Origin of the sequence: Microbacterium sp. GXS0129 (assembly GCF_044769785.1) — a bacterium.
Taxonomy (GTDB): domain Bacteria; phylum Actinomycetota; class Actinomycetes; order Actinomycetales; family Microbacteriaceae; genus Microbacterium; species Microbacterium nymphoidis.
In genome coordinates, this window is record NZ_JBIZVZ010000002.1 from 619,667 (window position 1) to 676,867 (window position 57,201).

The window sequence follows — 57,201 nt, forward strand, 5'->3', positions numbered from 1 at the left end:
CGTTGTCGTCGAACGCGGAGTCGAATCCGCCGAGGTCCGGCAGCACGGGAGTGGCGGGTGCCGGGGTGGCGCCCGCGGGTGCCGCCGACTCGGCCGGAGCCTTCTTCTCCTCCTCGGCGGGGGCTTTCTCCTCCTCTGCGGCGGGACGCTGGGCGACCGTGGGCAGCTCGAGGCGAGGCGTGGGCTCACCGGCATCGAAACCGGCGGCGATCACCGTGACGCGCACCTCGTCGCCGAGGGTGTCGTCGATGACCGTTCCGAAGATGATGTTGGCCTCGGGGTGCGCGGCTTCCTTCACCAGCTGAGCGGCATCGTTGATTTCGAAGATGCCGAGGTTGGAGCCACCCTGGATCGACAGCAGCACGCCGTGGGCACCCTCGATCGACGCCTCCAGCAGGGGCGACTCGACGGCGAGCTCCGCAGCCTTGATCGCACGGTCGGCACCGCGCGCGGATCCGATTCCCATGAGGGCGGAACCAGCGCCCTGCATGACGCTCTTGACGTCGGCGAAGTCGACGTTGATGAGACCGGGCGTGGTGATGAGGTCGGTGATGCCCTGCACACCGGCCAGGAGCGCCTGGTCAGCCGTAGCGAAGGCCTCGATCATCGAGATGCCGCGATCGCTGATCTCCAGGAGGCGGTCATTGGGCACCACGATGAGGGTGTCCACCTCCTCCTTCAGCCGCGCGACACCCTGCTCGGCCTGCTGCTGACGACGCCGGCCCTCGAAGGAGAACGGCTTCGTGACGACACCGACGGTCAGGGCGCCGATCGACTTCGCGATCTTCGCGACGACGGGGGCGCCACCGGTACCGGTACCGCCACCCTCACCGGCCGTGACGAACACCATGTCGGCGCCGCGCAGCGCCTCCTCGATCTCGTCCGAGTGGTCTTCGGCGGCACGACGGCCCACCTCGGGGTCCGCTCCCGCGCCAAGGCCGCGGGTGAGCTCGCGCCCCACGTCCAGCTTGACGTCCGCGTCGCTCATCAGCAGCGCCTGGGCGTCCGTGTTGACCGCGATGAACTCCACGCCGCGCAGGCCGAGGTCGATCATGCGGTTGACGGCGTTGACGCCACCACCGCCGACGCCGACGACCTTGATCACGGCGAGGTAGTTCTGGTTCTGGCTCATGCCGGCCTCCGTGTCGTGTGAACCCTCTGGTAAACCTTCACCCTCAGGTAGAAGGTTAAAGTATTGCTGGGTATACATTTACCAGTCCTGACGGTATGCGCCTGCAACCGCTGTTGCCCTCATGCCACGCCGCGTGTCGGCCAGAACGGCCGCGACACGCGGGGTGCGGACGTCAGCGGACGACGACGGCGCTCGGCGATGAGACGTCGTACGTCGACACCTGACCGGGAGGGCTCGCCGTCATCGTGGCCGTCAGCACGCGTGCCTTCTCTGCCGAGCGGTCGCTGCCACCCCAGATCACGGTGACCCCGGAGTCGGCGAGAGTGAGAGTGACATCCTGCGCGGTGGTCGCGGAGACCGCCGTGACCGCCGGGCGGATGGTCTCGGGAAGCGAACGGATGATGAGACCCGCCGCGACGAAGGCCTCCGAGCCAGCCCCGCCGGCTGCGGAGATCACGGGCTGTCCCGGCGGCACCTCCGGGGTGGTCGACAGCGCGACGCCTGCAGCGTCCACCAGGGTGAATCCCGCGTCGGAGGCGATGACGCCCACCGGTGTGCGCTCCACGATGCGCAGCACCATCTCGTGCGGGGGGCGGGCTTCGATGGAATAGGTCTCCACCATCGGGAACCCCACCAGCGCCGCCTTCACCTCGCTGGCGTCGATCGCAGCCAGCGGGCGGCCAAGCTGGGACTGCAGCGACTGCTCGAGCGCCGTGGGATCGAGCGCGCTGGCCCCGACGACGGTCACCTTCTCGATGGCGAACAACGGACTGTATGCCGCAGCATAGGAGCCTCCCGCCACGACCACGAGCGTCGCGATCGAAACGATCCAGGCCAGTCGGCGGCGCCTGCTGTGCACCGTGAAACGACGCATCTCGGTGCGCAGCGCACGGCGACGGGCACGCGTGGCACGCCAGACGTCCCGCCAGCGCCCGCTCGCCTGCTCATCGGGCGAGTCGTCCGCGGCTTCCCGCTGTGCGCGACCGCGTCCGAACCGGCTACGAGGCCGATCCGCAGCGTCCGCTCCCTCGTTCTCCACCGGCTCCGGGCGAGCGGCGTCGAGATCGATCACGGGCGCATGGCCGAAGCGCCGCGCAGCACCGGTGCCGAATCCGGTGAACTCGTCGTCGCCCGCAGGGTCGCGCAGGTCGTCGAGCTCCTGCGTCTGATGCTCATCCGTCGCCGTCGACGGCGCGTCCACGGGAATGGGGGCGGCATCGTCCAGACTCACCCACGCGCGCACGTCCTCGTAGTCGACGGCGGTGTCCACGTCGTCCGGGCTCACGGACGCGTCGGCCCGCGACCGCGCAGCCGCCGGGGAAACCTCGTCGATGTCCGGCGTCGCGGGACGCTCCGGCTCGCGACGCGGCGGTCTCGGCGGCTGCTGCGGTCGACGCACGCTTAGTCCGCGTTCCGTCCGAGCGCGTTCAGCACCTGCGGAATGATCAAATTGACGTTTCCGCAGCCGAGGGTCACGACGATGTCGCCCTCGCGGGCGATCTCGCCGATGTAGTCCGCAGCGCCCTGCCAGTCCGGTTCGTAGTGCACGCGTGCGGGGTCGGCGAAGGCTCCGCTCACAAGCTCACCGGTGACCCCGGGGACCGGGTCCTCACGCGCGCCGTAGACGTCCAGCACCACGGTCAGGTCGGCGCGGTTCTCGAGCACCTCGGCGAACTCCGCGAACATGAGCTGCGTCCGGCTGTACGTGTGCGGCTGGTGCAGCGCGATGACGCGTCCTGAGCCGACGACCGTGCGGGCACCCGTCAGCGCCGCATCGACCTCGGTCGGATGGTGGGCGTAGTCGTCGAAGACGCGGACGCCGCGGACGGTGTCGTGAAGCTCGAAGCGTCGCGCCGTGCCCTGGAAGCCCTCCATCGCGCGCGCGGCGGCGGTGAAGTCGTGGCCGAGAGCGACGAGCACTGCCACGGCTCCCGTGGCGTTGACGGCGTTGTGCGCGCCGGTGACCGCGAGGCGGATCGACACCGTCTCCTCACGGTGGGTGATCGAGAAGGCCACGCCCTGCGTGGTGTCCACGTCGGTGATGCGGAAGTCCGCGTCGTCGGCGAACCCGAAGCTCAGCACCCGGGGATGACGCACGCGCGCGCGGACGGCGACGGCGCCAGGATCGTCGGAGGAGATCACCACGGCCTCGCGGGCCTCGTCGGCGAATCGCACGAAGGCGTCGTCGAACGCCGCCCGGGAGCCGTAGTGGTCCAGGTGATCGGGGTCGACATTGGTGATGAGCGCAACAGAGGTGTCGTAGAGCAGGAAGGTGCCGTCGGATTCGTCGGCCTCGATCACGAAGAGCTCGTCCGCGCCGCTCCCGCTGGAGACGCCCAGCTGCGCGATCACGCCGCCGTTCACGAACGCGGGGTCCTCCCCCAGTGCCTGCAGCGCCGTCACCACCATGCCGGTCGAGGTGGTCTTCCCGTGTGCGCCGGCGATCGACACCAGCCGGCGCCCCCCGATGAGCCAGTGCAGGGCCTGGGAGCGGTGGATCACGTGGAGCCCGCGCTCCTTGCCCAGCAGGAACTCCGGGTTCTCCGGCCAGATCGCCCCGGTGTGCACCACGGTGTCGACATCCTCGGCGAGGTTCGCGGCGTCGTGCCCGACGTAGACCGTGGCTCCCGCGTCCTCCAGGGCACGAAGGCCGGGGCTGTCGGCGCGGTCGGAGCCCGAGACACGGATACCACGGGCGAGGAACATGCGTGCCAATCCACTCATGCCGGATCCGCCGATGCCGATGAAGTGCGCGGCACGGATGTCATCCGGGATGGGAAGGCTCAAGTCGGGTCGAATCATTTCCGCTCCAGTCTAGATTCGGCCCTCCCCACCGGGGCTGAACGGCACACCCACCAACAGTTTGTGTTGACACAGAGCGCCGGATCCGTTTAGCTTTGTATTGACACAAGGAGGTCCGATGGAGCTGACAGGATTCGTCGTCACCTGCGGTGCCGCAGCGCTGGTCGCATTGCTTGTGACGCTGGGCGCAGCTCCGCGCTCGGTACAGCGCTTCGGGGACCGACGTGACCTGCCGCGACTGGCTCCCGCAGCCTTCGCAGCGGTGGTCCGCCAGCTCCGCACAAGCACTCTCTGGGCGATGGCCGCCATCGCCGTCTGCCTCGTCAGCGCGGTGAGCATCGCCTGGCATCTGGGGACAGACGTGTTCGCGGGCTGGGCGCTGTTGCTGCTCATCTATCCTGCGGTCGCCATCGCCACGGCGATCCACTCCGCCCTCCACCGGACTTTTCGCCCGGCCCCGGGCGGAAGTCGGGTGGCGCCCACGCGATCGCTCGGCATCGAAGACGCGGTACCGGCCCCCTACGCCGCTTTCCCCGACCGTCTGCTGTGGGTGGTGGTCGTCGCGGCCGTCGCCGCCACGATCGCGGTGAGCCTGACCTCCGCGTCCGCGCTGATCTGGGCCGTCGGAGTGATCTTGGCAGCGCTGGCAGCCATCTTGTTCGGCTTCCGGCTGCTGGAGCGCGCCGTACTCTCGCGGCCTCAGCCACTTCAGGACCGGAGCGAGCTCGCCTGGGACCGCGCGCTTCGCACCCAGACCCTGTTCATGCTGCGCCAGGTGCAGGCCGGAGTCGTCATCACGGCCATCGGGGCCGTCGTCGCCGTGCCGCTGGCCGGCGCCCTCGGCCCGGAAGCCGTGCCCGTATGCCTGGCCTTCAGCGCGGCCGGCGTGAACTTCGTCATCGCCGCCTATGCCATGCGCATCGATCAGTCCACCCCCGCCCCAGCCGCAAGAGGAGAGTCATCCGCATGATCACCATCGACCCCGCCGCGGGTACACCGCCGTTCGAGCAGCTGCGCGTGCAGATCATCGACGCCATCGCCACCGGTGAGCTTCCCGCGGGAGACAAGCTGCCCACGGTTCGCCGGCTGGCCGCTGACCTGGAGATCGCACCCGGCACCGTCGCGCGCGCATACCGCGAGCTCGAAGCAGCGGGACTGATCGAGACCCGCGGCCGCAACGGCACGTTCGTGCGGGCTCAGGGGGATGTCCGGATGCAGCGGGCCCAGGATGCGGCCGCGGGGTTCGCATCGCAGATTCGGGCGTTGCGTCTGGACCCGGCGGAGGCGCTCGAGCTGGTCAAGCGCGCTCTGCACGTCTGAATCAGGGAGCCAGGGCGGCGTCGATCAACTCGATCACGTTCTCGGTGCCTGTTCGCGTGCCGACCATCTCCGCGGCCGCCACCATGCGAGCGCGCGCAGCATCATCCTGAAGCAGCGGCACGATGCGCGAGCGGACCGCCTCCGCGGTGAACTCGGCGTTCTCGATCAGGATGGCCGCGCCCGCGGAGACGGCCGAGGCTGCGTTCAGCCGCTGTTCACCGTTTCCGACGGCGTACGGCACGTACGCAGCAGGAATTCCGAGGGCACTTACTTCACTCACCGTCGCCGCGCCGGAGCGCGAGACGATGAAGTCGGCCAGCGCGAAGGCGAGGTCCATGCGATCGAGGTAGGGAAACACGACGTACCCCGGCGCCTGAGGGTCCGTGACTGCCTTCCCCTCGCCGGTCGCGTGCAGCAACTGCCATCCGGCATCCAGGACCGCCTGCCACGCGCCCTCGATCGCGGTGTTGAGCTGGAGCGCGCCGAGGGACCCGCCGAATACCAGAAGCGTCGGCTTGGCGGCATCGAGACCGAAGTACTCCGCGGCCTGAGCGCGGGCGGCGGCCCGATCCAGCTCCACCACCTCGCGGCGCAGCGGCATGCCGACCAGCGCACCCCTCTTCAACGGCGTTCCCTCGAACGCCACGCCGACGCCGGACGCGCGGCGCGCGCCCAGCACGTTCGCCAGTCCCGGCTTGGCGTTCGCCTCGTGAACGATGAAAGGCACGCCGGCGCGCCGGGCCGCCACATATGCCGGCGCCGCCGCGTATCCGCCGAAACCCACGACGACATCGACACCGTGCTCACGGATGTGGGTGCGAACCTGGGCCACCGCGCGACGGAAACGGGCGGGGAACTTCACGGCGGCACCGTTCGGACGACGTGGGAACGGGACCTTGTCGACGAACAGCAGCTCGTAGCCGCGCTCCGGGACGAGCCGGGATTCCAGCCCCTCCCTGGTCCCGAGAACCAGCACGTGAGCCTCCGGGTCGCGTGCGCGCAGGCCATCGGCAACGGCGAGCAGCGGGTTCACGTGTCCGGCGGTTCCGCCGCCGGCCAGGAGGTACGTCGTCATACTCCGATCCTCCCACGACCGGCTGATCGTCGCGTGCGCCGTCAGTCCAGACGCTGGACAGGGGTGCGGGATGCGCGTGCGCGCTTCGCCGCGCCCGAGGCCGCTCCTCGCACCGGCAGGGTGCGAGCGAAGCTCAGCAGCACACCGCACGCGATCAGCACGGACAGCAGCGAGGTACCGCCCTGCGACAGGAACGGCAGCGGTACACCCAGAGCGGGGGCGAGGCGGAGGACCACGGCGATGTTCACGAGCGCCTGTCCGGTGATCCAGACGATGATCCCGCCCGAGACGATGCGGATGAACATGTCGTCGGTGCGGCGGATCATGCTGATCACGGCGAAGGTCAGGATGCCGAACAACAGGAGCACCACCACACAGCCGAGCAGCCCGAGCTCCTCCCCCACGATCGCGAAGATGAAGTCGTTCGCCTTGGCCGGCAGCCAGCCGTACTTCTCGGTCGAGTTTCCGAGTCCCACGCCGAAGAAACCGCCGTTGGCCAGTGCCCACAGGCCATGCTCTTGCTGGTAGCAGCGGGGATTGTCCACGCCGCAGGCCGGGTCGAGGAAGGCGGTGATGCGGTCGATGCGGTCCGGCTTGATGACGGACAGCGCAACGATGCCTGCCACGGCGAGGAGCACCGGAACGATCAGGATCCGCAGCTTCACGCCGGCGAAGTAGAGCGCGCCGAGCACCACCATCATGATGATCATGGCGGTGCCCAGGTCCTCGCCGCCGAGCACGCTGGCCAGCACGAGTACGACCACCGGGACCAGCGGAATGGCGAAATGGGTCCAGCGGTTCAGCAGCGCCTGCTTGCGTTCCAGGATGAAGCCGAGCCAGAGTGCCGTCGCGAGCTTCAGGAACTCCGAGGGCTGCGCCTGCACGAACTTCAGGTCGACCCAGTTCGTGTTCCCGTCCTGATGGATGCCCAGCGGCGTGAAGATCAGCATCTGGAATGCGACAGCCGCGATGATGATGGGCCAGGCCATGCGCTTCCAGAAGACCACGGGAAAGCGACTGAGCACGAACATCAACGGGATGCCGACCGCAGCGAACAGCCCCTGCTTGAACGCGGTGTCGAACGGCGACTCACCACTGCCGGCGCTGGTGGCCGACAGCACCATCACCCAGCCGAACACGGCCAGGAACAGCGACACGGCGGCGATGAGCACGAACTCGGTGGCCACCGGCTGGAAGATCCGTCCGAGCTTCACTCGCGCGGCGAGACCGCGCGGCCCGTCCGGGGAGGGCGACTGCGGCAGCCGTGTGGTCGCCATGCGCTCCTCCTGGTCTTTGTCTACTGGCCGTCGGTGATCCCGAAGCGGTTGCGGACCGCCTCGGCGAACTTCGCGCCGCGATCGTCGTAGCCGCGGAACTGATCGAAGCTGGCCGCTGCGGGAGCGAGCAGAACGGTCCCGCCCTCCTCGACCACCCCCGCAGCCAGTTCCACCGCGCGCGGCATGACCATCTCAGTGTCGGTCTCGTCCACTTCGAAAACCGGCACGTCGGGCGCGTGTCGTGCGAACGCCGCCACGATCTCCGACCGATCCGCACCGATCACCACGGCAGCGGCCGCGGAGGGGCCCCGGAGCGCGACCAGCTCGCTGATGTCCACACCCTTGAGCAGTCCGCCCAGCACCCACACCGCGCCCGGGTATGCCGCGAGGGAGGAGGACGCCGCATGGGGGTTGGTGGCCTTGGAGTCGTCGACCCACGTCACTCCGGAGACGCGCGCGACCACCTCGATGCGATGGGGGTCCAGCCGGAATGACAGCAGGGCGTCGTGCACCTGCTCCGGCGTTACCCCCAGCGAGCGTGCCAGTGCCGCTGCAGCGAGCGCATTGGCGACGATGTGCGGGGCTCCGAGGTCGTGGTCCGCCAGCTCGGCCACGGTCGCGAGCTCGAGCGCCGCGTGGCGGCGGTCATCCGTGAAGGCACGATCGACCAGAAGACCGTCGACGACACCGAGGTCGCTGAGACCGGGAACGCCGAGATCGAAGCCGATCGCGCGTGCGCCCTCGACGACGTCCGCATCCTCGACCATCTCGCGGGTGACGACATCGGCCTTGTTGTAGACGCACGCCACGCGCGTGTTGCGATACACGACCGCCTTGGCCTCGCGATACGCCTCGAACGAACCGTGCCACTGCAGGTGGTCATCGGCGAGGTTGAGGCAGACGGAGGCGTGCGGCACCGGGGCACCGACCCCCTCCGTGAGGCCCAGGTACCAGAGCTGGTGACTGGAGAGCTCCACGACCAGGACGTCGAAGCCGGCGGGGTCGCGGACGGCGTCCAGGATGGGGGTGCCGATATTGCCGCAGGGCGCTGCACGCAGACCGCCGGCAACGAGCATCGTCGCCGTCATCCGCGTCGTCGTGGTCTTGCCGTTGGTGCCGGTGATGAACACCCAGTCGGCGGGCACGCCGCCCTCGCGTGTGACCTTGTCGCGTACCCGCCAGGCCAGCTCGATGTCGCCCCACAGCGCGACACCCCTCTGCTGCGTCCAGCGGATCACGGGGTGGTGCGGGGGGAAGCCCGGCGAGGCGATCACGACCTCGGGCGCGAAGTCGAGGAGCTCCGCCGGCGGGGCGTCGAGAGGGCCGACGTGCAGACGGGCGCCGATCACCGGGACCAGGCGCGCGTATTCCTCGGCGGCCGCCTCAGTGACGACCAGGACCTCGGCGCCGAGTTCGGTGAGGGTGTCGGCGACGGAGAAGCCGGTGTCGGACAGGCCCAGCACCGCCACCCGGAGTCCCTTCCAGTCCGCGTACCAGCTGGTGAGGGAATCCAGACGACTCATGTGCGAGACAACCATTCGACGTAGAAGAGACCGATGCCCGAGACCGCGAGCACGCCCGCGATGATCCACATCCGCACCACGATGGTGGCCTCCGGCCACCCGCGGAACTCGAGATGGTGATGGAAGGGGCTGTTGAGGAAGAGGCGCTTACCCCGGGTGAGCTTGAAGTACACGCGCTGCAGGATCACCGAGCCGGACGCGAGCACGTAGACGCCCGCGATCAGGATCGACAGCAGCTCGGTGTGCGTGAGGACGGCCATCGCGGCGACGACGCCGCCGATCGCCATCGAGCCGGTGTCGCCCATGAAAACCTTCGCCTTGGGGGCGTTCCACCACAGGAAGCCGGCCAGCGCGCCGATGAAGGCGGCTGAGACGATCGCCAGTTCCATCGGATCACGGGTGTTGTAGCAGCCACCGTACGACGCGGGATCCAGTTCGGCGATGCAGCTCTGACGGGCCTGCCAGAACGCGATCAGGCTGTACGCGCCCACCACGAAGATCCCCGACCCCGCGGCGAGCCCGTCGAGGCCGTCGGCGAGGTTGGCGGAGTTCGACATCGCGATGCCGATGACGGAGATCCACAGCAGGTAGATGATCCAGCCGAGCGCCACGCCGATCCCGAGCACGGGAAGCCAGGAGCCGAGCGAGAAGGGATCCAGCAGCGGCAGATCACGAAACAGCGAGACCGCACTGGATCCGGGCGTGACACCGCGATCGTTCGGGAAGTTCAAGGCGCCGACGGCGAAGACCACCGCGACGAGCAGCTGTGCCGCGATCTTTCGCCATCCGGACAGTCCGAGACTGTTCTGGCGCTTCACCTTCAGGTAGTCGTCGATGAAGCCGACCGCTCCGAAGCCCAGCATCATCCAGAGCACCAGCAGACTCGACGGCGTGGGCGGGAAGTCACCCGCGTAGCTGCCGACGAAGTAACCCACCAAGGTGCCGAGGATGAAGATGAGCCCACCCATCGACATCGTTCCGCGCTTCGCGGCGTGCTGCGGGTTGTTCATGGCCTCCGGCGTGCGGATGACCTGGCCCCAGCCCCAGCGCTCGTACCACTTGAGGAACACCGGTGTCAGCAGCAGCGTGAACGCCATGGAAATGGCGGCGGCAGAGAGCAGTGACCTCACGAGAACGATTCTCCCATGCGGTCGCCCAGGAAACGCAGTCCCGCGGAGTTGGAGGACTTCACCAGGACACGGTCCCCGTCGCGCAGCTCACCCATGAGGTAGTCGTACGCTTCGTCGGCAGTCTCGAAGAACACCGCTTCGCCGTCCCAGGATCCCTCCGCGATCGCGGAGAGGTAGAGACGACGGGCATCACGGCCCACCACGACGATGCGCTCGAAACGCAACCGGACGGCCAGCAGTGCCACCTCGTCATGGGCGTCGCCGGCGAACTCGCCCAGCTCGCTCATCGCGCCGAGCACCGCGACCTTGCGCTGACCGGGCTCGGTGATCTGCGCGAGGGTGCGCAGCGCCGCCGCCATCGAGTCGGGGCTCGCGTTGTATGCGTCGTTGATGATGCGCACGCGGTCGCTGCCCAGCGGCTGCATACGCCATCTCTCCGCGATGCTGACCGTCTCCAGCCGCGCGATGGCGTCGGGGACCGTGACGCCGAGCTCGCGGGCTGCGGCGATCGCGGCGATCGCGTTCATGACGTGATGGGCCCCGAGCACCTGGAGGTGGACGCGGTGCGATTCGCCGTCCACAGTGACGGTGAAGCCCGTGCCGTTCGCGGTGACCTCCACGTCGGAGGCGCGAAGGTCCGCTCCCGCCCCGTGTCCGAACCACACGACGCGCTCGTCGTTCTCTGCGGCGATCTCGGCCATCGTGGCGACGCGAGCATCGTCGATGTTCAGCACCGCGGTGCCGCCCGCGCGCACGGCGGCGATGAGACGGCCCTTCTCGTAGACGGTGCGCTCGATGCCGCCGAAGCCACCGGCGTGCGCCATGCCGACCATCAGCACGACGCCGACGTCCGGGGTGACCAGACCTGCCAGGCGGGCGATCTCCCCCGGACCGGACGCGCCGAACTCGCTCACCAGGAATCGGGTGCTCTCTCGGACGCGGAGCATCGTGAGCGGCGCGCCCACCTCGTTGTTGAAGGAGGCGACCGGCGCCACCGTCTCGCCCTCCTCCTCGAGGATGCGCGCCAGGAGGTTCTTCGTGGTGGTCTTCCCGTTGGATCCGGTGATCCCGACAATGCGCAGATCGCCGTGTGCGCGCACACGGGAGACCACCTCGCGCGCCAGGTCGGCGAGCGCGGCGACCACGTCCGCCACGACCAGCTGGGTGATCTCGACATCCACGACGTGGTCGACGATGGCGACGGCGGCCCCGTTGTCGAGTGCGGCACCCACGAAGTGGTGTCCGTCGGTCTGCTCACCGGGCTTCGCGACGAAGATGCCGCCCGCCGTGATGAGCCGGGAGTCGGTGTCTACCGCTCCCGAGACGACGGTGGCTGCGGTGTGCTCACCGTGAAGGTGGAGGACCGCGCCGATGGCGTGGCCGATCTCCGCGAGCGTGAGTGCGATCATGTGAAAGAGGTCTCCGAGTGGCGGAGCGGCTCAGCCGAACTTGGGGAGAAGATCGGTGAACGGCGTCTGAGACGGCATGACCCGGTAGTGCTTGAGAACCTGGGTCATCGCCTTCTGGAATGCGGGCGCAGCGGCCGTAGACGATCTTACCGTCGTGGGCTCCTTGAGCGTGACGATGACCACATACTTCGGGTCATCGGCGGGGGCGTAGCCGACCACCGACACGTCGTAGAGGTCGGACTTGTAGGCCTGGGTGGCCTCGTCGTACGTCTGGGCGGTTCCCGTCTTGGCGGCGATGCGGTAGCCGGGGATCTTGATGAGATCGGCCACGCCGCCCTGCTCGGCGACGTTCTCAATCATCGTGCTGAGCTGCGCGGCGTTCTGCTCGCTGAGCAGGCGCTCATCCGCCGGAACCTTCGGCGTGGTGACGGTGCCGTCGGCCGCCGTGCAGCTCTCGACCAGCTGCAGGGGCTTCTTCACGCCGTCGTTGGCGATCATCTGGTAGAAGCTCGCCACCTGGGGCGCGGTCACCTGGAACGCCTGACCGAATGTCGTGGCGTAGTGCGTCTGGTTGTCCCACTGATCGGCCGGGTGGAGCACGCCCGCCTGCTCTCCGTCGAAATTGACGGCGGTCTTGGATCCGACGCCGAACTTCGCGAGGAAATCGTGACGCGCCTCGGGGGTCATGAGATCGCCGAACTTGGACAGCGCCACGTTCGAGGAGTCGATGAGTGCGCCCGCGAGCGTGTAGTTGTAGGTGTCGTGGGAGAAGGAGTCACCCACGCGCGCGCCATTCGGGAATTCCTCCCACCCAGACGCGGAAACCGTCGACATCGGGGTGGCGGCGCCGGACTCCAGCAGCATCGCGGCCGTGGCGGCCTTGAAAGTGGAGCCGGGCTCGAACAGGTCCTTGAAGATGTGGCCGTACCAGTCGTTGGGGTCGGAGCCGTCGATGTTGTTCGGATCGACGGTGGGCCACTCCGCTGCGGCACGGATCTTGCCCGTGGCGACTTCCACCACGGTCACCGTGCCGCTCTTCGCGCCCTTGTTCTGCGCCTCTTCGGCGATCATCTGCTGCAAGTACCAGTTCAGATCCCGGTCGATCGTGAGCTGCACGGTGCCGCCGTTGACCGCGGGCGTCTCGGTCATCGATCCCGGGATGATCTCCCCGTTGCCGCCCATCTGGAACGTCTGGGATCCCGCCGTCGGGGTCAGGCAGGCGTTCTCCATGGACTCGACACCGGCCTGCGGGAAGACGGTGCCCTTCTCCGGATCCGTTCCCGTGAAGCCGATGACGCTCCCCGCCACGGCTCCGTCGGGGTACGTGCGAGATTCATGGGACGGCATAGCCAGATAGGGAATCGCGAGCGCCTTGAGCTGCTCCATCTGAGCGGTCGACAAGCCCGTGGTCAGCAGGGCGTACCGGCTGTTCGGATTGTCCGCGAAGTTGTTCGCCACAGTGGTGCGAACCTCGTCACCCGTGCGACCGATGATGGCGGCGATCTTCTCGGAGACCGCCGGCCACTCCTCCTTCAGCGGGATCTTGGTGCCGTCCTTGGCCAGCCGGAACACGGTGTTGAGGTTGAGCGGATCGATCACCGCGTCGTACGTGACGTTACTCACCGCGAGGACGGCGCCGTTCGCATCCACGATCTCACCACGCGTGCCGGCGATCGGCTTCGACTGCTGCGTCTTCAGCTTCGACTCCGCGACGTACTCCGACGCGTTCACCACCTGGATGTCGACCAGTCGCACGGAGAAGGCCACCATGAGCACGCCCACGGTGCCGAACACCGCCACCGTGCGTCGCCGACGGATTCGGGTGTCCTTGGGAGTCATGCTGCCTCGTCTGTTCGCGTCGATGACGTATGGGTGGCGTCAGTGGGTCTCGGGCGTGGGGAGTCCCTCGCTGATGGCGGGCGGCTGCTGCGGCAGCTCCGTCTCCGCAGCGACGGATTCGGTGGACGTCGTATCGGCGGCGGCGCCGCCGGCGCCCTCGGTGGATGCTTCCGGTGCCGTCACAGGGGCAGTCTTCCCGGTGAGGGTGGCGGAGGGGTCCATGACCAGCGGCGTGTCCTTGATGAGGTCGTTGCCCACCGCTGCCCGCCCCTTGGCATCGATCGTCGACGCCGTCTCGGCGGACGCCGTTCCGAGCACGGCGGCATCGCTCAGGCGCAGAAAGATGGGCGAGCCGGCGCTGATCATGCCGGCGGACGTCGCGTTCGCCGCCAGGTACTGCGGAGAGCTCAGGCCCGCCACCTGGTCGAACAGAGCCTGCGCCTCAACGGTGAGCGAGCGCTGCTGCTCGGTGAGGTCGACGATGTGGTGCGTGGTCTGCGTCGACGCGATGGAGAAGAACAGCTGTGCGGCGACGATCAGGACCACCCCGATGATGGCGGTGAGACCGTAGACGGTCTGCGGGCGACGGCGACGTGCGGGTGCATCGACGGGACGGAGGTGCCTGCGAGGGGAGCCGGTCCCCCGCCCCGGGCGGGGCTGGATGTGTGGTTCTTCGGGCAGGGCGGACGAGGCGCTCATGCGGACTCCCGAATTCGTTCGACGGCACGCAGGCGCACCGGTGTGGCTCGAGGATTGCGCTCGCGCTCGTCGTCCGAGGCCATCTCGGCGCCCTTCGTGAGAGTGCGAAAACGCGGAGCGTGCTCTTCCAGTTCGACCGGCAGCCCCCGCGGGGCCGTCGACGCCGTGGCGGTGGCGAACGCGCGCTTGATGATGCGGTCCTCCAGCGACTGGTAGGACATGACGACGAGCCGGCCGCCCACCGGCAGCAGCTCCAGCGCAGCCGGGATGGCCGCGCTCAGGACGGACAGCTCGCTGTTGACCTCGACTCGCAGGGCCTGGAAGACGCGCTTGGCGGGGTGCCCGGCTCGCTGCGCGGCCGCCGGGGTCGCGGCAGTGAGGATCTCCACCAGCCGGCCGGACGTCTCGATCGGAGCCTCCTGCCGTGCGGCGATGATGAACCGCGCGTATCGGCCGGCCAGCTTCTCCTCGCCGTAGACCTCGAAGATCCGCCGCAGCTCCCCCTCGCTGTAGGTCGCGATGATGTCGGCGGCCGTGCGCCCCGCGGTCTGATCCATCCGCATGTCCAGCGGAGCGTCCTTGGAGTATGCGAACCCTCGCTCGGCCTCGTCGAGCTGCAGGGAGGAGACGCCGAGGTCGAAGAGGATGCCGTCGGCGTGGTCGAACCCGCTGTCGTGCACGGCGTCCGTGATGCCGTCGTAGACGGTGTGAACGAGGTGGACGCGAGAGGCGTGCGGTGCCAGCCGCTCCCCCGCGATCCGCAGGGCGTCGGTGTCCCGGTCCAGGCCCACCAGCTCCACCTCCGGGAAACGCCCGAGCAGCGCAGACGAGTGGCCCCCCATGCCGGTGGTGGCATCGACGAGGACGGCGCCGGGGTGCGCGAGCGCGGGAGCCAGCAGCTCGACACAGCGTTCGAGGAGGACGGGGATGTGGATGTCTTCGATGCTCATGATCTCTTCGGGTGGGGCCTGGGCTCTGATTCCCCTCCGACCCGACCTGCCACCGGGGAAGTGGCGTCAGGGCGAGTCAGCTGGGAGTCGGAACTCAGGCTCAGAACAATCCCGGAATCACCTCCTGCTCCATGTCGGCGTAGCTCTCTTCGTTGGCCTCGACGAAGTCGTTCCAGGCCTGGGCGTTCCAGATCTCGGCGTGCGCGCCGACTCCGGTGACCACGAGTTCCTTCTCCAGTCCCGCGTAGGTGCGCAGACTCTGCGGAATCGTGATGCGGTTCTGGCTGTCGGGCATCTCCGCGCTGGCCCCGGAGAGGAACATGCGCATGAAGTCGCGAGCCTGCTTGTTACTGAGCGGGGCTTGCCGGATCCGCTCGTGCACCGACTCGAACTCCGCGGTGGAGAACACGTAGAGGCATCGCTCCTGACCGCGGGTGATGACGACGCCGCCCGCCAGATCCTCGCGGAACTTGGCGGGCAGGATGATGCGCCCTTTGTCGTCGAGCTTTGGTGTGTGCGTACCCAGCAACATCGGCCGTCACCCCCTCTGTCGTCCGGCCCGTCAGAAGTTGGCTCCACAATACTCCACTTCCCTCCACTTCCCTAGAAGTTTCGACGGATCACGCCGGATTTCTCCTGAGAGATCCCCGGAATTCCGCGGCCTGACGCGGTGGAGGGATGGGGAGGGGCGCGGTGGCGGAATGGGAGAGATGTCGTGTCGTCCCGCAACGACGAGCCTGCGCTGCGAGCGCGCGGCAGGGTCAGGGCCGCGAGACTACGCGCTGTTCGTCCCGCCAGGAGACGTGGGGAGAGAAGTGGAGGACCACCGGGGAGCGAAGTGGAGGACCACCGGGGAGCGAAGTGGAGGACCTCCGGGGAGCGAAGTGGAGCGCCGGCGCGGGGGCACGAAAAAGGGCGCCGACCCGAAGGCCGGCGCCCGAAGATGTGCGGCGTGTTTAGTCGTCGGGATCCTGACGACGATCCCAGCGCTCGTTCATACGGTCCATGAACCCGGCGTTGCCCCCGGACGAGCGCGGTCCGGCGGGGCGGGAGGGCTCTCGACGAAGCTCCTCCTCGTCGAACTCCAGCGTCGCCTCGCCGCGTCGTCCTGCCACCATGATCCCCACGAACATCAGGGCGACACCGACGACGCCGATGATGATGCCGATGACGGCGAGGTCGCGAAACAGCGAGACGCCCGCGATCAGCGCACCCAGTCCGGCAACGACGAGCAGTGCGCCGAAGACCAGATTGCGGTACGTGAACGGACGACCAGCGGAGTCGGCGCTGACCACGTCAGCGTCGTTGTGGAGCAGATTGCGCTCCATCTCGTCGAGCAGTCGTTGCTCCTGTTCGGAGAGTGGCATGGTGCCCCCCTTGCGTCGTCCTGAAGGCGGGCCGGATGTTTGCTTCGCCTGACTCCCCAGTCTAAGCCCGTCCGCCGGAACTAGGCTAGGTGGGTGACCTCTTCGCACTCCGTTCCCGAGGCCGTTTCCCAGCGTCTGCTGAGCTTCCTCGAGGAGCGGCGCGAAGACGCGCTGGCGGACAGCCCCGAGGCGGCCCTCGTCATCGACGCCGCCTCCTCTTCCCTGGCCGGTGGAAAGCGGTTGCGAGCACGCTTCTGCGAGACCGGGTGGCGGGCCGTCTCCCCCGCCATCGGCGCCGAGAGCATCATCGACGCGGCAGCATCGCTCGAGATCTTCCAAGCGGCCGCGCTCGTGCACGACGACATCATCGACAACTCCGACACGCGCCGGGGTAGCCCGGCCGCCCACCGGGCCCTGCAGGCGATGCACCTCGGTCGCGGATGGACCGGCGACGCAGCCGCCTTCGGACGCTCGGCCGCTCTGCTGCTCGGTGACCTGCTGGTGGCGTGGAGCAACGACCTGTTCGAGCACGCGCTGGACGTTCATCCCTCACCTCGACCCGCTCGCGAAGAGTACGCGCGGATGCGGCGGGACGTGACCCTCGGCCAGTTCCTGGACATCGCACAGGAATCCGCATGGATAGTCCAGCCGGACGACGAACATGCGCAGCGCGCTCTGGAGGTCGCCTCACTGAAGTCGGCGCGCTACAGCGTCCTACAGCCGCTCGTGATCGGCGCCTGCATCGGCGGCGCACGCGACGATCAGCTCGCGGCGTTGCGGGCTTACGGGATGCCGATCGGGCTGGCCTTCCAGTTGCGCGATGACGTGCTGGGCGTGTTCGGCGACACCGAGCTCACCGGCAAGCCGAGCGGCGACGACCTCCGGGAGGGCAAGCGCACGCTGCTGATCGCCTACGCGCGCGAGCAGATGGACCCGGCCGCTCGCGCCTCGCTCGACGCAGATCTCGGCCGCGTCGATCTCGATGAAGGCGATGTCGCCCGCCTCCAGGGCGCGATCATCGCCACCGGTGCGCTGGATCGTGTCGAGGAGCGCATCACGGCCTTCACCACGCAAGCGGATTCGGCTCTGGATTCCGGCGTGCTGGCGGCGGACGCGGTGGCGGATCTCCGCGCGCTCGCGCTGGCGGCCACCGCTCGCACATCCTGAGACGGCGGCCGCGTCAGCGGGTCAGGCGAGGGCGGCCGCGACCCGGCGCACCTCGCTCTTGCGGCCGGTGAGCAGGGAGTTGATCGGGGCGTCGCCGATGGTGGGCTCCTCGGCGAGGAGCCAGTCGATGATCTCGTCGTCGGAGAAGCCCGCGTCGCTCAGCACGATGATCGTCCCGCGCAGCGAGGAGAGGGGACGGCCCTCGACGAGGAAGATCGACGGGACCTGGAACACTCCGTTGCGCTTGCTGCCCACGAGCGAGTGCTCGTCGATGAGGCGGCGCACGCGGCCCAGGGGTTCGTCGAGCGCCTCCACGAGGTCGGGCATCGCGAGCCAGTCGGTGGGAACGGGGAATTCGCGTGTGGCAGTCACCCCTCCAGTCTCTCATCCACGGAGGCGCGGCGCTCCCGTGGTTGAGCGGAATTGCTCCGTAGACTCGACGGGTGACCTCTCACCAGACCGCTGACCCGCTGATCGGGCGGCTTGTCGACGGTCGGTACCGGGTGCGTGCGCGCATCGCGAGAGGCGGCATGGCCACCGTCTATGTAGCCACCGATCTGCGGCTGGAGCGCCGTATCGCGCTCAAGGTCATGCACAGTCACCTCAGCGATGACTCGGTGTTCCAGAGCCGGTTCATCCAGGAGGCGCGAGCGGCAGCGCGACTGGCGGACCCCAACGTGGTGAACGTCTTCGACCAGGGCCAGGATGGCGAGCTCGCCTATCTGGTGATGGAGTACCTTCCCGGGATCACGCTGCGAGAGCTGCTCAAGGAACAGCGTCGGCTGAGCATCTCGCAGGCGGTCACCATCATGGACGGCGTGCTGAGCGGTCTTGCCGCCGCGCACCGCGCTGGGATCGTGCATCGCGACGTGAAGCCCGAGAACGTCCTTCTCGCGGAGGACGGCCGCATCAAGATCGGCGATTTCGGGCTCGCTCGTGCCACCACCGCCAACACGGCCACCGGGCAGCAGCTGATGGGAACCATCGCTTACCTGGCGCCGGAGCTGGTGACCCGGGGCACCGCGGATGCCCGCAGCGACATCTACGCTCTGGGCATCATGCTCTACGAGATGCTCGTGGGTGAACAGCCGTTCCGCGGCGAACAGCCGATGCAGATCGCCTTCCAGCACGCCACGGAGTCCGTCCCGCGCCCCAGCGTGCGAAACCCCGGCGTGCCGGAGCAGCTGGACGAGCTGGTGCTCTGGTCGACCGAGCGGGCACCGGATGATCGCCCGCTCGACGCACAGGTCATGCTCGATCGTCTCCGCGAGATCGAGCGCGAGCTGGGCATCACACCGGTGATCACGCGCAGCGAGCCGTCGTTCACCGCGGGTCTGGCCATCCCGGAGGACCTGTCCTCCAGCGGTGGGCTCACGGCGGTGCTCCCCCGTGACTCGGCACCGGTGATGCCGCTTCCGGCCACGGACTCCCTCGCCCCGGTCGACAACTCCGCTCGGCTGCGGACGGTCACGCGCCGGGATCGCCGTAAGGGCGGGTGGCTGCTGCTGATCGTGATCCTCGTCGCCGCCCTCGCCGGCGGGATCGGGTGGTACTTCGGCTCGGGGCCGGGATCGCAGGTGGTCATCGCCGACGTGGCCGGCCTCAACGAACAGGACGCGATGGCCAAGCTGGGTGAGCAGGACATCGTGGTCACCACCGCACAGGCGCCCAGTCTCACCGTGCCGGCAGGCAGCGCGATCGGAACGGATCCTGCCGGTGGCGAGCACGTCGACAAGGGCACGTCCGTCCAGCTCATCATCTCCAGCGGTCCGGCGCCGACGACGATCGAGGACCTGTCCGGAGTGGACGAGGCGACCGCTCGCGAGATCCTCGGCAACAAGAACATCACCGTCTCCACCGCCACCTATCAGTTCACCGACGACCCGCCCGCGGGCCGCCTGATGAACCTGACCGTTGTCCCGGCCTCGGGCGATCCCTACGACTGCCTCACTGGCTGTGATGCCTTCGAGGGCGACACCGCAACCTTGCTGGTCTCGAAAGGACCGGTGCCCCCGGTTGCCGGGATGACAGTGGATGCCGCGACGAAGGCGCTCACCGACGCAGGGCTGAAGGTCAACACCGATCAGGTGAAGATCTTCACCGACGAGCAGCAGTCCGGCATCGTCGTGGGAATCATGGACCGCGACGGAGGCGGCAACTGGCAGCCGGATGAGACGGTGACTCTGATCGTGTCCGCCGGCCTCGTTCCCGACGTCTCCGGCCTGTCCGTGGCGAAGGCAACCGAGATCCTGGGCGGCGCGGGACTCCAGGTGGCGTCGGCCACCGTCGAGGAGTTCTCCAGCGACATCGCGAAGGGAAACGTGATCCGCATCGCGGATCGCGAGGACGGCGGTTCCTGGCGGGTGAACGACACGGTCACCCTGGTGACGTCCAAGGGACCGGAGCTGTTCGAGATCCCCGATGTCTCCGGCCTGACCCGGGACCAGGCCGCGCAGGAGCTGCGCGACCGCGGCTTCAACCCGGTCTACAACGGCCTGCTCAACCTCCTTCCCGACAGCTCGACCGAAGCCGTGGGAACCACCCCCGGGGCCGGGGAGATGCGTCCGAAGGGCACGGACGTCACCATCACGATCCGCACTGTTCTGTAGCAGCAACACTGTTCTGTAGCAGCCGCACCGTTCGGTAGCAGCCGCACTCTCCTGTAGCAGCCGCACCGTTCCGTGGCAGCAGCACTCTCCTGTAGCGGCAGCACTGTCCTGTAGCAGGAGCACCGTGCTGTCGCGGCCGGGAGCGTTCGCGCCCGCGAAGGCCCTGCGCAGAGGGAAGGCGACCCGCATGTGAGAGAGCCCCCGATCCGTCTGGATCGGGGGCTCTCCCACATGCGCGGGCGTCAGCGCTTTTCGAGCTCCTCAGCCACCAGGAACGCGAGTTCCAGTGACTGCATGTGGTTCAGACGCGGGTCGCACAGCGACTCGTAGCGCGTGGCCAAGGTGGCTTCGTCGATCATCTCCGAACCTCCCAGGCACTCGGTGACGTCGTCGCCCGTGAGCTCGACGTGGATGCCGCCCGGGTGGGTGCCCACGGCTCGATGCGCCTCGAAGAAGCCGCGGACCTCGTCCACGACGTCGTCGAAGCGACGCGTCTTGTACCCGGTGGGCGTGGTGATGCCGTTGCCGTGCATGGGGTCGGTGACCCACAGCGGTGTCGCGCCGGAGTCCTTCACGGCCTCCAGGAGCGGCGGGAGCGCTTCCCGGATCTTGCCGGCCCCCATGCGGGTGATGAAGGTCAGACGGCCGGGCTCACGCTCGGGATCGAGCTTGTCGATCAGCGCCAGCGCGGTCTCCGGCGTGGTGGTCGGGCCGAGCTTCACGCCGATGGGGTTGCGGATCTTCGAGAAGTAGTCCACGTGAGCGCCGTCGAGCTCGCGCGTGCGCTCGCCGATCCACAGGAAGTGGCCTGAGGTGTTGTACGGCGTGCCGGTGCGCGAGTCGATGCGGGTGAGCGGTGCCTCGTAGTCCATCAGCAGGCCCTCGTGGCCCGTGTAGAAGTCCACGCGACGCAGTTCGTCGAAGTCGGCACCCGCCGCCTCCATGAACTTGATCGCACGATCGATCTCGGTTGCGAGACCTTCGTAGCGCGCGTTGGCCGGGTTCTTCGAGAAGCCCTGGTTCCAGCCGTGCACCTCGCGCAGGTCAGCGAAGCCGCCCTGGGTGAAGGCACGGATCAGGTTTAGCGTGGAGGCCGCCATGTGGTAGCCCTGCAGCAGGCGCTGCGGGTCCGCCGTGCGAGAGCCCTCGGTGAAGTCGTAGCCGTTGACGATGTCGCCGCGGTACGCCGGCAGCGTGACATCTCCCCGCGTCTCCATGTTGCTGGAGCGCGGCTTGGCGAACTGGCCGGCCATGCGTCCCATCTTGATGACCGGCATGGAGGCGCCGTAGGTGAGCACGACGGCCATCTGCAGGATCGTCTTGATGCGGTTCTTGATGTTGTCGGCGTTGGCTCCGGCGAAGGTCTCGGCGCAGTCGCCGCCCTGCAGCAGGAACGCCTCACCGGCAGCGGCGCGACCGAGGCGATACTTCAGGTCGTCGACCTCGCCCGCAAACACGAGCGGGGGGAACGAGGCAAGCTGCGTGGAAGCGGCGGCGACGGCGTCTGCGTCGGGCCACTCCGGCTGCTGCTTGATGGGAAGCGAGCGCCACGAATCCAGATCTGCAAGGGACATTCCATGATCGTATCGTCCCCGCGAGGGGCCTCCGACCAACGTGACACCGGGCGTCGGAGCAGACCTCCCCGAGCGCTCAGGACGCAGGCTTCAGGCGGTCTTTCACCGTGGAAGCGTAAACGTCCTCGTAGGTCTGCTCCCCCAGCTGCTGGATGGCCACCATGATCTCGTCCGTGATGCTGCGCAGAATGTACCGATCCGATTCCATGCCTTCGAATCGGGAGAAGTCCAGGGGCTCGCCGATCACCACGCCCACCCGCATGATCCGCGGCATGCGCCGCCCGATGGGCATCATGGTGTCGGTGTCCACCATCACCACTGGGATGACCGGGACGCGAGCTTCCAGCGCCATACGGGCGATACCCGTTCGCCCCCGGTAGAGACGGCCATCAGGGCTGCGGGTGCCTTCGGGGTAGATGCCGAGGAGGTCACCACGACCGAGCACCTGCAGGCCGGTGTTCAGCGACGCCTCGGACGCCTTCCCGCCCGAGCGATCAATGGGAAGCTGTCCGGTGCCGATGAAGAACAGCTTGGTCAGCCATCCCTTGATGCCCTTTCCGGTGAAGTAGTCGCTCTTCGCGAGGAAGGTGACGGGCCGGTCGAGCATCAGCGGCAGGAAGATCGAGTCGGCGAAGGACAGGTGATTGCTGGCGAGGATGGCGGCTCCTGAGGCCGGGACGTTACGCCGACCCGTGATCCAGGGCCGGAACACGGCCTTGACCACGGGTCCGATGACCACGTACTTCAGGAACCAGTAGATCACTCGCTGCCCTCCCTGGCGAGATCGGCGACGCCGATCACTCCGGCGTCGTTCACCAGCTGCGCGATGGTGAAGTCACCGCCCGGACGGTTGCCGTGCGCGGGCAGATACTGATGATAGGCCTCGCGCATGGGAGCGAGAAGGACCTCACCGAGCTGCGACACGCCGCCGCCGATGACGAAGACGGCCGGATCGAATGCCGCGGAGAAGGTCCCGCAGGCCTCACCGAGCGCAGCAGAGACGGCCCGCAGCGCTTCGAGCGCCCCGGGGTCGCCCTCAAGCACCAGGCGCGAGATGGTCGCACCTTCCAGGGACCCCTCCGCGGCGCGCGCCGCGGCAAGTCCGCCGCCGATCCCCCCGGCGTCCGCCAGCTCGCCTGCGACGCGCTGGAGAGCGCGCCCGGAGGCGTACTGCTCCACGCATCCTCGCTGGCCGCAGCCGCACATCAGTCCGTCACGCTGGAAACGCATGTGACCGAGCTCGGCGGCGGCACCGAAACCGCCGCGGAACAGCTCGCCGTTCACGATGACGGCACCCCCGATGCCGGTGCCGATGGTGAGCATCATGAGGTCCTTGACGCCGCGGCCCGCCCCGAACCGGTACTCGGCCCATCCGGCGGCATTCGCGTCGTTCTCGACGATCACCGGTAGCTCGAGCCGCTTCTCCAGTCGCTCCTTCAGCGGCTCGTTGCGCCACGCGAGGTTCGCGGCGTAGGTGACCACGGCACGCCCGCGATCGATGAAGCCCGCCGCGGCGACGCCCACGGCACCCACCTCGTGCTCGGCTCGCAGGTCCGCCACCATCGCCGCCACGGCGTCCTCGATGCCTGCGGAGTTCTCCGGAGTGGCGGTGCGTCGTGGTGAGAGCAGTTCACCGTCTTCGGTGACCACACCGCCCGCGATCTTCGTTCCGCCGATGTCGATGCCGATGGTGAGCACGCGTTCGTGGTCCTTCCCGCGCGCACCCGCGTGCGCACGATCAAGAAGTCTACCGAGCGTGATCGTCGTCATGACGCCGAAGGACATCCGCGGAACCCGGTATCTCAATCGATGGCACTGGGTTCCAGGGACGGCAAGGGGTGTGCCTTAGAGTGGACATACGACCACCCGGGTCGTATCCACCCGTCCGGTATCGAAGGAGCTGCCGTGGTTGCATTCGAAGTCCCAGCGATCGTTCCCGCCGCCCCGCAGGACAACATCACCGACCTGCTCGAACAGCGCGTGGCGGCGACGCCCGACCGCGCACTGTTCTCCGTTCCCGAACAGGGCCGGTGGCGAGACATCACCGCGACGCAGTTCCGCGAGCAGGTCATCGCCCTCGCAAAGGGCTTCGTCGCCGCGGGCCTGGAGCCCGGCGACAAGGTGGGCTTCATCGCCCGCACCACCTACCAGTGGACGCTCGTCGACTTCGCCCTGTTCTATGCGGGCGCAGTGATGGTGCCGATCTACGAGACCAGCTCCCCCGCGCAGATCCAGTGGTACATGGAAGACTCCGGTGCCGTTGCGCTCATCGCCGAAAGCGGCGATCACTTCGCCCGGTTCGACGAGGTGGCCTCGGAGCTTCCCAACATCCGTACCGTCTGGCAGATGCACCTGGGCGCCCTTGACACGCTGGTCGCCGGCGGCACGGGAGTGACGGATGAGGAGATCGAGCGCCGGCGCACGATCGCGAACGGCGACGACATCGCCACCCTCATCTATACCTCGGGTTCCACCGGCCGCCCCAAGGGATGCGTGCTCACGCACAGCAACTTCGTCGAGCTGGCACGTAATGCGGCCCGCTCGCTCGATGAGGTCGTGAACATGTCCGGCGCGTCGACCGTGCTGTTCATCACGACGGCCCATGTCTTCGCCCGCTTCATCTCGATCCTCGACATCCATGCCGGCGTCCGCACCGGCCATGAGCCCGACACCCGCAACCTGGTGCCCACGCTCGGCTCGTTCAAGCCGACGTTCCTCCTGGCAGTGCCCCGCGTGTTCGAGAAGGTGTACAACTCCGCGGAGCAGAAGGCAGAGACCGGAGGCAAGGGCAAGATCTTCCGCGCTGCGGCCGCCACGGCGATCGAGCACTCGACGCTGCTCGGCGAGGGCAAGAAGATCCCGTTCGGGCTGAAGCTGCGATTCGCGCTGTTCGACAAGCTTGTCTACGCGAAGCTGCGCGAGGCCATGGGCGGCAACGTGAAGTATGCCGTGTCCGGGTCGGCGCCGCTGGGCGCGCGCCTCGGCCACTTCTTCCACAGTCTCGGCATCCATATCCTGGAGGGCTACGGCCTCACCGAGACCACCGCGCCCGCCACGGTCAATCAGGCCAACAAGTCCAAGATCGGAACGGTCGGCCCCGCCCTCCCGGGCGTCGGCATCCGTCTCGGCGAGGATGACGAGATCCAGGTGCGCGGCATCAACGTCTTCAAGGAGTACTGGAACAATCCCGAGGCGACGGCCGCCGCCTTCGACGACGGCTGGTTCAAGACCGGCGACATCGGATCCTTCGACACCGAGGGCTTCCTCACGATCACCGGCCGCAAGAAGGAGATCCTCGTCACCGCGGGAGGAAAGAACGTCTCCCCCGCACCGCTCGAGGACGTCATCCGCGCGAACCCCGTGGTGGGGCAGGTCGTCGTCGTGGGTGATCAGCGTCCGTTCATCGGCGCCCTCGTCACCCTCGACCCGGAGATGCTGCCCACTTGGCTGGCGAACAACGGCCTCCCGAAGGACATGCCTCTCGCCGAGGCGGCTAAGAACGAGCGCGTGATCGCCGAGGTGCAGACGGCCGTGGACCGCGCGAACAAGAACGTGTCCCGTGCCGAGTCCATCCGGAAGTTCACCATCTTGCCGACCGAGTGGACGGAGGCCAGCGGCCACCTCACGCCGAAGCTGTCGATCAAGCGCAACGTGATCATGAAGGACTTCGGCTCCGAAGTCGAGGAGCTCTACGCCGCTCCGGGCGCCCAGACGACGAACGTCTCGGTCGCCGGCTGATCACCGCACCGACGAATGCCCCGGAGGTCAACCTCCGGGGCATTCGTCGTTCGATCTGCGGGAGATCAGAACCAGTCGCTCTCACGGACCTCGCGCATCGCGACCTTGCGGTCCTCGGGAGCGAGGCGGGAAAGGTAGAGCATCCCGTCCAGGTGGTCGGTTTCGTGCTGCAGCGCCTGCGCCATCAGCCCGGTGCCCTCGAGCACGATGCGCTCGCCGTCCAGATCGATTCCCTCCACCCGCGCGTAGGGGTGACGCAGGGCCGGATGCCAGAGCCCCGGCACCGACAGGCAACCCTCGCCGGTGGGAACCGGCTCACCGCGCACCTCGACGACGACGGGGTTTAGCACGTAGCCCACCTCCCCGTCGACGTTGTACGAGAAGGCGCGCAGGTTGACCCCGATCTGCGGCGCCGCGACTCCAGCACGGCCGGGCTCGCGCACCGAGTCGAGCAGATCTTCCACGAGCGCGCGAACGCCGTCGTCGATATCGGTGATCGGCTCGCTCGGCTGCCGGAGCACGGGGTCGCCGAAGAGACGGATCGGGCGAACCGCCACGTCAGGCGCCCGTTCCGCGCAGGCCGTTGACGACCAGGGCCGCCAGCTCGCGTGCAGCGACGCGCGTCTCCGGCTGCAGGTCGCGGAACGTGATGGCGCTGCCCGAGGCGATCATCGGGTCGTACGGGATGCGGACGACCTCACTCACCCGGGTGCGGAAGTGCTCCTCGACCTCGTCCATGCGCACGACGGGAGCACCGGCGGAGGTCTGGTTGAGCACGACGATGGCACGGCGCGCGATGTCGGAGAACCCGTTCGTCTCCAGCCAGGTCAGGGTCTCGGACGCGGCCCGCGCCTCATCGACGCTGCGTCCCGCCACGATCACGAGCTGGTCTGCCAGGTCGAGGGTTGCCCCCATGACGGAGTGCACGATGCCCGTTCCGGTGTCGGTGAGGACGATGGAGTAGTACCGGCTCGCGACATCGGCGACGTGACGGTAGTCGATGTCACTGAACGCCTCCGCGACCCGCGGATCGCTGTCGCTCGCCAGCACGTCCAGGCGTGTCTCATCACGCGAGACGATGCCGGAGAGGTCGTTGTAGCCACGAATCTCGTCGCGCACGCGCACGAGATCACGAACGGTCTTGGTGCTGGAGCGCGAGATGCGCTCGGCCAGCGTGCCACGGTCGGGGTTGGCGTCCACGGCCACGACGCGGTCGTCACGGGCGTCGGCCAGGGCCATGCCGATCAGCGTGGTGACGGTGGTCTTTCCCACGCCGCCCTTGCGCGACAGCACCGGCACGAAGCGCGAACCACCGGTGATCGGGGCCGCGATGCGCTCGGTGAGTGCCTTGCGCTCGCGCGCACGCTTGCCGTCGCCCAGGTTGATGCGCTTGCCCGAGATCGAGTACACGAAATGCTGCCAGGCGCCCTCCGGCTCCGGCTTGGGCTTGCGGTTCGGGTCCAGGAGGCGATCCGCCGTGAGAAGGTCGGGCGTCTCGCGGGAGGCGTCGCCGCCGACGTCGCCCAGGCGGCGCGGCGCTGGCGTCGTCTCGACGGCGCCGGTGCGCACGGTCACGCGCTCCAGATCGTGGATATCACGGGTCTCGGACACAGGGGGTTCCTCCACGGAGTTCCGCTGAGCGGATGCTGAATCAGTCACGGTGGCCCGGCCCCCGGTTGCGCCGGCGAGCAACTCACCGGCGGACAGGTCCGCAGTCACCGTGTCTTCGACCTCCCCGGCATCGACGGGCGACACCTGGACGACCGGCGTGGCCGGGCGAATATCGTCGTGGGCGAGCGCGGAGGTCACAGCCCCGCCCTCGTCCTCGGTCTGAGCGGACTCGTCGGTGGGAGTGGGCTCCTCATCGGACACCGGGGCATCCGCGGCGATCTCGGCGGACTCGGCGATCTGGGTGTCGGCCGGGCCCTCGTCCCGGCCTGCCGCGGACTCGTCCTCATCCTCGCCTGCCTCATCCGAGGCGTCCTCCGCCGAATCCGCAACGGAACCAGCGTGGACTGCGTCACGCGTGAGGAACTCGTGCTCAGAGGACTCAGCTCGGGGCGCATTCTCGGCAGACGTATCGTCGGCGGAGTCACCCGTATCAGGCTCGCCTCGCTCGTCCTCCGCGGCGAAGTCATCCTCGGCGGAGACGTCTTCGATGGCGTCGTCCTCGACAGAGTCATCCTCGACGGAAACGTCCGCAAGCGAGTCATCCTCGACGGAGACGTCTTCGGTGGAGATGTCCTCGAAGGGTTCGTCCTCGACCGAGATGTCCTCGGAGGGTTCGTCCTTGATCGCGTCGGCCTGGACGGAGTCATCCTGGATCGACGCGCTCTCGGAGGTGGTTCCCTCCGCCGCATCGGAGTCGTCTTCTGCGGAGACGTCCGCGGACGCGTCGACCTCGACGGAGTCGTCATCCAGGGAGACATCGTCCACGGACACATCCTGCGCAGAGACTTCGTCCGCGTCGTCGTCATCCGCAGAGACTTCGTCCGCAGCGTCGTCGTCGTCCACGGAGTCCTCGTCCACGAAGTCCTCGTCCGCCGCGGCGTCGTCGTCGTCCTCGGACGCGTCGGCATCGGGGTCGTCGTCGGAGTCGTCCTCACTCCCAGCAGCGTCGTCGACCTCATCCGAGATCTCCTCCGGCGCCCCGTCCTCAGCATCGTCAGCCTCGACAGAGTCATCCTCAGCGAGGTCATCTGCGTCGTCGACGACGAGGCCATCAGCCGCAGCGACGCTCGGAAGGTCGTCTTCTACGAGCTCCGCCTCGACGAGGTCGATCTCGTCGACCGGGTCGGTCGTCTCCTCCGCAGCGACATGCGGGATGCCGACGACCACGGCCGCCACGTCCTCCTGCTGAGCGGTGACCGCGTCACCGCTCAGCAGCGAGTCGAAGAGGATCGAGATGTCGTCGTCGTCCACCACATCGTCGTCATCGTCTTCCTCGGCGGTCGGCAGGATCACGTTCACGTGGGCCGTGTTCGTGGTGAGCAGACCGAGGTCCGAGGTGTCGATGGCACCGGTCTCGGCGAGAACGCCGTTCTCCGGCTCGTCGGAGGGCGCGTTGATACTGGGATCAGACGTCACTGAAACATCACTTCCGTACTGCTGGCGAGGCTGTCCCGCCCACCCAGGTTACTGGGCGGGCCGGACGACGACCAAAAGATCGCCTGCTTCGACCTGCTGAGTGCCCGCGATCGCGATGCGCTCGATGACTCCGGAGACCGGCGACGTGATCGCGGCCTCCATCTTCATCGCCTCGATCGAGGCCACAGGTGCACCGGCTTCGACGGCGTCACCGACGGCGGCCTTGATGGTCACGACACCGGAGAACGGCGCAGCCACCTGACCCGGCTTGGACGTATCGGCCTTCTCCGCCGAACGCGACGCGACCTCGATGCTGCGGTCACGCACGAAGACCGGACGCAGCTGACCGTTAAGGGTGGTCATCACGGTCCGCATACCCTTGGCGTCGGCTTCACCGATGGCCTCGAGACCGAAGTACAGGCGCACGCCCCGATCGATCTCGACCATGTGCTCGGCACCCGGAACCAGGCCGTAGAGGTAATCGGCCGTGTCCAGCACCGACAGGTCGCCGTACGCCTCCCGGGTCTCCTCGAAGATGCGCGTGGGCGCCGGGAACAGCAGGGTGTTCAGCATCGCGCGACGCGAGGCGGAGTCACCGTTCAGCGCGGCCTCCTGCTCGGCGGTGATCGGGGTCACACCGATCTTCACATTGCGACCGGCCAGCACCTTGCTGCGGAACGGCTCGGGCCATCCACCGGGAAGGTCGCCCAGCTCGCCCGCCATGAAGCCCACCACCGAGTCCGGAACGTCGTACTTCTCCGGGTTGGCGGCGAAGTCTGCGGGATCCGCCTTCACTGCCGCCAGGTGCAGGGCGAGATCGCCCACCACCTTCGAGGAGGGCGTGACCTTCGGCACCCGGCCGAGGATCTCGTTCGCGGCCGCGTACATGTTCTCGATGAGCTCGAAGTCGTCGGCCAGTCCCAGCGCAATCGCCTGCTGACGCAGGTTGGAGAGCTGGCCACCGGGGATCTCGTGGTGGTACACGCGTCCTGTCGGGCCGGGCAGTCCCGACTCGAACGGCGCGTACATGTGGCGCACCGCCTCCCAGTAGGGCTCCAGGTCCGAGACGGCCTGCAGGTCGATCCCGGTGTCACGCTCGGTGTGAGCGAGAGCCGCGACCAGCGCCGACATCGACGGCTGGCTGGTGGTTCCCGACATCGGTGCCGAGGCCACATCGACGGCGTCTGCTCCCGCCTGGGCCGCCGCCATGAGGGTTGCGAGCTGGCCGCCGGCCGTGTCGTGCGTGTGCACGTGCACCGGAACGTCGAAGCGCTCGCGCAGCGCGGAGACCAGCTTCGCGGCGGCGGCGGGGCGCAGGAGTCCGGCCATGTCCTTGATGCCGATGATGTGCGCACCGGCGGCGATCATCTGGTCGGCGAGGTTCAGGTAGTAGTCGAGGGTGTACAGGTCCTCGTTCGGGTTCAGCAGATCCCCGGTGTAGCACAGGGCGGCCTCGGCCACGGCGGTACCCGTGGCGACGACCGACTCGATGGCCGGACGCATCTGCTCAACGTCGTTCAGCGCATCAAAGATGCGGAAGATGTCGACGCCGGTGGCCGCAGCCTCGCGGATGAACGCATCCGTCACCTCGGTGGGGTACGGCGTGTATCCCACCGTGTTACGACCGCGCAACAGCATCTGGATCGCGACGTTCGGCAGCGCCTCACGCAGCTTCGCCAGGCGCTCCCACGGGTCTTCGCCCAGGAAGCGCAGGGCCACATCGTAGGTGGCACCGCCCCACGCCTCGACGGACAGCAGCTGCGGCAGCATGCGCGCCTCGTAGGGGGCGACAGCCAGCAGATCCTTGGTCCGCACGCGCGTGGCCAGCAGAGACTGGTGGGCGTCACGGAACGTGGTGTCGGTCACGGCGAGCGCGGTCTGCGCACGCAGCTCCTTCGCGAACCCCGCAGGTCCCAGCTCCTGCAGACGCTGGCGCGATCCGGCGGGGGCCGGGGCGGTCAGGTCGATGACGGGAAGCTTGACGGCGGGGTTCACCGAGAGCGGGTTCTCGCCGTTGGGCTTGTTGACCGTGGTGTCCACCAGCCAGTTCAGCACCTTGGTGCCGCGGTCCTTGGACTCGCGGCCGCGCAGCAGCTGCGGACGCTCGTCGATGAACGAGGTGGACACGTCGCCGTGCACGAAGTCGGCGTCATCGAGCACCGCCTGCAGGAACGGGATGTTCGTGGAGACGCCGCGGATGCGGAACTCGGCCAGTGCACGACGGGCGCGCGAGACGGCGGCCTCGAAGTCACGGCCGCGGCACGTGAGCTTGGCCAGCATCGAGTCGAAGTGGGGGCTGATCTGCGAACCCGCGGCCGTGGTACCGCCGTCCAGTCGGATGCCGGCGCCACCCGGCGAACGGTAGGTGGTGATCTTGCCGGTGTCGGGACGGAAGCCCTGCGTCGGGTCCTCGGTGGTGATGCGGCACTGCAGCGCGGCACCGCGCAGGTGGATGTTCTCCTGCTCCAGCCCGAGCTCCGCGAGGGAGGCGCCGGCGGCGATCTTCATCTGCGTCTGGACGAGGTCGACGTCGGTGACCTCCTCCGTGACCGTGTGCTCCACCTGGATGCGGGGGTTCATCTCGATGAAGACGACCTCGCCCGCGCGTGGGCCCGCGGTCTCGAGGAGGAACTCGACCGTTCCGGCGTTCTGGTAGCCGATGGACTCGGCGAAGGCGACCGCGTAGCGGTGCAGGTCGTCCTTGATCTCCTGTGCGAGGTTCGGGGCCGGAGCGATCTCGATGACCTTCTGGTGACGACGCTGCACCGAGCAGTCGCGCTCGAAGAGGTGGACCGTCGCGCCGTGCGAGTCCGCGAGGACCTGGACCTCGACGTGGCGCGGACGCAGCACGGCCTGCTCCAGGAACATGCGGGGGTCACCGAACGCGGAGTCTGCCTCGCGCATGGCTTCGGCCAGAGCAGGAGCGAGCTCTTCCTTGGTCTCCACGCGGCGCATACCCCGGCCGCCACCGCCGGCGACGGCCTTGGCGAACAGCGGGAAGCCGATCTCGTCGGACTGAGCCACGAGCGCGTCGACGTCGTCGGATGCCTCGGTGGAGCGCAGTACCGGTACCCCGGCCGCGATCGCGTGCTCCTTGGCGGTGACCTTGTTGCCGGCCATCTCCAGGACGGAGGAGGGAGGTCCGATGAAGGTGATGCCGTTGGCTGCGGCCTTCGCCGCAAGGTCGGGGTTCTCCGAGAGGAAGCCGTAGCCCGGGTAGATGGCGTCGGCGCCGGATTCGACGGCGACGCGGATGATCTCATCGACATCGAGGTACGCGCGCACGGGGTGGCCGACATCACCGATCTGGTACGCCTCATCCGCCTTCAGACGGTGCAGGGAGAAGCGGTCCTCATACGGGAACACGGCGACGGTGCGGGCACCGACTTCATAGGCGGCGCGGAATGCGCGGATGGCGATCTCACCACGGTTGGCTACGAGGATCTTCGAGAACATGACACCTCTGTCTTCTGTGAGACGTGTGGGGGAATAGCCCTTCCACCCTACGGGACGGTAACGTGGTTGATTGTGCACGTACTCAGCGTCAGCTCTTTGAAAGGCGGAGTCGGCAAGACGACAGTGACTCTCGGACTTGCCTCCGCGGCATTCGCGCGCGGCATCCGCACACTCGTCGTGGATCTCGACCCGCAGTCCGACGTCTCCACGGGGATGGATATCCAGGTGGCCGGGCGGTTGAACATCGCCGATGTCCTCGCCAACCCGAAGGAGAAGACGGTCCGTCAGGCCATCACGTCCTCGGGTTGGGCGAAGGTTCACCCCGGAACGATCGATGTCCTGATCGGCAGCCCGTCAGCGATCAACTTCGACGGCCCGCACCCGAGCGTGCGCGACGTCTGGAAGCTCGAGGAGGCCTTGGCGACGATCGAGGCGGACTACGACCTGGTCCTCATCGACTGCGCGCCCTCGCTGAACGCCCTCACCCGTACCGCGTGGGCGGCATCCGACCGCGTGATCGTCGTGACCGAGCCCGGCCTCTTCTCTGTCGCGGCCGCAGACCGTGCACTGCGCGCCATCGAGGAGATCCGCCGCGGACTGTCGCCACGTCTGCAGCCGCTCGGAATCGTGGTCAACCGCGTGCGCCCCCAGTCGATCGAACACCAGTTCCGCATCAAGGAACTGCGCGACATGTTCGGCCCGCTGGTGCTGTCCCCCCAGCTCCCGGAGCGCACGTCGCTGCAGCAGGCGCAGGGTGCCGCCAAGCCCCTGCACATCTGGCCCGGCGACTCGGCCCAGGAACTCGCCGCGGATTTCGACGCCCTGCTGGATCGCATCATGCGATCGGGGCGGATCGCTGCCCCCGGCGAAGAGGCGGCTTCGTCCGCGTGAGCGGCGCGGTCATTCGACTCATCGAGGTCGGCGATGCGGAAACGCTCGCCGACCTCGTCTTTTCCAACGCCGATTTTCTTGCACCGTTCGAGCCGTCGCGTTCAGCGGACTGGGCAACACCTCGCCGCCAGCGCATCGCGATCGCTGCGCTGCTTGATCAGACCGATGCCGTCCCGTTCGTGATCCTGGACGACGACGGCGAGGTGTCGGGTCGGATCACGCTGAGTTCGATCCAGCGTGGCGTCGCCCAATCGGCCTCGCTGGGTTACTGGGTGGACCAGCGGCACAACGGGCAGGGACTCGCCACGGCGGCCGTCGCGGCATCGGTCGCGTACGCGTTCGACGTGCTCGATCTGCACCGCGTTGATGCGGCCACCCTGGTCGGCAACCTTCGCTCGCAGCGCGTGCTGGAGAAGAACGGTTTCCAGCGCATCGGGCTGTCCCCCGCGTACCTGGAGATCGCCGGTCGGCGCCAGGACCACATCCTGTTCACGCGGGTGCGCGGGCGTGAATCGGCGCAATCGTAACCGAACCGTCACCGTCACAATTCGTCACGAAGCCGCGCCGGCGCCGTTCTGCGACGGCGGCTGCCACCCGCCCTCGTCATCGAGAACCCACTCCTGGGGCGACAGATCCTCGAGCACCAGTGTGTTGGTGAGCCAGAACGTCGTGTCGGGATCCCATCCCGCGATGACCGACGCGCGGCTCTCGTCCACCGCCAGCGCACGACCCGCCCCGGCCAGATAGGCGGCGACCGTGAGGTGGACGCCATCCCACTGCTCGGCCACGGCGTCCCAGTCGGGCAGCACCCACTCCCCGGCGCGTCCGGTCGTTCGGAACCAGTCATGACGGCGTGAAGCCGACACATCAACCGACGCATTCCGGCACAGCTTCACCCAGTCCTCCGGGGTGCGGATCTCCAGGACGCGCGATCCGCCGTGCACCGGGAAAGTGCGTGCGGCCTTCGGCCCGTAGCTGTCCTCCATGAGAGCGAGGGCGTCAGGCAGGCGGCTGACGGTGTGCCGATACCACCCCGCCAGCGACCACCACGATCCGGTTCTGGGGTACTCGGGGTCTTCGGGATAGTCGCGCTTCGCGACCGCTTCCTCCGTGACGGTGGCACGCCGCCACTCGCGTATCCGCTCGCGCACGCGGCTGACATCGGTCACCGGATCCAGCGCTGTCTGCTCCGCCAGGCCCTGCGGCGGGTCATACTCCACGAGCCAGTGGTGTGCGGGAGCGGATGTCCACCACTCGATCCCCGCACAGGCGGCGACAGCCTCGGCCATCGGCCGCAGCGCAGCGATCATGCGCCCCTGCGCGGCGAGCACATCGCGACCGTCCGGCTCCTGCCAGTACCGGGCGGAGCAGACGCTGTACTCCAGCGCACGGCCGACGGTCTCCGCCGTCACCATCGTCGATGCGGACTCGACCAGTTCCGCGACGGTCTCCGGTGAGAACTCGCGGTCGGGCTCGTGCCTCCCCCATCCGAAGCTCGCAGACGCTCCGGATCTTGCATCGTGGGCGTGGGACCTCCAGAACACCGCGTTCGTCACGTCGGGGTCTTGCGCTGCGAGTTCGAGACAGAGCCGACGTCCACGGGGTCCGCTGAGCAGTTCTTCGGGGGTCAGTCCCATGCGTCACTCCTGCCTCTGCGCGACGACCTCCGCCTTGAAGCCGTCGGAGTTCTCCAGCCATCCGGCGTAGTGGTCGAGTCCACCAGCGTGCGGGTAGCGCTCGTGGTACAGCGCCGTCCAGCCGTGACCGACGGCGTCGGTCATGAGCCGATCGACAGCACTCCGGTCGCCGCCATGGAACGCGAGGTGGTTGACCCCGGGCCGGCGACGATCGTGGGACACGTCACGCAGATTCGGCGATCCGGTGAACGTCAGATACAGGTCGCCGGCAGCCCAGGTCTCCCCCTCCGGCCACGCAGCCGTTCGCGACCAGCCCAGCTCGTTCAGCAACCACCGCCAGTCGTCCAGGCCGTCACCGGTGTCGGCCACCCAGATCTCGACGTGATGCAGACCGGGCATCGTCTCAGAGACGGAGCGCTCAGGCCGTACGACGTGCGCGCCGGGCGGCGAGCTCGTCGACCGGATCCGGAGCGGTGGGATCGAACTGCACCAGCGTGGACTCGACCTCCCGCAGCACCTTGCCGACGGCGATGCCGAAGACGCCCTGACCGCGACTGACCAGGTCGATGACCTCGTCGTTCGAGGTGCAGAGGTAGACCGAGGCGCCATCGCTCATGAGCGTGATGCCTGCGAGATCGCGGATGCCCTGGGCGCGAAGCTGCTCGACCGCGGTGCGGATCTGCTGCAGCGAGATGCCGGTGTCCAGGAGGCGCTTGACCAGCTTGAGCACGAGGATGTCACGGAAGCCGTAGAGACGCTGCGAGCCGGAGCCGGATGCACCGCGCACCGTGGGTTCGACCAGCTCGGTGCGGGCCCAGTAGTCCAGCTGACGGTAGGTGATGCCTGCGGCGCGGGCGGCCTGCGCACCGCGGTAGCCCACCTCGTTGCCGAGCTCGGGCATGCCGTCGGTGAAGAGAAGCTCAGCGGAGAACTGCGCCTCGTCGCCCTCGTCGAGCATATGCCCGCACCTCCTGATAGAAACTTTCAACTTCTACTCCAAAGTTAGAGCAGGAGTCGTCCTCTCGCCGAGACATTCGCGTGAGCGATTCGGCGTGTCGCTCTCAGGACGAGAGCATCCGCTCCAGGGCGGACTTGACGAAGATCTGTCGCACCTCATCCAAGCGCGCAGCGAGCTCCGGGGCAACCTCATCGGCGCGCGCACGCGAGGGCGCATCGGTCCGGCGAAGGAGAGGAGTGAGAGCGGATTCGATCAGGGCGACCTCGCGCTCCGCGGACTGACGAAGACCGCGCACGTGCCGCGGCTCGATGCCGTGCTGGTCCAGCGCCACGAGGGCACGCAGCATCGTGAGCGCCTGCTCACCGTAGGAATCCCCCGCGGCGATGAGACCGGTGCTGATCGCATCGTTGAGGAGCTGGGCTCCAGATCCGCTCGCGGCGAGCAACTCCGCACGGTTGTACCGGCGAGCCGTGGAGTGGATGGTGAGCGGCACCGGGATGGCCGGTTCCCGACCGGCGTCGATGTCGTCCAGGTAATCGCGAATCACCTGAAGAGGAAGGTAGTGATCTCGCTGCAGGGTCAGTGCGAGCGTAAGCCGCTGCACATCGGCGGGCGAGAACTTCCGGTAGCCCTTCGGAGTGCGCGCCGGCGTGACGATTCCCTGCACCTCCAGGAATCGAAGCTTGGAGCTGGTGAGTGCCGGGAACTCCGGCGACAGCCTCCGCAGCACCTGCCCGATGCCGAGGAGAGAACCGGAAGCCGCCCGTGCGTCGGCGGCGGCGGCCATCAGGCGTCGGTTCCGAGATCAGCGGGCGAGGCGAAGAAGTTCAGGCGGAACTTGCCGATGCGAACCTCGGCACCGTTGGTCAGCACGCCGCGGTCAGCGCGTTCGCCGTTGAGGTAGGTGCCGTTGAGCGAGCGCTGGTCGATCATCTCGAATGTGCGACCGCTGCGCACGATCTCGGCGTGACGGCGCGAGACCGTGACGTCGTCGAAGAAGATGTCCGCCTCCGGGTGACGACCGATCGTGGTGACGTCACCGTCCACCAGATAGCGTGCACCCGCCGTGGGGCCGGAACGCACCAGCAGGATCGCGGATCCGGACGGCAGCGCGCCGATGGCGTCGACCTCCGCCTCGGTGAGCTCGGCTCCAAAGGGCACGAACGACAGGTCGGAATCGTGGCCACCGAAAGTCTGGGTGTTGTCCGATCCCCGGTCGTACCGGTCACCTTCGCGGTGGACCTGGCTCAGGCCGTTCTCATCTGCAGACACGCTCGTCCTCCTTCGTCTGACCAGCCTATCCGAATCATGTTGGGGACAGGCAATTCGAGAGAGGGGTATCCCATACATCTCTGTGCTGATGTTGGTGTTCCGTACGGATGTTCCTGGTCTGATGTCGCAGCGACCGGCGCGTGATGATCGTCGTCTGTCGTCAGCGGCGAACCGTCGCCTCGATCATGGCCCGCAGCGGAGCGTGCAGCGCCTCCAGCGGCATCCCCTCGGCGACGCCCACGACCGCTCGCTGCACGGCACCGGCGAGCAGTAGCGACACGGCGGGGCGCTGCATCGGGTCCACGTCAGCGAGCTCCAGGGCGTCAGCCAGCAACGACGCCGCGTACTCGCGCTCCAGGGCGGCCCAGCGCGCACGATCGATCACGGCGGGGCCGTCGACCAGCAGGATGCGCCGATGGCGATCATCGGCGCACGCCGCCACATAGGCCAGTGCACCAGCAACCAGTACGTCGATCGGGTCGTCTCCGTCCGCCGCGGCGGCGGCCCGCTCAGCGGCATCGGCGTGAGCGTGCTCGACCACCTCCGCGAACAACGCCGTCTTGTCGGCCCAGTTGTGGTAGACCGCTCCCCTGCTGACGCCCACCGCGCCGGCCACGTCCCCGACTGAGACGGCGTGGAACCCGCGTTCAGCGAAAAGCGATGCGGCTGTCCTCAGGAGCGAGATGCGGGTCCGCTCAGCAGCGGCCCGTGTGGCACGAGGCATGCGGAAGTCCCCCTCTGTCGGCTATACGTACACAGTGTACGTATAGCCGACAGACCTCCACGACAGGAGTGACTGCCCGCCGCGGAGCGCTAGGCTGGAGGCATGCCTCACTATGACGTCGTCATCCTCGGCGCGGGCCCCGGCGGATACGTCGCGGCCGTGCGAAGCGCTCAGCTCGGACTGTCCACCGCGATCATCGAAGAGAAGTACTGGGGAGGCGTCTGCCTCAACGTCGGGTGCATCCCGTCGAAGTCGCTTCTGAAGAACGCCGAGATCGCCCACACGCTGACTCACAAGCTGGACTTCTTCGGCATCTCCGGTCAGAACATCTCCATGGACTACGGCGTGGCCTGGGATCGCTCACGCGAGGTGGCCGACGGCCGCGTCAAGGGCATCCACTACCTGATGAAGAAGAACAAGGTCACCGAGTACGACGGCCGTGGCACCTTCACCGATGCCAACACCATCTCGGTCGCGCTCAGCAAGGGCGGCGAGGAGACGGTCACGTTCGACAACGTCATCATCGCCACCGGCTCGACCGTGCGCCTGCTGCCCGGCGTGCAGCTGAGCGAGAACGTCGTCACGTACGAGAAGCAGATCCTCACGCGCGATGTCCCTGAGTCCATCGTCATCGTGGGTGCGGGTGCCATCGGCATGGAGTTCGCCTACGTGCTCTCCAACTTCGGCGCCAAGGTCACCATCATCGAGTTCCTCGATCGCGCCCTCCCCAACGAGGACGCCGACGTCTCGAAGGAGATCCAGAAGCAGTACCGCAACTACGGGATCGACATCCTCACCTCCACCAAGGTCGAGACGATCACCGACAACGGTGGCAACGTCACGGTCACCTACACCGGCAAGGACGGCCAGGCCGGCTCCATCGACGCATCGAAGGTCCTGATGTCGGTCGGATTCGCCCCGAACGTCACCGGCTACGGCCTGGAGAACACCGGTGTCGCCCTCACCGACCGCGGCGCCATCGACATCGACGACCACATGCGCACCAATGTGCCGCACATCTACGCGATCGGTGACGTGACCGCCAAGCTGCAGCTGGCCCACGTCGCCGAGGCTCAGGGTGTCGTCGCCGCCGAGACCATCGGCAACGCCGAGACCATGACGCTCGGCGACTACCGCATGATGCCGCGCGCCACGTTCTGCCAGCCGCAGGTGGCCTCGTTCGGCCTCACCGAGCAGCAGGCGAAGGACGCCGGCCACGAGATCAAGGTGGCGACCTTCCCCTTCATGGCCAACGGCAAGGCTCACGGTCTGGGCGAGCCCGTCGGTTTCGTCAAGGTCATCGCCGACGCGGAGCACCTGGAGCTCCTCGGCGCTCACATGATCGGCCCGGACGTTTCCGAGCTTCTGCCTGAGCTCACCCTCGCACAGAAGTGGGACCTCACGGCCTGGGAGCTGGCGCGCAACGTGCACACGCACCCGACGCTGTCGGAGGCGCTGCAGGAGACGTTCCACGGCCTCACCGGCCACATGATCAACTTCTGATCGATCACGCTGAGGGCGTCGTCCGGGATTCCCGGGCGGCGCCCTCAGCGCATCACGCGCGTTGCGCGACGATGGTCGTGCGACAGTCACGGGCGGTGCCGGCTGCTTCGGTGGCGCTGGGCGATCTCGCCCTCAGTCCGCCGAGCGGTGCGCGAATCTCGCCGGATCGACCGGCCGGTCGCGCCGAGGGATGCCCTCGAGGACGAGCACGTAGGACTCGGTGACGAGCTCGCGCAGCAGCTCCTCGTCGAGGCTTCCTCCGGCGTACACCGTGATCCAGTGCTTCTTGTTCATGTGATAGCCCGCGGTGATGTCCTCGTATGACTCCCGCAGAGCGCGTGCGTCCTCCGGCGCCGACTTGAGCGTCACATGAACCTCGCCGCCACGTGCCCCCTGCAGCATGAAGACCTTGCCGCGGACTTTGTAGACGTCCCAGTCCGGCCCGAAGGGATGAGTGAGTTCGGCACCGGGAAGCTCGTCCGCACGCCGGGCCGCCACCTCGTGCAGGTCTTCCGCGCGCATGCCGGCTCCTCTGCCTTCTCCGTGACCGTGTTCAGTGGCCGAGTGCGCGGGCCAGCTTCGATGCGGACGACGCCGGTCGTGCGCCCGCTCCATGAGCGAGAAGGGTGGCCGCGGCGAAGAACTCGTCCCGCTCGCCCCGATCGGCCGGAGCGGCAGGGCCGAGCTCGACCTCCCATTCCCGCCAGGCGCGCGCCTGCCCTGACCGGAGATCCTCCGCCTCGACGTGGTCGTCCACCATCTCGGCGATGACCCCGCCTTCGCCGTCACGCAGCTCGAACGCGTGGCGTTCGTTACGGATCCGCGCCAGCGGAACCAGCGGCTCCTCGGTCCACTCGGCGGCAGCCTGCCGCACGGTGTCCGGAATGTCGATGCCAGGGGTGATCGGCCAGTGCAGCTCCACCCGCCCGCCGTCGACGATCGGCCCCTTCAGGTGCCAGCCTTCGTCGGGTCCGCCCGTGCGGCGCCGGATGGCCACGCCGGATCGTGCCAGCGTTCCCGACGCTGTGTCCAGATACAGCGCATCCAGCGGGCGGATCTCGGGCCCCACGACCTGATGGACGCCCGGGAGGACGCTCCAATCCGGAAGCGGAGTCGTCGTGTCCGCGTCGAAGGTGACCTCGATCTCGAAACTGCGCTGCGGACCGGCCACGTCAGTCGTCGGAAGGATTGATGGGCTCGGTGTCCTCGACGAAGTGGAACTCCGCCGTCGTGGCGCCGTCCGATGCGCCGGTGTTCTCCAGGGCGCCGGCGCGACGGTACACCACCTGTCCCTCGGTGTAGGGCAGGATCAGCTCATCCTGGTCGGCATCGTCAAGGGGCAGGAGCTGGCCGTCGAGCGGGCCACCGGAAAGTCGTGCAATCGCCATGGCCACATGCTACTCCCGGGCATCGACATCGCCCGGTCATCGCTCCGAGGATCCGGCGAGCCGGAACAGCATCGCGGCGGCCGTGTATCGGGCGCGTCCGAGCGGAGTGCGCGGGTCGTAGCCCAGCGCCTGGGTCAGCGCCTCATGTCGCGCCTGGACGCTGGAGTGGTGCATGCCCAGTGCCGCTGAGGCCGAGCGCATGCTCTCGGCCTCGGCGAGCGCTCGCAGCACGAGCTGTGAACGCTCGTCCAGGGCGGCCAGCGCGACGACATCGGCGGGAGGGTGATCGGGATCGAACGCACGCGCGAGCAGCAGCAGTGAGCCGAACTCCGCGGCGTCGACGATGCGGTCCCGCTCGTCGGCGAGACGTAGAGCGATCAGTGCCGCATCCAGGGACTCCGGGGCATGATCGGCGCGCACCACCGTTCCCAGACCCCATAGCCCCGGCGCCGCGGGCGTGACGAACTCTCGATCCAGGCGCACGCGTACCAGCGCCCGCCGCGTCGGCACGATGATCGTGTCGGCGAGCGCCTCGGATGCATCGGCGGACGTGGCCACCACACGGATCGGGGTCCCGGGCTCGATGCGCAACCGCGCCAGCGCGGTGACCCGTTCCGCCTCACCGGTTCCGGCATCGATGACCGCGTCGATGCCCCCGGGCGCGCGACGACGGGACTCGCTGAGGGCGATGCCGAGCGCCAGCCGCTCCAGGATGACATCGTCGAGTGGGGCGGGTGCGCCGTCCCGTTCGATCCAGGCGCTCCACTCGCCGCCGTCGATCCGCGGCGACCCGTCCGGCGTCGCCTCCTGCGGCGAGCGCCCCTCAGGGTCACGGCGGATGACACGGCCGCGTACGGTGGCTCCCGCCACCGCGTTCGCCATCACCACGGCCCCGCGCAGGAGCGCGTCGACCGAGACGCCACGGGAGATGAGCACATCGAAGTACGAGACGATCCGCAGGCTCTCACTCGCCTCGGGATCGATCGTTCGGAGGTTTCCGGCCAGTCGCTGCATCTGCGCTCCCTCGCGCTCGCACGCCAGTCTATCGATCCGTCCGCCGCGCTCCCGGCGGATCAGGCTCCGATGAGCCGGGCCACCCAGGCGTTCCGGGCTGCCGTCGCCGCCTGCGCCAGAGCGGTGTGCCCGGCGAGCATGTCGAAGCCATGGAATCCGCCGGCCCACACGTGCAGTTCGGCCTGCACACCGTCGCGCCACAGCGATGTGGCGTAGGCGACGTCCTCGTCGCGGAACACTTCGGCCGAGCCGCAGTCGATGTATGCGGAGGGAAGGCCAGTGAGATCGGTGGCACGTGCGGGAGCGGCGTAGATGGAGACGTCGTCGCCACCCCGCCGATCCCCCAGCAGCGCCGACCAGCCGGTCAGGTTCGCGGAACGGACCCAGGTTCCGCGGTCGGGGTACTGGTGGGTGGAGGCGGTGGCATCGCGGTCGTCGAGCATCGGGCAGATGAGGAGCTGGCCGATCAGCGCCGGCCCCTTCCTGTCACGGGCCATCAAGGCCATCGCCGCCGCGAGACCCCCGCCCGCGCTTGCACCGGCGACCAGGATCCGGGCCGGGTCGATACCCAGTTCAGCGGCGTTCTCCGCGGTCCAGATGAGCCCGGCGTACGCGTCCTCCGTGGGATACGGGTCGGGGAATTCCGGCGCGAGGCGGTACTCCACCGTGACCACGACGGCGTCGTGCTCCACGATCCACGGGATCAGCTGCTCGATGCCCACCAGGCGATCGCCCACGATCATGCCGCCGCCGTGGGTGTGGAAGATGCCGGGCCCGAGGCCGGTGTGATCCGCCCGTGAGAGAACGGAGACCTCGATCTCCTCACCCCGATATCCGGGGATCGTCACATCGCGCCTGCTGATCCCGGCCGCCGCGAGGGCATCGGCGACCCGGCTGTCGCCCTCCTGCAGGGCGCCCTGTCGCATGAGGGTGATGGTCTCCGGAGTGACCGGCGGGAGTTGCTCCTGCACGAGGGTGAGCACCGCTTCGGATTCGGCATCGAACGGAGGACGGACGAGGGTGTCGGACATGGGGAACTCCTGTGTTCTCACGCTGGGTCTCGCGCCCGGGAGGGGCGTTTTCCCATCATGAGCCGCATTCGGACGGGCGAGAACCGCCGAATGCGGCGAAGTGAGCGCCGTACGTCCGCCAGGTGCGCGGTCATCGCAGCAGCAGGCCGCACCACCCACCCAGAATGAGAAACGGACCGAAGGGAACGGCCTGATGCGCGCGCAGTCGTCCGAGCGCGAGGCCCCCGAGCGCGAAGGCTCCCGCGCTGACGAAGGCCGCCGCGAAACAGAGGGCGAGCGACTCCCAGGACGCCCAGGACGCGAGCGCTCCCACAAGGCCGGCGAGTTTCACATCACCGCCGCCCACCCCGCCCGGGCGCAGCACCCACAGCAGAAAGAACGCGAGGAACGGACCGAGCGCCCCTCCCGCCGCTCGCAGCACAGCGGAGCCGTCGCCGTCCTGACCCCAGCCGATCAGCACGCATGCCACCAGCGCGGCAAAGCTCGAGAGCATGATCGTGTTGGGCAGACGGTGCTCGGTGATGTCGATCACGGTGAAGGCGGCGCCCGCCACCGCGAGGACGAGGACCGCGACGACACCGACCAGCGGAGATCCCGGAAGCGGCAGCCGGCCGCGGATCATGGCGTCCAGAGCCAGGACCAGCGCGCCGAGGCTGAGCGGAGCCGTGGCGATGGCGACGAGGACTCTCCGGCGGGTCTGCGTGCGGGGTGCGCTCATCCCGGGAGGATAGGCCGCTGCACGCAGCGGCGAGACCGCCTGTGGACAACGAAAATCGCCCGTCCGGAACCGAGGGGGTCGGCGTCGGACGGGCGAAGCCGGGAGGAACGATCTCGGCCTGACCGTCACTCCTGCTATCGCCTTCGGGTGGCGACTCTCGCAGCGCAGGAGAACGAGTACTCCTCCGAGTATGAGACTTTTCTCATGAACTTGCAAACGCTCCCAGGAACCTCAGCCCGGCCCAGATCACGGGAGGACGAGGTCGATGACCACGCGCACGTCCGCTTCTGGCTCCAGCCCCTCGGCCACGCGCACCTCCTTCTTCACGGGAAGGACATACTCCTGACCCACGCCGGGGATCTCCCGCTGCGGGAAGATCGAGGTGCGCCACCGGGTGACACCGATGGTCGCTTCGACCTTGACCGCGCCGAATCCACGTCTCATCCGGGGCAGCTCGGCGATGTCACCGCCGAGCTCGGCGGGAACCGTGACGAAGTACCAGTCCGCCGTACGCGCCTCCCAGCGCCAGAGCGGAGCGTCGAATTCGAATCGCATGCTCTGATCCTGACGCACACCGCCGACACCGCGACATAGGCTCTGCTCATGCGTGCAGAGGCTGTGGACAGGGCCGTCCAGGATGCGGTGGACGAGGGCATTCCGGGGATCATCGCGGGCGTGACGGGCATCGACGGCGTCCGGCACCTGACTGCGCGGGGACGGCCCCGGGCCGACGAGCCCGATCCGCTCCGCGCCGATGGGATCATCGCCCTGTACTCGGCGACCAAACAGGTGACGGCCACTGCCGCCCTGCAGTGCATCGAAGACGGCCTGTTCGCATTGGACACCCCGGTGGCTCGACTGCTCCCGGAGATCGAGCGCGTGGGGGTGCTGGAGAGCGTCGACGCGGACGGGACACCGCACACGCGTCCACCTCGCACCCCGATCACCGTGCGCGATCTGCTGCTGCACACATCGGGTTTCGGGTACGACATGTTCGACGAGCGCCTCGCGCTGCTGGCCCACTCCCGGGCCGGCACCACGACCCCGCTGCGCGATTCCCTGTTTCAGCCCCTGCTGCACGACCCCGGCGAGCGGTGGACCTACGGCATCTCGATGGACTGGCTGGGACTGGTGATCGCCGCCGTGCGCGAGCAGCGCCTGGAGGACGTCCTGCGCACCCGGATCTTCGAGCCGTGCGCGATGACCGATACCTCCTTCGACATGCCGCCGGAACGTGCCGCACGCCTCGTGCCCGCACACCGGCGGCGCAGCGACGGCACGCTGCGCCCCTCCCCGGCGATTCCGCCCGTGCGCCCCGAGGTGGACATGGGCGGACAGGGGCTGTTCGGCACGGTCGCCGACTACCTGGCCTTCCTGCGGGTCTGGCTCGGGGACGGCGCCGCGCCGGCAGGACGCGTTCTGCGACCGGAGACGATCTCCTGGGCGGTACAGGCGATGCCGGGCGTGACGGTGCACCCGTTCACGTCCGCGATCCCCGCGCTCACCCGGCCCGTGGACCTCTTCCCCGGCAGGGCGAAGTCCTGGGCGGTGTCGCTGCTGCGCCTGGAGGAGGACCTTCCCGGTGGCCGCCGGGCGGGCTCCCTGTCGTGGGCGGGACTGGCCAACGTGCACTTCTGGATCGATCGCGGCAGCGGCATCGCCGCCGTCTGGAGCGCGCAGCTGCTGCCCTGGTTCGATGATGCGGCGGAGCGGGGCCTGGACGCCTTCGAGCGCGCCGTGTACTCCTGACGCCCGCTCATCGATCGAATCCGAACGCCGGGCACCAATGTCCGACGTTCGAATTAGTGTGCTCGTATCGCGTTGCGATATTCGAACATACTTTCTAGGATCGATCCATGGCACTGGCACGAAAAACCGATCTCGGCGACCTCGCCGCCGAGATCGAGCGCCTGCAGGGCCGCATCGACACCATGCAGCGACGCCGTGCCGACACAGCCCTGGTGCCCGTCTCCGAGGAGCTCTCCTCGTTGTTTCCCGGAGGCGGCCTTGCCCCCGGTTCCGTCTACGCTGTCGATTCCTCCACCAGTCTGCTGCTGGCGCTACTGAGCGAAGCGTCGCGCGCAGGATCCTGGTGCGCGGTCCTCGGCATCCCCGCACTCGGCACGGAGGCGGCTTCCGCCTATGGCATCGCCCTGGACCGTCTCGCCCTCATCCCCCGGCCCGGCGAGCGCTGGATGTCGGTCGCGGCCGCTGTCTCCGAAGTCATGCCGCTGATCGTCGTCCGCCCGCCGACACGCCCCCGCGACGCCGAGGTCGCACGATTGAGCGCACGCCTGCGAGACCGCGGCAGCGTCCTGGTGATCGACGGCGATTGGTCGGGCGCGGATGTGACACTCCGTCTGGACGATCCGCACTGGGACGGACTCGGCGCAGGGTACGGCCTGCTGCGATCGCGCACCGTCACGGTCACCGCACGAGGACGCCGCTCGTCCGGAACACGACGCTCGCGTGTCCAGCTTCCCGGACCGACAGGGGCCCTGCACACCCCGCAGCCTCCCGTTCCCGTTCCGTTCACCTCCTCCGTCATCGGAGAGGACGAGCTCGCCACCCGCCGCGATGAACGCGTGCTCGCATCTGCGGGGGCACGATGAACACTCCCGAACGCACTCTCGTGCTGTGGTTTCCGGACTGGCCGGTCACGGCGTATTCGCTGAGCCTGCCACAGCCCTGGGATCCCGCCGCCCCCGTGGCGATCATCCGCGCCAACACGGTCATCGCATGCTCCGCATCCGCCCGCGCGGAAGGAGTACGACGAGGAAGCCGCCGCCGCGACGCACAGGCCGCCTGCCCGTCGGTCCATCTCGTCGCCGACGATCCGGATCGCGATGCACGATTCTTCCAGCCGTTCATCGCCGCCGTCGAAGAGCTCTCCCCCGGCGTCCAGCTGCTGCGCCCCGGCCTGTGCGCCTTGCGCGCCCGTGGCCCCGCCCGCTACTACGGCGGTGAGGACGAGGCGGCTCGCGTTCTTCTGCGCGTGCTTTCCCAGCATGGTGCACCGGGAGTGCGGGCGGGAGTCGCGGACGGCCCCTTCACGGCCGAGCATGCGGCGCGGGCAGCCGCGGCGGACGATGTCCACATCGTCGCCCCGGGAGACTCCGCCGAGTTCCTGTCCCCCCTCCCGGTAACGGTGCTCGACGAGCCCGCACTGGCCGACTTCCTGGCTCGGCTCGGAGTGCGCACTCTGGGCGAGTTCGCCGCACTCGATCCCACCCGCGTCCATGATCGTCTCTCCGAAACCGGCGCACGCCTGCAAACGCTGGCCGCCGGAGCGGACTCGCGTCCGGTGACCAGTCGCACCCCGCCGCCGAAACTGTCCCGCGAGGTCTCCTTCGAGCCGCCCCTGGAACAGGCGGATCAGGTCGCGTTCGCGGTGCGCACCACAGCGGACGCGGTCATTCGGGCGCTGGCCGATGTGTCCCTGGTGTGCACCGAGCTGCGCATCGAACTGCACGATGATCGTGGTCACATCGCAGAGCGCATCTGGCTGCATCCCTCGTGCTTCGACGCCAGCGGGATCGTGGATCGCGTCCGATGGCAGTTGCAGAGCTCGTGGGAGGCGTCCGAACCGCTGCTGGCAGGAGGCGTCTGCCGGGTCAAGCTCATCCCCGAGGCTGTCGACGATGCCGCGCACCATCAGCCGGGCCTGTTCGGCCAGGGCACCGATGCCCGCTTGCACCATGCCCTCTCCCGTGTGCAGGGAATCCTCGGCCATGAGGGGGTGCTGGTCGCCGCCGCTTCGGGCGGTCGTCTGCTCGCCGATCGGCAGTCCCTCATCCCCTGGGGCGATCGTGCGGTCCTCACGCGGGATCCGCACCGCCCGTGGCCTGGACGGATGCCGGACCCGCTGCCGACGACGGTCTTTCGTGAGCGCCGCTCCGTCCGCGTGCTCGGGCATGACGGGGAGCAGATCGAAGTGGACGAACGCGGTGTGCTGAGCGCAGAACCGGTGATGCTCCTCCATGACGACTCATCGCGTCATGTGGAGGGGTGGGCCGGCCCCTGGGCGCTGCGCGAACGGGAGTGGGACGCGGAGAACGCCGTCCGCGCTCACCGCCTGCAACTGCTGTGTGCCGACGAATCCGCCTGGCTCGTACTGCGAGACGAGTCCGGATGGCGCGTGGAAGGGAGGTATGACTGATGGGATTCTCCAACCCGCCGATCTCCTGGTCGAAGCTGGAGAAGGTGCTGAGCGGCACTCGGGAGACTCCCGTACCGGCCGGAGCCGATGGCGGGGACAGCCCCGCATGGAGCCGGCACCGCGGAGCCTATTCGCCCCCGCCCGTGGTGCGTCCTGAGGACGCGCTGCCCTACGCCGAGCTGCACGCCCACTCCTCGTTCTCCTTTCTGGACGGAGCCTCCTCCCCCGAAGAGCTCGTCGAAGAAGCGGAACGGCTCGGACTTCATGCCCTTGCCCTCACCGACCACGACGGCTTCTACGGCATCGTCCGCTTCGCCGAGGCTGCAGAGGCGACGGGCGTCAGTACGGTGTTCGGTGCGGAGCTCTCCCTCGGGCTGCCGGGCCCGCAGAACGGGCAGGCCGATCCGGCGGGAGCGCATCTGCTCGTGCTGGCTCGCGGCGAAGAGGGGTATCACCGGCTCGCAGGAGCCATTACGCGAGCCCAGCTGCGCGGTGGCGAGAAGGGCCGCCCGGTGTACGACCTCGACGAGCTCGGTGCACAATCCGGCGGCGAGTGGGCGGTGCTCACCGGATGCCGCAAGGGCCTCGTCCGGCAGGCACTGGAGGGACCGGATTCCCCGTTGCTCGGCCGGCTGCTCGGAAAGTCCGCTACCGGCGCCCCCGGTGTCGACGGAGCATCCGCGGCGCTGGAGCGACTGTCCGCGCTGTTCGGGCGTGACAACGTGCACGTGGAGCTCACCGATCACGGCGAACCGGAAGACACCGTGCGCAACGACACCCTCGCCGCGCTGGCCGCCCGGCATCGTCTCCCCACTCTCGCCAGCAACAACGTCCACTACGCCCGCCCCCGGCAGTCGCACCTCGCCTCCGCCGTCGCCGCAGTGCGTGCGAACCGGAGCATGGACGAACTCGACGGCTGGCTTCCGGCACACGGCGGAGCGCATCTGCGTTCCGGAGCGGAGATGCACCTGCGCTTCACGCGGTATCCGGGAGCGGTGGCACGCACGGTGACCCTCGCCGACGAGCTCGCCTTCCCCCTGCGTCGCGCCCGCCCGGCGCTTCCGAAGCAGGACGTTCCGGAGGGGCACACCCCCATGAGCTATCTCCGCGAGCTGGTGCACGGTGCAGTGCCTCGGAAGTACCCGCATGCCGATGCCGAGGTCATCCGGCGCATCGACGACGAGCTGGCCGTCATCGAGCAGAAGGATTTCCCGGGCTACTTCCTCATCGTGTACGGCATCGTGCAGGAAGCGCGCCGACGAGGAATCCTCTGCCAGGGACGCGGATCGGCTGCGAACAGCGCCGTCTGCTATCTGCTGGACATCACCGCGGTCGACGCGATCAAGTACGACCTGCCCTTCGCCCGCTTCCTCTCCTCCCTCCGCGATGAGGAGCCCGACATCGACGTGGACTTCGACTCCGATCGTCGCGAGGAGATCATCCAGTGGGTGTACGGCGAGTACGGTCGCGAGCGCGCCGCGCAGGTGGCCAACGTGATCCAGTACCGCCCGAAGAACGCAGTGCGCGACATGGCTCGGGCACTGGGGTACTCCCCCGGCCAGCAGGATGCCTGGTCCCGTCAGATCGAGCGCTGGGGGGCTGATCTGTCCAGTGAGCAGAACCACGACATCCCCGGCCAGGTGGTCGAGTACGCCACCGAGCTGCTCAAGGCTCCGCGCCATCTGGGCATCCATTCGGGCGGGATGGTGCTGACGGACCGGCCTGTCGGGGAGGTCGTTCCCGTCGAGCATGCGCGCATGGCGAACCGCACCGTGATTCAGTGGGACAAGGATGACGCCGCATGGATGGGGCTGGTGAAGTTCGACCTGCTGGGGCTCGGGATGCTGGCGGCGCTACAGCACTGCTTCGACCTCATCGAGCAGTCCACGGGCGAGGTCTGGAAACTGGAGACCATCCCCAAGGAGGAGCCCGCGGTCTTCGACATGCTGTGCCGCGCTGACTCCATCGGCGTGTTCCAGGTGGAGTCGCGAGCCCAGATGGGACTGCTGCCGCGCCTGCAGCCGCGGCGGTTCTACGATCTCGTCATCCAGATCGCCCTGATCCGTCCCGGTCCGATCCAGGGTGGTGCCGTGCACCCGTTCGTGCGGCGCAAGATGAAGCAGGAGAAGATCACCTACCCGCACCCCAAGCTCGAATCCGTGCTGGAGCGGACCCTGGGGATCCCGGTCTTCCAGGAGCAGCTCATGCAGATGGCGATGGCCATCGGCAACTGCACCGGTGAGGACGCCGATCTGCTGCGGCGCGCGATGGGATCCAAACGCGGGCTGGAGCGCATCGATTCGCTGAAGGAGAAGCTCTACGCCGGTATGCGCGAGAACAACCTCAGCGATGAGGCGGCGGATGCCATCTACGCACAGATCCAGGCATTCTCGAACTTCGGTTTCGCGGAGTCCCACTCGATTTCGTTCGCCCTGCTGGTCTACGCCAGTTCCTGGATCAAACTGCACTATCCGGCGGCGTTCCTGGCCGGGCTCCTGCGTTCTCAGCCGATGGGCTTCTACTCGCCCGCGTCTCTCGTCGCCGACGCCCGCCATCACGGGGTCCAGGTGCTCCGTCCTCACCTGGAGCTGTCCGGTGCCACCGATGGGGTCGAGCTGATCGGCGATGACCACACGGCCACCGGGCTGGATTCCTGCCTGGACGCCACCCAGCCCCCGGTGGGGCTGTTCGATCGCGAAGCACCGGATCGCTCCGCCGCCCATCGCCGGGATGGAGCGTGGGCGGTGCGGCTGGGCCTTGCCGGGGTGAAGGGCATCGGAGCCCCCACCGCCCGCCGCATCGTGGCAGAGCGTCAGGCCCGCGGGAGGTTCGCCGACCTGCACGATCTGGTGCGTCGCACCGGCATCACCGCGGTTCAGGTGGAGTCGCTCGCCACCGCCGGTGCCTTCGAGCATCTCGGCATGAGCAGACGCGAGGCGCTGTGGCAGGCGGGTGCTGCCGCGGAGGATCGTTCCGAGTACCTCCCCGGGACGGCGATCGCTGTGCAGCCGCCCCTGTTCGCCGATCCCTCCGCCTACGAGACCCTGGCCGCAGATCTCTGGGCCACCGGCGTCTCCACGGACGATCATCCGATGACGCACTTCCGCTCGGTCCTGAACGATCGCGGTGTGCTGCGTTCCTCTCAGCTGCGCACGCACGAGACCGGTCGTCGGGTGCTCGTAGCGGGCCTGGTGACGCACCGGCAACGCCCGGCGACTGCCTCCGGCATCACGTTCCTGAATCTGGAGGACGAGGACGGACTGGTCAACGTGATCTGTTCACAGGGCGTGTGGAACCGCCATCGTCGCGTGGTGCGCGACTCCCCCGCTCTCATCATCCGCGGCATGCTGGAGCGTTCGCCCGAAGGTGTCACGAACATCCTCGCCGACGATTTCGAAGATCTGAGAGTGGGCGTCTCGCATGCCTCCCGCGACTTCCGCTGATCAGCCGCCGTCGCCGATGTCCCGGGTGTCCCCGCCGCCCGCGCCACGACCGCTCGCACGGGACGACGATTATCCCCGGCCGGCCGCGCCTCGACCGGAATCACCCCGACCGCCCGCGCCACGCCGTGACCACCCCGACCGCCCGCGCCACGACCGGAATCACCCCAGCCGCCCGCGCCAAGCCGTGACCACCCCGACCGCCCGCGCCAAGCCGTGACCACCCCGACCGCCCGCACCAAGCCGGAATCACCCCGACCGCCCGCGCCACGACCGGAATCACCCCGACCGCCCGCGCCACGACCGCGCTCACCGCCACCGTACGCACCGCCATCGCACACCCCGCAGCAGCACGGCATCGGGCCCGGGCGAGTCTCACGGGAGACTCGCCCGGGCCCGGTGCAGGACGGCCGCAGAGCCTGCTCGACGTCACCGCCGAGCGCAGCCCTGAAGCGTGGTCACTTGCCGTAGGAGTAGAAGCCCTCGCCGGTGGCGATGCCCAGCTTCCCCTTGTCGATGTAGTTCTCCTTCAGCCAGGCGGCGATCTGCTGGCCCTTCTCATCTCCGTGGCTGGAGATGTTGTACGGCGTGGTCAGGCCGATCACGTCGAGGATCTGGAACGGGCCCATCGGCGCTCCGGTCGCGATCCGCCACACCTTGTCCACGTCGGCGGGCTCCGCGTACCCGAACGCGGCCAGTTCCATGCCGGCATCCAGGAACGGCACCAGCAGCGAGTTCAGCACGTAGCCGGCCTTCTCCTTGCGGATCGGGATCGGCACCATGCCGATCTCGGCAGCGAACTCGACCACGCGGTCGAAGACGGCCGGATCGGTGTCGGGCGTCGACATGACCTCACCGGTGTTGAACTTCCACACCTGGTTGGCGAAGTGCAGCGCGAGGAACCGGTCGGGACGACCGGTGAAGTCCTTGATGTCGCTGGGAAGCAGCGTGGACGAGTTGGTGGCGAAGATGGTCTTCTCCGGTGCCAGCTCACCGAGCTTGCGGTAGGTGTCCTGCTTGATGGAGAGCACCTCCGGAACCGCTTCGATCACGAGGTCGGCATCTGCCACCGCCGCGGCAAGGTCTGCGCTCAGCACGATGCCGTCGCGGGTGGCATCGGCCTTGTCGGCGCCACCGTCGACATCGGTGCGATAGATCTCGGCAAGCTTGGCGAAACGGTCCCGTGCAGCCGTCAATGCGGTCTCGTCGATGTCGTACGCCGTCACCTCGAACCCGTGGAACGCCGTCTGGAAGGCGATCTGCGAGCCGAGCACGCCGGTGCCGAGAACGGTCACCTTGCGGATGTCACTGGTCATGTCTATGTCCTTTCCTCTGACGCGGTTGCGCCGCGCACGATCTGCTGGATCTGAAGCCGGACCGAGCGGGTTCGCTCGACCGGAGTGAGAGACGCGCTCACGAGCGCGAGGTGAAGTACGGCGAACACCGAACGAGCCGCGATGTACGCTGCCGCGTGGTCGACGGGCAGGAGCGCGGCGACCGCTTCCTCGAGGCGGACGATCACGGCGATCCCCTCCTGGCGATGCGGTTCGTCCGCACCGCCGAAGAGCAGTTCACGCTGGTAGGCCATCGTGTTCTCGGCGTTGCGCTCGGCGAGCGCGAGCACCGGCTCGACAAGGGCGAACACCGCCTCTGCGGGGTCGGCGATCGCACGCGCCCGAGCGATGCCGCCGTCCACCGACGCCGCGAAGGCGTCGTTCTCCACCATCAGGATGAGCTCCCCCTTCGTGGCGGCGTACCGGAACAGCGTGCCGGCCGCCACGTCGGCGCGCTCGGAGATCTGCTGCGTCGTCACGCCGGAGAACCCGCGTTCGGCGAACAGGTCACGAGCGGCCGCGAGAATGCGGTCCCGCTTGTCCTGCTTGTTGCGATCTCGTCGCCCGCTCATCATCACTCCTGAGTTTGCTCATTTATGAGTGTACTCACTTTTCTGGATGATGGGGTGTCATGCGCGAGGATGACCGGAATCAGCCCGCGGGCCGACGCGTCCGCACCGGCGATTGCGGAGGCTGGAGGCATGAACTCGATCATCCGCGCAGACAACCTCGTGAAGACGTACGGCGCCACCACCGCCCTGGCCGGGGTGAGCCTGGCCGTGAGCCCCGGCGAATCAGTGGCGATCATGGGCGCGTCCGGGTCCGGGAAGACCACCCTCCTGCACACCCTCGCCGGCGTGATCACCCCGGATTCGGGCTCCGTGATGCTGAGCACCGGCGCAGGAACACAGGATGTCGCCCGTATGAGTGACAACGAACGTTCGCGGCTGCGCCGGGAGTCCTTCGGCTTCGTGTTCCAGCAGGGCCTGCTCCTGCCGGAGCTCACGGCGCTGGAGAACGTCGCCCTCTCCGCGATGCTGACCGGCGCCTCGCGCACGGATGCCGAGGCGCGGGCGCGGATGTGGCTCGCACAGCTCGGTCTGGGCGGCATGGAGGATCGGCGCATCGGCCAGCTCTCCGGCGGTCAGGCTCAGCGAGTGGCCATCGCGCGCGCCCAGGTCACCGGGGCGCCCGTGGTGTTCGCCGACGAGCCGACGGGAGCACTGGATTCTCGCACCTCATCCGAGGTGATGACCGCGCTCATCGCGGCGACGGCGGGCCAGGGCCGCACCCTCATCGTCGTGACGCACGATCGCACGGTGGCGACGCGCTGCAGCCGCATCATCGAGATGCGCGACGGCCGCATCGCGGGAACCTGGGCCGCCCCGCAGGCGGAGGGCACACCCGGGGCATCCTCCGCGCAGCCGAACGCGCCCCGGCAGGACTCTCCCGTCCCGGCGGTCACCGCCTCCCACCCGGATGCACTCCTTGCCGCTGTGGCGATGCCCACCTCCGCACGGGCAGGAGACGCACGATGAACTCACGCATGATCAGGCAGGTCCTCTCCCTGTCGCTGCGCAATGAGAAGGGCAGCCGCTCCACCGTGATCCTGCCGCTCGTCGCGTTCGCGATCGTCACGGCGCTGATCCTGGTGCTCTTCGGTGGAGCACAGACGTTCTGGGCGTACCAGGACGAAGTGTCGATGATGTATCAGGCGCTGGCTGTGATCGCGCTCGCTCTGCTCCTCCCACCGATGCTCTCACTCGGCGGTGCCGCCGCACGTCTGTCGGCGGGGCGTCGCGATGAGAGACTCTCGACCCTCCGCCTGCTCGGCGTGCCCTCCTCGGTGATCCGGGTGGCGACGGTCGTAGAATCGGCCGCCATCGCATTCCTCGGCGCCGTTCTCGGATCGCTCGGCTCCTTCGCTCTCCTCCCATTGATCGCGCTCGTGCCGTTCCGGGGCGCCCCGCTCAGATTCGCAGCCGTCGTCCCGCCGCTCTGGGGCTTCGCAGCCGTGGCCGCGACGGTCGTCCTACTGGCGGCGGTCAGCTCCATGCTCAGCCTGCAGCGCGTGATCCTCTCCCCACTCGGTGTGCGAACGCGTCAGGACGCGCCGCGCCTGTCGTGGCTGCGGCCGGTGATCGCCGTGGTGTTCGTCGCCATCGCCTCGACCGTCGCCGGCGCGATCGGCGGCGTGGCCGCGGCACCGTTCATCATCCTCGGCATCCTCGCGCTCTGCTTCGGCGGCACGCTCGCCCTTCTCAACCTCGTCGGCCCGTGGGTGCTCGCCACCGTCGCTCGCGGTCAGGCACGCCGAGCGGCAACGCCCGCGAAGCTGCTCGCCGCCCGCCGTGTGACCGAGGACCCGAAGGCTGCGTGGCGGCAGATCTCCGGCATCGCCATGACCAGCTTCATGTCGGTGTTCGCGGGTGCGGGCGTCTCCCTGCTCGGCATGATCGGGAACGATGCCGGCAACGCCACCGACCAGTTCCTGATCGCAGATATCCGGACCGGGCTGATCATCACCGTGGTGGGCTCGTTCATCATGGTGGCGTGTGCGGTGGGGGTCTCGCAGTCCGCCGACGTCATCGACCGCCGCGAACTGTCGCGCTCGTTGACGATGCTGGGCACGGAGCTCTCCACCATGGACGCCGCCCGCCGCCGTTCGGTGATGTCACCGCTGCTGATCACCAGCCTCGGATCGGCCGCGATCGCTGCCATCGTCCTGTTCCCGCTGGTGGGCGCGAGTCTCATCATCGCCCCGCTCACCTTCGTCGTCATCGGCGGTGTGCTCCTCGTGGGTGCGGGGATCGTGCGGATCGCCCTCATGACCTCCCGCCCGCTCCTGGCAGGGACCGCACGCATCAGCTGACGCTCGTCTGACGTCACACGTACGGAACCGTGACACTCCCCAGGAAGAGAGGAGGTGTCACGGTTCCGTGCACCCTCTGCGCCTCGGCGTCGTGCTCTCGTCGGCACAGGCGTTCGGCATGCGCCACGCGTCGTGTTCCTGATCACAGCGCTGTGTGACGTGTCGCCGCGCGCCGCAGCAGATGACCGGGTTCTCCCACGCTCACCGCACCGATGAACGAAACCGCTTTACCCGCAGCGATGGCGTAGTCGATCTCGCGCTGCACGGACTCCCCGATGTACCCGCCCGGGCTGACCACGATGACACGATCCGCGAGATCGATCTTGCGCAGGTGCACGGCATCCAGGACGGCCTTCTGTGACGGCGTGACAGGCTCGCCCGTCTCCGCGGGTGCGAGCACGATGACGCCCGCGAACGTCAGCTGCCGGTTCACCGCGCGCATCTCGGCGGCGAACCGTGCCGAGCCGCAGATGCACACGATCTCCGGACGATCGGAGGCGATCCCCGCCCCGCCGGAGCGTGTCATCGTCAGCCTGCGAAGGCCTGTCGCGCCTCCCACGCGGAGCGGACCATCTCGTCCACGTCATGACGCATCGCCCAGTCGAGGTCGCGCGCGGCGAGCTCGCCCGTGGCGACGATGCGATCCGGGTCACCCGGACGACGCGGCGCGATCTCCGGAGTGAAGTCGATACCCGTGACACGGGCCATCGCGTCCATGATCTGCTTGACCGAGAGCCCGTTCTGCGAACCGAGGTTGTAGGCCCGCTCCACCGGCTCGCCGGCATCGAGGCGACGAGCCGCCGCGACGTGCGAGATCGCGAGATCCGACACGTGCACGTAGTCGCGCACGTTGGTGCCGTCGGGGGTGTTGTAGTCGTCACCGAAGATCGCGGGGGTGCGCCCGTCGATCAGACGATCGAACACCATCGGGAAGAGGTTGTGCGGGCTGGTGTCGGGCAGACCCTTCTCCCCCGATCCGACCACGTTGAAGTAGCGCAGCGAGGTGTGACGAAGCGGCCTGTCACCATCGGCGGTGGCGACGGCCTGATCGCGGATGAGCCATTCGCCGATGAGCTTGGACTCCCCATAGGGCGATGCGGGCGCCTTCGGCAGATCCTCGGTCACGAGGTCGACGTCCGGGGTGCCGTAGACGGCGGCCGAGGAAGAGAAGACGAGCTTGTCCGCGCCCGTCTCCGCCATCGCCTCGAGCACGACGCGGGTGGCCTCGACGTTCTGCTGGTACGTGTGCAGCGGGCGTCGCACCGAGACGCCGGCGTACTTGTAGCCCGCGACGTGGATCACACCGCTCACCCCGTGATCGCGCATCACGCTGACCAGCAGATCACGATCCAGGATGTCTCCCTGGACGAAGGCGACCCCCTCCGGCACGAACGAGGCGTGCCCGCTGGAGAGGTCGTCGATGACGACCGGGGTCATCCCGGCACTCTGCAGAGCGCGAACGACGTGGGATCCGATGTAGCCGGCGCCGCCGGTGACAAGCCAGGTGGTCATGGTTCCATCCTGCCAGGTGCGGCGCATCGCTCCCGTCGGGCGCTCCGGTCGCGGACCCGGCCCGTCAGGATCCGGCAGCGTGACGCGCTCGCTCTGCGCGTGCCGACCATCGGCCGCCCTCGTGTCCCACCGTGATCGGGTGCTCGAAAGCCCGGGAGATCACGTCGGTGGTGACGGTGTCGCGCGCCGCGCCGGAGGCGACCGTGGCGCCGTGCGAGATCACGAGCGCGTGCGTGGTGGACTCCGGAAGCTCCTCGAGATGGTGGGTCACCAGTACCGAGGCCACCTCCGGCACGTCTCGCGCGAGATCGTCGATGGTCTCCAGCAGTTGCTCGCGCGCGGCGACGTCCAGGCCCGTCGTCGGCTCGTCCAGGAGCAGGAGGCGGGGTTCGGCGATCAGCGCACGCGCGATGAGGGATCGGCCGCGCTCCCCCTGCGACAGGTGCTGCCACAGCCCGTCGCGCTGCGCGGTGAGCCCGACGAGGGCGATGAGCTCGTCCGCCCGGGCGATCTCCGCGGCGCTCGGCTCCCACCGCATGGGCCGCTCGACGGTGCCGGTGATCCCGGTCAGCACGATGTCCTGGACCGAGTGGG

At 68.3% G+C, this 57,201-nt stretch carries 52 protein-coding genes (2 of these 52 only partly in view); 14 read left to right on the forward strand and 38 right to left on the reverse strand.

The genetic code is table 11. The features are described from left to right. The 3 genes from ftsZ to murC form a co-directional block, all read right to left on the reverse strand. Positions 1-1,132 carry the 5' portion of a cell division protein FtsZ gene (gene ftsZ / locus ACIQJ5_RS09340; protein ID WP_231092057.1) on the reverse strand. It extends 29 nt beyond the left edge of the window, so the window shows 1,132 of its 1,161 coding nt (coding positions 1-1,132); it begins with the start codon at positions 1,130-1,132; the stop codon falls past the left edge of the window. 172 nt (positions 1,133-1,304) lie between these two features. Then, entirely contained in the window at positions 1,305-2,531 is a 1,227-nt protein-coding gene (locus ACIQJ5_RS09345; protein WP_402843098.1) for an FtsQ-type POTRA domain-containing protein, read from the reverse strand. A gap of 2 nt (positions 2,532-2,533) precedes the next feature. Then, the gene (murC, locus tag ACIQJ5_RS09350) at positions 2,534-3,934 is read right to left on the reverse strand and encodes a UDP-N-acetylmuramate--L-alanine ligase (protein ID WP_402843101.1); all 1,401 of its coding nucleotides are present in this window, start codon (positions 3,932-3,934) and stop codon (positions 2,534-2,536) included. Positions 3,935-4,052: 118 nt separating this feature from the next. Here murC and ACIQJ5_RS09355 point away from each other — a divergent pair, with 118 nt between their 5' ends. Beyond that, positions 4,053-4,904 carry a hypothetical protein gene (locus ACIQJ5_RS09355; RefSeq protein WP_231092054.1) on the forward strand — a complete coding sequence of 284 codons (852 nt, stop codon included), beginning with the start codon at positions 4,053-4,055 and terminating at the stop codon, positions 4,902-4,904. Beyond that, positions 4,901-5,254 carry a GntR family transcriptional regulator gene (locus tag ACIQJ5_RS09360; protein ID WP_231092053.1) on the forward strand — a complete coding sequence of 118 codons (354 nt, stop codon included), beginning with the start codon at positions 4,901-4,903 and terminating at the stop codon, positions 5,252-5,254. The genes ACIQJ5_RS09355 and ACIQJ5_RS09360 overlap by 4 nt, the downstream gene beginning before the upstream one ends. A 1-nt stretch (position 5,255) precedes the next feature. Here the strand turns inward: ACIQJ5_RS09360 and ACIQJ5_RS09365 are convergent, their stop codons facing one another. The 10 genes from ACIQJ5_RS09365 to ACIQJ5_RS09410 all read right to left on the reverse strand — a co-directional run bounded on the left by ACIQJ5_RS09365 (position 5,256) and on the right by ACIQJ5_RS09410 (position 16,523). Next, positions 5,256-6,329 carry a glycosyltransferase gene (locus ACIQJ5_RS09365; protein WP_231092052.1) on the reverse strand — a complete coding sequence of 358 codons (1,074 nt, stop codon included), beginning with the start codon at positions 6,327-6,329 and terminating at the stop codon, positions 5,256-5,258. A gap of 41 nt (positions 6,330-6,370) precedes the next feature. After that, on the reverse strand, positions 6,371-7,606 hold the full coding sequence (locus ACIQJ5_RS09370; protein WP_402843104.1) for an FtsW/RodA/SpoVE family cell cycle protein: 1,236 nt from the start codon (positions 7,604-7,606) through the stop codon (positions 6,371-6,373). 20 nt (positions 7,607-7,626) lie between these two features. Then, positions 7,627-9,129, reverse strand: coding sequence for a UDP-N-acetylmuramoyl-L-alanine--D-glutamate ligase (gene murD, locus ACIQJ5_RS09375; protein WP_402843106.1), 1,503 nt, complete (start codon positions 9,127-9,129; stop codon positions 7,627-7,629). Then, positions 9,126-10,259: a phospho-N-acetylmuramoyl-pentapeptide-transferase gene (locus ACIQJ5_RS09380; protein ID WP_402843109.1), complete on the reverse strand. Its 1,134-nt coding sequence runs from the start codon at positions 10,257-10,259 to the stop codon at positions 9,126-9,128. Before ACIQJ5_RS09380 ends, murD begins: the two co-directional genes overlap by 4 nt. Next, positions 10,256-11,668, reverse strand: coding sequence for a UDP-N-acetylmuramoyl-tripeptide--D-alanyl-D-alanine ligase (murF, locus tag ACIQJ5_RS09385; RefSeq protein ID WP_402843111.1), 1,413 nt, complete (start codon positions 11,666-11,668; stop codon positions 10,256-10,258). Before murF ends, ACIQJ5_RS09380 begins: the two co-directional genes overlap by 4 nt. Positions 11,669-11,698: 30 nt before the next feature. Then, on the reverse strand, positions 11,699-13,507 hold the full coding sequence (locus tag ACIQJ5_RS09390) for a penicillin-binding protein 2 (protein WP_231092047.1): 1,809 nt from the start codon (positions 13,505-13,507) through the stop codon (positions 11,699-11,701). A 39-nt stretch (positions 13,508-13,546) separates the two neighbouring features. Continuing rightward, a complete protein-coding gene (locus tag ACIQJ5_RS09395) occupies positions 13,547-14,206 on the reverse strand; it encodes a hypothetical protein (protein WP_231092046.1) in 660 nt (219 codons plus the stop codon). Beyond that, positions 14,203-15,156, reverse strand: a complete 954-nt coding sequence (gene rsmH / locus ACIQJ5_RS09400; RefSeq protein WP_231092045.1) for a 16S rRNA (cytosine(1402)-N(4))-methyltransferase RsmH — start codon at positions 15,154-15,156, stop codon at positions 14,203-14,205. The genes ACIQJ5_RS09395 and rsmH overlap by 4 nt, the downstream gene beginning before the upstream one ends. Before the next feature lie 100 nt (positions 15,157-15,256). Continuing rightward, a complete protein-coding gene (gene mraZ, locus ACIQJ5_RS09405; RefSeq protein ID WP_231092044.1) occupies positions 15,257-15,688 on the reverse strand; it encodes a division/cell wall cluster transcriptional repressor MraZ in 432 nt (143 codons plus the stop codon). 424 nt (positions 15,689-16,112) lie between these two features. Then, on the reverse strand, positions 16,113-16,523 hold the full coding sequence (locus ACIQJ5_RS09410; RefSeq protein ID WP_231092043.1) for a DUF3040 domain-containing protein: 411 nt from the start codon (positions 16,521-16,523) through the stop codon (positions 16,113-16,115). 93 nt (positions 16,524-16,616) lie between these two features. Between ACIQJ5_RS09410 and ACIQJ5_RS09415 the strand changes: the two genes are divergently transcribed. Next, complete coding sequence (locus tag ACIQJ5_RS09415; RefSeq protein ID WP_402843117.1) at positions 16,617-17,690, forward strand: polyprenyl synthetase family protein; 1,074 nt, start codon at positions 16,617-16,619, stop codon at positions 17,688-17,690. A gap of 21 nt (positions 17,691-17,711) precedes the next feature. On the opposite strand, the gene ACIQJ5_RS09420 is transcribed toward ACIQJ5_RS09415, so the two are convergent. Continuing rightward, positions 17,712-18,017, reverse strand: a complete 306-nt coding sequence (locus ACIQJ5_RS09420; RefSeq protein WP_402843442.1) for an Rv2175c family DNA-binding protein — start codon at positions 18,015-18,017, stop codon at positions 17,712-17,714. Positions 18,018-18,133: 116 nt separating this feature from the next. On the opposite strand from ACIQJ5_RS09420, the gene pknB reads away from it, so the two are divergent. Beyond that, positions 18,134-20,299, forward strand: a complete 2,166-nt coding sequence (pknB, locus tag ACIQJ5_RS09425) for a Stk1 family PASTA domain-containing Ser/Thr kinase (RefSeq protein ID WP_402843120.1) — start codon at positions 18,134-18,136, stop codon at positions 20,297-20,299. 242 nt (positions 20,300-20,541) lie between these two features. Here the strand turns inward: pknB and ACIQJ5_RS09430 are convergent, their stop codons facing one another. The 3 genes from ACIQJ5_RS09430 to ACIQJ5_RS09440 form a co-directional block, all read right to left on the reverse strand. Further along, complete coding sequence (locus ACIQJ5_RS09430; RefSeq protein ID WP_231092040.1) at positions 20,542-21,873, reverse strand: class II 3-deoxy-7-phosphoheptulonate synthase; 1,332 nt, start codon at positions 21,871-21,873, stop codon at positions 20,542-20,544. 76 nt (positions 21,874-21,949) lie between these two features. Beyond that, positions 21,950-22,636, reverse strand: a complete 687-nt coding sequence (locus tag ACIQJ5_RS09435) for a 1-acyl-sn-glycerol-3-phosphate acyltransferase (RefSeq protein ID WP_231092039.1) — start codon at positions 22,634-22,636, stop codon at positions 21,950-21,952. Beyond that, the gene (locus ACIQJ5_RS09440; protein ID WP_402843445.1) at positions 22,633-23,571 is read right to left on the reverse strand and encodes an ROK family glucokinase; all 939 of its coding nucleotides are present in this window, start codon (positions 23,569-23,571) and stop codon (positions 22,633-22,635) included. The genes ACIQJ5_RS09435 and ACIQJ5_RS09440 overlap by 4 nt, the downstream gene beginning before the upstream one ends. Positions 23,572-23,778: 207 nt before the next feature. Between ACIQJ5_RS09440 and ACIQJ5_RS09445 the strand changes: the two genes are divergently transcribed. Then, entirely contained in the window at positions 23,779-25,611 is a 1,833-nt protein-coding gene (locus ACIQJ5_RS09445; RefSeq protein ID WP_231092038.1) for a long-chain fatty acid--CoA ligase, read from the forward strand. Positions 25,612-25,676: 65 nt separating this feature from the next. Here the strand turns inward: ACIQJ5_RS09445 and ACIQJ5_RS09450 are convergent, their stop codons facing one another. Genes ACIQJ5_RS09450 through ACIQJ5_RS09460 form a run of 3 tightly spaced genes read right to left on the reverse strand, consistent with a single transcriptional unit; the run spans position 25,677 to position 32,154 of the window. Then, positions 25,677-26,168, reverse strand: coding sequence for a peptide deformylase (locus tag ACIQJ5_RS09450; protein ID WP_231092037.1), 492 nt, complete (start codon positions 26,166-26,168; stop codon positions 25,677-25,679). Between the two features lies 1 nt (position 26,169). Then, the gene (locus ACIQJ5_RS09455) at positions 26,170-28,698 is read right to left on the reverse strand and encodes an AAA family ATPase (RefSeq protein ID WP_402843124.1); all 2,529 of its coding nucleotides are present in this window, start codon (positions 28,696-28,698) and stop codon (positions 26,170-26,172) included. A 48-nt stretch (positions 28,699-28,746) separates the two neighbouring features. Further along, positions 28,747-32,154 carry a pyruvate carboxylase gene (locus ACIQJ5_RS09460; RefSeq protein ID WP_402843127.1) on the reverse strand — a complete coding sequence of 1,136 codons (3,408 nt, stop codon included), beginning with the start codon at positions 32,152-32,154 and terminating at the stop codon, positions 28,747-28,749. 72 nt (positions 32,155-32,226) lie between these two features. Between ACIQJ5_RS09460 and ACIQJ5_RS09465 the strand changes: the two genes are divergently transcribed. Next, a complete protein-coding gene (locus tag ACIQJ5_RS09465) occupies positions 32,227-33,045 on the forward strand; it encodes a ParA family protein (RefSeq protein ID WP_231092034.1) in 819 nt (272 codons plus the stop codon). Next, positions 33,042-33,572, forward strand: a complete 531-nt coding sequence (locus ACIQJ5_RS09470; RefSeq protein ID WP_231092033.1) for a GNAT family N-acetyltransferase — start codon at positions 33,042-33,044, stop codon at positions 33,570-33,572. The genes ACIQJ5_RS09465 and ACIQJ5_RS09470 overlap by 4 nt, the downstream gene beginning before the upstream one ends. 24 nt (positions 33,573-33,596) lie before the next feature. On the opposite strand, the gene ACIQJ5_RS09475 is transcribed toward ACIQJ5_RS09470, so the two are convergent. From ACIQJ5_RS09475 to ACIQJ5_RS09500, 6 genes are all read right to left on the reverse strand, one after another. After that, positions 33,597-34,682, reverse strand: coding sequence for a hypothetical protein (locus ACIQJ5_RS09475; protein ID WP_402843131.1), 1,086 nt, complete (start codon positions 34,680-34,682; stop codon positions 33,597-33,599). 3 nt (positions 34,683-34,685) lie between these two features. Beyond that, on the reverse strand, positions 34,686-35,081 hold the full coding sequence (locus tag ACIQJ5_RS09480) for a glyoxalase (RefSeq protein ID WP_402843134.1): 396 nt from the start codon (positions 35,079-35,081) through the stop codon (positions 34,686-34,688). A 19-nt stretch (positions 35,082-35,100) separates the two neighbouring features. Further along, positions 35,101-35,640, reverse strand: a complete 540-nt coding sequence (locus ACIQJ5_RS09485; RefSeq protein ID WP_308070936.1) for a MerR family transcriptional regulator — start codon at positions 35,638-35,640, stop codon at positions 35,101-35,103. 103 nt (positions 35,641-35,743) lie between these two features. Beyond that, a complete protein-coding gene (locus tag ACIQJ5_RS09490; RefSeq protein WP_231092030.1) occupies positions 35,744-36,427 on the reverse strand; it encodes a MerR family transcriptional regulator in 684 nt (227 codons plus the stop codon). Then, positions 36,427-36,891 carry an FHA domain-containing protein gene (locus ACIQJ5_RS09495; protein ID WP_231092138.1) on the reverse strand — a complete coding sequence of 155 codons (465 nt, stop codon included), beginning with the start codon at positions 36,889-36,891 and terminating at the stop codon, positions 36,427-36,429. Before ACIQJ5_RS09495 ends, ACIQJ5_RS09490 begins: the two co-directional genes overlap by 1 nt. Positions 36,892-37,072: 181 nt before the next feature. Next, complete coding sequence (locus tag ACIQJ5_RS09500) at positions 37,073-37,636, reverse strand: TetR/AcrR family transcriptional regulator (protein ID WP_231092029.1); 564 nt, start codon at positions 37,634-37,636, stop codon at positions 37,073-37,075. Between the two features lie 102 nt (positions 37,637-37,738). Between ACIQJ5_RS09500 and lpdA the strand changes: the two genes are divergently transcribed. Continuing rightward, positions 37,739-39,139 (forward strand): dihydrolipoyl dehydrogenase, encoded by a 1,401-nt coding sequence (lpdA, locus tag ACIQJ5_RS09505; protein ID WP_231092028.1) that lies wholly within the window; start codon positions 37,739-37,741, stop codon positions 39,137-39,139. A 132-nt stretch (positions 39,140-39,271) separates the two neighbouring features. On the opposite strand, the gene ACIQJ5_RS09510 is transcribed toward lpdA, so the two are convergent. The 7 genes from ACIQJ5_RS09510 to ACIQJ5_RS09540 form a co-directional block, all read right to left on the reverse strand. Then, positions 39,272-39,661, reverse strand: a complete 390-nt coding sequence (locus ACIQJ5_RS09510; protein ID WP_402843141.1) for an MmcQ/YjbR family DNA-binding protein — start codon at positions 39,659-39,661, stop codon at positions 39,272-39,274. A 31-nt stretch (positions 39,662-39,692) separates the two neighbouring features. Continuing rightward, positions 39,693-40,310 (reverse strand): CYTH domain-containing protein, encoded by a 618-nt coding sequence (locus tag ACIQJ5_RS09515; protein WP_231092026.1) that lies wholly within the window; start codon positions 40,308-40,310, stop codon positions 39,693-39,695. A 1-nt stretch (position 40,311) separates the two neighbouring features. Beyond that, complete coding sequence (locus ACIQJ5_RS09520; RefSeq protein ID WP_231092025.1) at positions 40,312-40,527, reverse strand: response regulator; 216 nt, start codon at positions 40,525-40,527, stop codon at positions 40,312-40,314. Between the two features lie 36 nt (positions 40,528-40,563). Continuing rightward, positions 40,564-41,541: a hypothetical protein gene (locus tag ACIQJ5_RS09525; protein WP_402843146.1), complete on the reverse strand. Its 978-nt coding sequence runs from the start codon at positions 41,539-41,541 to the stop codon at positions 40,564-40,566. A gap of 59 nt (positions 41,542-41,600) precedes the next feature. Further along, positions 41,601-42,572 (reverse strand): alpha/beta hydrolase, encoded by a 972-nt coding sequence (locus tag ACIQJ5_RS09530; protein WP_402843149.1) that lies wholly within the window; start codon positions 42,570-42,572, stop codon positions 41,601-41,603. A 130-nt stretch (positions 42,573-42,702) separates the two neighbouring features. After that, positions 42,703-43,290 carry a prepilin peptidase gene (locus tag ACIQJ5_RS09535; protein WP_402843152.1) on the reverse strand — a complete coding sequence of 196 codons (588 nt, stop codon included), beginning with the start codon at positions 43,288-43,290 and terminating at the stop codon, positions 42,703-42,705. A gap of 246 nt (positions 43,291-43,536) precedes the next feature. Further along, positions 43,537-43,845: a DUF1905 domain-containing protein gene (locus ACIQJ5_RS09540; protein WP_231092021.1), complete on the reverse strand. Its 309-nt coding sequence runs from the start codon at positions 43,843-43,845 to the stop codon at positions 43,537-43,539. Positions 43,846-43,893: 48 nt separating this feature from the next. Between ACIQJ5_RS09540 and ACIQJ5_RS09545 the strand changes: the two genes are divergently transcribed. The 4 genes from ACIQJ5_RS09545 to ACIQJ5_RS09560 all read left to right on the forward strand — a co-directional run bounded on the left by ACIQJ5_RS09545 (position 43,894) and on the right by ACIQJ5_RS09560 (position 50,892). Further along, positions 43,894-45,039: a serine hydrolase domain-containing protein gene (locus tag ACIQJ5_RS09545; RefSeq protein ID WP_402843156.1), complete on the forward strand. Its 1,146-nt coding sequence runs from the start codon at positions 43,894-43,896 to the stop codon at positions 45,037-45,039. A gap of 107 nt (positions 45,040-45,146) precedes the next feature. Next, on the forward strand, positions 45,147-45,902 hold the full coding sequence (locus tag ACIQJ5_RS09550; protein ID WP_231092019.1) for a hypothetical protein: 756 nt from the start codon (positions 45,147-45,149) through the stop codon (positions 45,900-45,902). Next, positions 45,899-47,449: a DNA polymerase Y family protein gene (locus ACIQJ5_RS09555; RefSeq protein WP_231092018.1), complete on the forward strand. Its 1,551-nt coding sequence runs from the start codon at positions 45,899-45,901 to the stop codon at positions 47,447-47,449. The genes ACIQJ5_RS09550 and ACIQJ5_RS09555 overlap by 4 nt, the downstream gene beginning before the upstream one ends. Beyond that, positions 47,449-50,892, forward strand: coding sequence for an error-prone DNA polymerase (locus ACIQJ5_RS09560; protein ID WP_402843159.1), 3,444 nt, complete (start codon positions 47,449-47,451; stop codon positions 50,890-50,892). The genes ACIQJ5_RS09555 and ACIQJ5_RS09560 overlap by 1 nt, the downstream gene beginning before the upstream one ends. Before the next feature lie 455 nt (positions 50,893-51,347). On the opposite strand, the gene ACIQJ5_RS09565 is transcribed toward ACIQJ5_RS09560, so the two are convergent. Continuing rightward, complete coding sequence (locus ACIQJ5_RS09565; protein ID WP_402843162.1) at positions 51,348-52,205, reverse strand: 3-hydroxyacyl-CoA dehydrogenase; 858 nt, start codon at positions 52,203-52,205, stop codon at positions 51,348-51,350. A 2-nt stretch (positions 52,206-52,207) separates the two neighbouring features. Continuing rightward, a complete protein-coding gene (locus tag ACIQJ5_RS09570; protein WP_402843163.1) occupies positions 52,208-52,795 on the reverse strand; it encodes a TetR/AcrR family transcriptional regulator in 588 nt (195 codons plus the stop codon). A 129-nt stretch (positions 52,796-52,924) separates the two neighbouring features. Between ACIQJ5_RS09570 and ACIQJ5_RS09575 the strand changes: the two genes are divergently transcribed. After that, positions 52,925-53,761, forward strand: coding sequence for an ABC transporter ATP-binding protein (locus ACIQJ5_RS09575; protein WP_402843166.1), 837 nt, complete (start codon positions 52,925-52,927; stop codon positions 53,759-53,761). After that, entirely contained in the window at positions 53,758-55,095 is a 1,338-nt protein-coding gene (locus ACIQJ5_RS09580; protein WP_402843168.1) for an FtsX-like permease family protein, read from the forward strand. The genes ACIQJ5_RS09575 and ACIQJ5_RS09580 overlap by 4 nt, the downstream gene beginning before the upstream one ends. Positions 55,096-55,237: 142 nt before the next feature. Here the strand turns inward: ACIQJ5_RS09580 and ACIQJ5_RS09585 are convergent, their stop codons facing one another. The 3 genes from ACIQJ5_RS09585 to ACIQJ5_RS09595 all read right to left on the reverse strand — a co-directional run. Next, a complete protein-coding gene (locus ACIQJ5_RS09585; RefSeq protein WP_402843171.1) occupies positions 55,238-55,621 on the reverse strand; it encodes a hypothetical protein in 384 nt (127 codons plus the stop codon). A gap of 2 nt (positions 55,622-55,623) precedes the next feature. Beyond that, a complete protein-coding gene (gene galE, locus ACIQJ5_RS09590; protein WP_402843174.1) occupies positions 55,624-56,607 on the reverse strand; it encodes a UDP-glucose 4-epimerase GalE in 984 nt (327 codons plus the stop codon). A gap of 64 nt (positions 56,608-56,671) precedes the next feature. Continuing rightward, on the reverse strand, positions 56,672-57,201 hold the 3' portion of the coding sequence (locus ACIQJ5_RS09595; protein ID WP_231092011.1) for an ABC transporter ATP-binding protein. It continues 292 nt past the right edge of the window; the window shows 530 of its 822 coding nt (coding positions 293-822); the start codon falls outside the window, past its right edge; its stop codon occupies positions 56,672-56,674.

Bases quoted from the DNA above. Each gene is read 5' to 3' on its own strand.
- murC (WP_402843101.1), bottom strand. From the start codon at position 3,934: ATGATTCGACCCGACTTGAGCCTTCCCATCCCGGATGACATCCGTGCC.
- ACIQJ5_RS09355 (WP_231092054.1), top strand. From the start codon at position 4,053: ATGGAGCTGACAGGATTCGTCGTCACCTGCGGTGCCGCAGCGCTGGTC.
- ACIQJ5_RS09360 (WP_231092053.1), top strand. From the start codon at position 4,901: ATGATCACCATCGACCCCGCCGCGGGTACACCGCCGTTCGAGCAGCTG.
- ACIQJ5_RS09365 (WP_231092052.1), bottom strand. From the start codon at position 6,329: ATGACGACGTACCTCCTGGCCGGCGGCGGAACCGCCGGACACGTGAAC.
- ACIQJ5_RS09370 (WP_402843104.1), bottom strand. From the start codon at position 7,606: ATGGCGACCACACGGCTGCCGCAGTCGCCCTCCCCGGACGGGCCGCGC.
- murD (WP_402843106.1), bottom strand. From the start codon at position 9,129: ATGAGTCGTCTGGATTCCCTCACCAGCTGGTACGCGGACTGGAAGGGA.
- murF (WP_402843111.1), bottom strand. From the start codon at position 11,668: ATGATCGCACTCACGCTCGCGGAGATCGGCCACGCCATCGGCGCGGTC.
- ACIQJ5_RS09390 (WP_231092047.1), bottom strand. From the start codon at position 13,507: ATGACTCCCAAGGACACCCGAATCCGTCGGCGACGCACGGTGGCGGTG.
- ACIQJ5_RS09395 (WP_231092046.1), bottom strand. From the start codon at position 14,206: ATGAGCGCCTCGTCCGCCCTGCCCGAAGAACCACACATCCAGCCCCGC.
- rsmH (WP_231092045.1), bottom strand. From the start codon at position 15,156: ATGAGCATCGAAGACATCCACATCCCCGTCCTCCTCGAACGCTGTGTC.
- mraZ (WP_231092044.1), bottom strand. From the start codon at position 15,688: ATGTTGCTGGGTACGCACACACCAAAGCTCGACGACAAAGGGCGCATC.
- ACIQJ5_RS09410 (WP_231092043.1), bottom strand. From the start codon at position 16,523: ATGCCACTCTCCGAACAGGAGCAACGACTGCTCGACGAGATGGAGCGC.
- ACIQJ5_RS09420 (WP_402843442.1), bottom strand. From the start codon at position 18,017: ATGCCCGACCTCGTGGAGGCGCTCGACGAACCCCTGGGCCGCGTGCGC.
- ACIQJ5_RS09430 (WP_231092040.1), bottom strand. From the start codon at position 21,873: ATGTCCCTTGCAGATCTGGATTCGTGGCGCTCGCTTCCCATCAAGCAG.
- ACIQJ5_RS09460 (WP_402843127.1), bottom strand. From the start codon at position 32,154: ATGTTCTCGAAGATCCTCGTAGCCAACCGTGGTGAGATCGCCATCCGC.
- ACIQJ5_RS09475 (WP_402843131.1), bottom strand. From the start codon at position 34,682: ATGGGACTGACCCCCGAAGAACTGCTCAGCGGACCCCGTGGACGTCGG.
- ACIQJ5_RS09480 (WP_402843134.1), bottom strand. From the start codon at position 35,081: ATGCCCGGTCTGCATCACGTCGAGATCTGGGTGGCCGACACCGGTGAC.
- ACIQJ5_RS09485 (WP_308070936.1), bottom strand. From the start codon at position 35,640: ATGCTCGACGAGGGCGACGAGGCGCAGTTCTCCGCTGAGCTTCTCTTC.
- ACIQJ5_RS09490 (WP_231092030.1), bottom strand. From the start codon at position 36,427: ATGGCCGCCGCCGCCGACGCACGGGCGGCTTCCGGTTCTCTCCTCGGC.
- ACIQJ5_RS09500 (WP_231092029.1), bottom strand. From the start codon at position 37,636: ATGCCTCGTGCCACACGGGCCGCTGCTGAGCGGACCCGCATCTCGCTC.
- lpdA (WP_231092028.1), top strand. From the start codon at position 37,739: ATGCCTCACTATGACGTCGTCATCCTCGGCGCGGGCCCCGGCGGATAC.
- ACIQJ5_RS09510 (WP_402843141.1), bottom strand. From the start codon at position 39,661: ATGCGCGCGGAAGACCTGCACGAGGTGGCGGCCCGGCGTGCGGACGAG.
- ACIQJ5_RS09520 (WP_231092025.1), bottom strand. From the start codon at position 40,527: ATGGCGATTGCACGACTTTCCGGTGGCCCGCTCGACGGCCAGCTCCTG.
- ACIQJ5_RS09525 (WP_402843146.1), bottom strand. From the start codon at position 41,541: ATGCAGCGACTGGCCGGAAACCTCCGAACGATCGATCCCGAGGCGAGT.
- ACIQJ5_RS09530 (WP_402843149.1), bottom strand. From the start codon at position 42,572: ATGTCCGACACCCTCGTCCGTCCTCCGTTCGATGCCGAATCCGAAGCG.
- ACIQJ5_RS09535 (WP_402843152.1), bottom strand. From the start codon at position 43,290: ATGAGCGCACCCCGCACGCAGACCCGCCGGAGAGTCCTCGTCGCCATC.
- ACIQJ5_RS09540 (WP_231092021.1), bottom strand. From the start codon at position 43,845: ATGCGATTCGAATTCGACGCTCCGCTCTGGCGCTGGGAGGCGCGTACG.
- ACIQJ5_RS09545 (WP_402843156.1), top strand. From the start codon at position 43,894: ATGCGTGCAGAGGCTGTGGACAGGGCCGTCCAGGATGCGGTGGACGAG.
- ACIQJ5_RS09550 (WP_231092019.1), top strand. From the start codon at position 45,147: ATGGCACTGGCACGAAAAACCGATCTCGGCGACCTCGCCGCCGAGATC.
- ACIQJ5_RS09555 (WP_231092018.1), top strand. From the start codon at position 45,899: ATGAACACTCCCGAACGCACTCTCGTGCTGTGGTTTCCGGACTGGCCG.
- ACIQJ5_RS09560 (WP_402843159.1), top strand. From the start codon at position 47,449: ATGGGATTCTCCAACCCGCCGATCTCCTGGTCGAAGCTGGAGAAGGTG.
- ACIQJ5_RS09565 (WP_402843162.1), bottom strand. From the start codon at position 52,205: ATGACCAGTGACATCCGCAAGGTGACCGTTCTCGGCACCGGCGTGCTC.
- ACIQJ5_RS09570 (WP_402843163.1), bottom strand. From the start codon at position 52,795: ATGAGCGGGCGACGAGATCGCAACAAGCAGGACAAGCGGGACCGCATT.
- ACIQJ5_RS09575 (WP_402843166.1), top strand. From the start codon at position 52,925: ATGAACTCGATCATCCGCGCAGACAACCTCGTGAAGACGTACGGCGCC.
- ACIQJ5_RS09580 (WP_402843168.1), top strand. From the start codon at position 53,758: ATGAACTCACGCATGATCAGGCAGGTCCTCTCCCTGTCGCTGCGCAAT.
- ACIQJ5_RS09585 (WP_402843171.1), bottom strand. From the start codon at position 55,621: ATGACACGCTCCGGCGGGGCGGGGATCGCCTCCGATCGTCCGGAGATC.
- galE (WP_402843174.1), bottom strand. From the start codon at position 56,607: ATGACCACCTGGCTTGTCACCGGCGGCGCCGGCTACATCGGATCCCAC.